The 57,671-nt window shown below is 41.2% G+C and carries 49 protein-coding genes and 1 pseudogene (2 of these 50 cut by a window edge); 29 read left to right on the top strand and 21 right to left on the bottom strand.

What is annotated here, in order from left to right:
• The 3 genes from HMPREF9331_RS01520 to HMPREF9331_RS01510 form a co-directional block, all read right to left on the bottom strand.
• A protein-coding gene (locus HMPREF9331_RS01520; RefSeq protein WP_016419418.1) for a metallophosphoesterase crosses the window boundary here: on the bottom strand, positions 1 to 209 show its beginning. 1,024 nt of this gene lie to the left of the window's left edge; only the first 209 of its 1,233 coding nucleotides appear in the window; it begins with the start codon at positions 207 to 209; its stop codon lies beyond the left edge, outside the window.
• An 85-nt stretch (positions 210 to 294) separates the two neighbouring features.
• Positions 295 to 2,337, bottom strand: coding sequence for an HD family phosphohydrolase (locus tag HMPREF9331_RS01515; RefSeq protein ID WP_016419417.1), 2,043 nt, complete (start codon positions 2,335 to 2,337; stop codon positions 295 to 297).
• A 22-nt stretch (positions 2,338 to 2,359) separates the two neighbouring features.
• Positions 2,360 to 3,271, bottom strand: coding sequence for a dimethylarginine dimethylaminohydrolase family protein (locus HMPREF9331_RS01510; protein ID WP_016419416.1), 912 nt, complete (start codon positions 3,269 to 3,271; stop codon positions 2,360 to 2,362).
• A gap of 106 nt (positions 3,272 to 3,377) precedes the next feature.
• Here HMPREF9331_RS01510 and HMPREF9331_RS01505 point away from each other — a divergent pair, with 106 nt between their 5' ends.
• The 3 genes from HMPREF9331_RS01505 to HMPREF9331_RS01495 are packed head-to-tail and all read left to right on the top strand — an operon-like array spanning position 3,378 to position 6,701.
• Complete coding sequence (locus tag HMPREF9331_RS01505) at positions 3,378 to 4,085, top strand: porin family protein (protein WP_016419415.1); 708 nt, start codon at positions 3,378 to 3,380, stop codon at positions 4,083 to 4,085.
• 9 nt (positions 4,086 to 4,094) lie between these two features.
• The gene (locus HMPREF9331_RS01500) at positions 4,095 to 4,805 is read left to right on the top strand and encodes a hypothetical protein (RefSeq protein WP_016419414.1); all 711 of its coding nucleotides are present in this window, start codon (positions 4,095 to 4,097) and stop codon (positions 4,803 to 4,805) included.
• Between the two features lie 42 nt (positions 4,806 to 4,847).
• The gene (locus HMPREF9331_RS01495) at positions 4,848 to 6,701 is read left to right on the top strand and encodes a DNA topoisomerase IV subunit B (protein WP_016419413.1); all 1,854 of its coding nucleotides are present in this window, start codon (positions 4,848 to 4,850) and stop codon (positions 6,699 to 6,701) included.
• Positions 6,702 to 6,907: 206 nt separating this feature from the next.
• Here the strand turns inward: HMPREF9331_RS01495 and HMPREF9331_RS01490 are convergent, their stop codons facing one another.
• The 3 genes from HMPREF9331_RS01490 to HMPREF9331_RS12675 all read right to left on the bottom strand — a co-directional run bounded on the left by HMPREF9331_RS01490 (position 6,908) and on the right by HMPREF9331_RS12675 (position 9,499).
• Complete coding sequence (locus HMPREF9331_RS01490) at positions 6,908 to 7,444, bottom strand: hypothetical protein (RefSeq protein ID WP_016419412.1); 537 nt, start codon at positions 7,442 to 7,444, stop codon at positions 6,908 to 6,910.
• Between the two features lie 220 nt (positions 7,445 to 7,664).
• Positions 7,665 to 8,234, bottom strand: coding sequence for a hypothetical protein (locus HMPREF9331_RS01485; RefSeq protein ID WP_016419411.1), 570 nt, complete (start codon positions 8,232 to 8,234; stop codon positions 7,665 to 7,667).
• A gap of 155 nt (positions 8,235 to 8,389) precedes the next feature.
• Positions 8,390 to 9,499 carry an adenylate kinase gene (locus tag HMPREF9331_RS12675; protein WP_016419410.1) on the bottom strand — a complete coding sequence of 370 codons (1,110 nt, stop codon included), beginning with the start codon at positions 9,497 to 9,499 and terminating at the stop codon, positions 8,390 to 8,392.
• Positions 9,500 to 9,649: 150 nt separating this feature from the next.
• Between HMPREF9331_RS12675 and HMPREF9331_RS01475 the strand changes: the two genes are divergently transcribed.
• The 5 genes from HMPREF9331_RS01475 to HMPREF9331_RS01455 all read left to right on the top strand — a co-directional run bounded on the left by HMPREF9331_RS01475 (position 9,650) and on the right by HMPREF9331_RS01455 (position 14,064).
• Positions 9,650 to 11,029 carry an exonuclease domain-containing protein gene (locus HMPREF9331_RS01475; RefSeq protein WP_016419409.1) on the top strand — a complete coding sequence of 460 codons (1,380 nt, stop codon included), beginning with the start codon at positions 9,650 to 9,652 and terminating at the stop codon, positions 11,027 to 11,029.
• Between the two features lie 63 nt (positions 11,030 to 11,092).
• Positions 11,093 to 11,641: a TlpA family protein disulfide reductase gene (locus HMPREF9331_RS01470; RefSeq protein WP_016419408.1), complete on the top strand. Its 549-nt coding sequence runs from the start codon at positions 11,093 to 11,095 to the stop codon at positions 11,639 to 11,641.
• A 31-nt stretch (positions 11,642 to 11,672) separates the two neighbouring features.
• Entirely contained in the window at positions 11,673 to 12,311 is a 639-nt protein-coding gene (locus HMPREF9331_RS01465) for a PASTA domain-containing protein (protein ID WP_009641383.1), read from the top strand.
• A 70-nt stretch (positions 12,312 to 12,381) separates the two neighbouring features.
• The gene (locus tag HMPREF9331_RS01460; protein WP_009641388.1) at positions 12,382 to 12,876 is read left to right on the top strand and encodes a hypothetical protein; all 495 of its coding nucleotides are present in this window, start codon (positions 12,382 to 12,384) and stop codon (positions 12,874 to 12,876) included.
• 12 nt (positions 12,877 to 12,888) lie between these two features.
• Positions 12,889 to 14,064, top strand: a complete 1,176-nt coding sequence (locus HMPREF9331_RS01455; RefSeq protein WP_016419407.1) for a sigma-54-dependent transcriptional regulator — start codon at positions 12,889 to 12,891, stop codon at positions 14,062 to 14,064.
• A gap of 150 nt (positions 14,065 to 14,214) precedes the next feature.
• Here the strand turns inward: HMPREF9331_RS01455 and HMPREF9331_RS01450 are convergent, their stop codons facing one another.
• Both HMPREF9331_RS01450 and HMPREF9331_RS01445 read right to left on the bottom strand, forming a co-directional pair.
• On the bottom strand, positions 14,215 to 15,792 hold the full coding sequence (locus HMPREF9331_RS01450; RefSeq protein WP_016419406.1) for an OmpP1/FadL family transporter: 1,578 nt from the start codon (positions 15,790 to 15,792) through the stop codon (positions 14,215 to 14,217).
• Positions 15,793 to 15,824: 32 nt separating this feature from the next.
• The gene (locus HMPREF9331_RS01445; RefSeq protein ID WP_016419405.1) at positions 15,825 to 16,907 is read right to left on the bottom strand and encodes a hypothetical protein; all 1,083 of its coding nucleotides are present in this window, start codon (positions 16,905 to 16,907) and stop codon (positions 15,825 to 15,827) included.
• 136 nt (positions 16,908 to 17,043) lie between these two features.
• Here HMPREF9331_RS01445 and proS point away from each other — a divergent pair, with 136 nt between their 5' ends.
• Complete coding sequence (proS, locus tag HMPREF9331_RS01440) at positions 17,044 to 18,522, top strand: proline--tRNA ligase (RefSeq protein ID WP_040356833.1); 1,479 nt, start codon at positions 17,044 to 17,046, stop codon at positions 18,520 to 18,522.
• Between the two features lie 71 nt (positions 18,523 to 18,593).
• Here the strand turns inward: proS and HMPREF9331_RS01435 are convergent, their stop codons facing one another.
• The gene (locus HMPREF9331_RS01435; RefSeq protein WP_016419403.1) at positions 18,594 to 19,343 is read right to left on the bottom strand and encodes a polyprenol monophosphomannose synthase; all 750 of its coding nucleotides are present in this window, start codon (positions 19,341 to 19,343) and stop codon (positions 18,594 to 18,596) included.
• A 121-nt stretch (positions 19,344 to 19,464) separates the two neighbouring features.
• Between HMPREF9331_RS01435 and HMPREF9331_RS01430 the strand changes: the two genes are divergently transcribed.
• From HMPREF9331_RS01430 to HMPREF9331_RS01375, 12 genes are all read left to right on the top strand, one after another.
• Positions 19,465 to 21,411 carry a M3 family metallopeptidase gene (locus HMPREF9331_RS01430; protein ID WP_016419402.1) on the top strand — a complete coding sequence of 649 codons (1,947 nt, stop codon included), beginning with the start codon at positions 19,465 to 19,467 and terminating at the stop codon, positions 21,409 to 21,411.
• Positions 21,412 to 21,475: 64 nt separating this feature from the next.
• The gene (locus HMPREF9331_RS01425) at positions 21,476 to 23,071 is read left to right on the top strand and encodes a peptide chain release factor 3 (protein WP_009641568.1); all 1,596 of its coding nucleotides are present in this window, start codon (positions 21,476 to 21,478) and stop codon (positions 23,069 to 23,071) included.
• A gap of 196 nt (positions 23,072 to 23,267) precedes the next feature.
• On the top strand, positions 23,268 to 25,751 hold the full coding sequence (gene lon, locus HMPREF9331_RS01420; RefSeq protein WP_016419401.1) for an endopeptidase La: 2,484 nt from the start codon (positions 23,268 to 23,270) through the stop codon (positions 25,749 to 25,751).
• Between the two features lie 104 nt (positions 25,752 to 25,855).
• Positions 25,856 to 26,152 carry a sll1863 family stress response protein gene (locus tag HMPREF9331_RS01415; protein ID WP_016419400.1) on the top strand — a complete coding sequence of 99 codons (297 nt, stop codon included), beginning with the start codon at positions 25,856 to 25,858 and terminating at the stop codon, positions 26,150 to 26,152.
• A gap of 75 nt (positions 26,153 to 26,227) precedes the next feature.
• Positions 26,228 to 27,562, top strand: coding sequence for a signal recognition particle protein (ffh, locus tag HMPREF9331_RS01410; RefSeq protein ID WP_016419399.1), 1,335 nt, complete (start codon positions 26,228 to 26,230; stop codon positions 27,560 to 27,562).
• 10 nt (positions 27,563 to 27,572) lie between these two features.
• The gene (locus HMPREF9331_RS01405) at positions 27,573 to 28,031 is read left to right on the top strand and encodes a DUF2750 domain-containing protein (protein ID WP_016419398.1); all 459 of its coding nucleotides are present in this window, start codon (positions 27,573 to 27,575) and stop codon (positions 28,029 to 28,031) included.
• A 196-nt stretch (positions 28,032 to 28,227) separates the two neighbouring features.
• Complete coding sequence (locus HMPREF9331_RS01400; RefSeq protein WP_009641562.1) at positions 28,228 to 28,698, top strand: hypothetical protein; 471 nt, start codon at positions 28,228 to 28,230, stop codon at positions 28,696 to 28,698.
• Positions 28,699 to 28,721: 23 nt separating this feature from the next.
• Positions 28,722 to 30,191, top strand: coding sequence for an RNA polymerase factor sigma-54 (gene rpoN, locus HMPREF9331_RS01395; RefSeq protein WP_009641541.1), 1,470 nt, complete (start codon positions 28,722 to 28,724; stop codon positions 30,189 to 30,191).
• Positions 30,192 to 30,195: 4 nt separating this feature from the next.
• The gene (locus HMPREF9331_RS01390; RefSeq protein ID WP_016419397.1) at positions 30,196 to 31,941 is read left to right on the top strand and encodes an ABC transporter ATP-binding protein; all 1,746 of its coding nucleotides are present in this window, start codon (positions 30,196 to 30,198) and stop codon (positions 31,939 to 31,941) included.
• Positions 31,942 to 31,987: 46 nt separating this feature from the next.
• Positions 31,988 to 32,533: a hypothetical protein gene (locus HMPREF9331_RS01385; RefSeq protein ID WP_016419396.1), complete on the top strand. Its 546-nt coding sequence runs from the start codon at positions 31,988 to 31,990 to the stop codon at positions 32,531 to 32,533.
• 46 nt (positions 32,534 to 32,579) lie between these two features.
• The gene (locus tag HMPREF9331_RS01380) at positions 32,580 to 33,029 is read left to right on the top strand and encodes a hypothetical protein (protein ID WP_009641567.1); all 450 of its coding nucleotides are present in this window, start codon (positions 32,580 to 32,582) and stop codon (positions 33,027 to 33,029) included.
• 107 nt (positions 33,030 to 33,136) lie between these two features.
• Positions 33,137 to 35,254 (top strand): glycoside hydrolase family 97 protein, encoded by a 2,118-nt coding sequence (locus HMPREF9331_RS01375; protein WP_016419395.1) that lies wholly within the window; start codon positions 33,137 to 33,139, stop codon positions 35,252 to 35,254.
• A 96-nt stretch (positions 35,255 to 35,350) separates the two neighbouring features.
• On the opposite strand, the gene HMPREF9331_RS01370 is transcribed toward HMPREF9331_RS01375, so the two are convergent.
• Complete coding sequence (locus HMPREF9331_RS01370; RefSeq protein ID WP_016419394.1) at positions 35,351 to 36,121, bottom strand: MBL fold metallo-hydrolase; 771 nt, start codon at positions 36,119 to 36,121, stop codon at positions 35,351 to 35,353.
• A gap of 134 nt (positions 36,122 to 36,255) precedes the next feature.
• Between HMPREF9331_RS01370 and rpiB the strand changes: the two genes are divergently transcribed.
• The 6 genes from rpiB (at position 36,256) to HMPREF9331_RS01340 (ending at position 42,448) form a co-directional block, all read left to right on the top strand.
• The gene (gene rpiB, locus HMPREF9331_RS01365; protein ID WP_016419393.1) at positions 36,256 to 36,678 is read left to right on the top strand and encodes a ribose 5-phosphate isomerase B; all 423 of its coding nucleotides are present in this window, start codon (positions 36,256 to 36,258) and stop codon (positions 36,676 to 36,678) included.
• 21 nt (positions 36,679 to 36,699) lie between these two features.
• The gene (gene pheS, locus HMPREF9331_RS01360) at positions 36,700 to 37,719 is read left to right on the top strand and encodes a phenylalanine--tRNA ligase subunit alpha (RefSeq protein WP_009641589.1); all 1,020 of its coding nucleotides are present in this window, start codon (positions 36,700 to 36,702) and stop codon (positions 37,717 to 37,719) included.
• A gap of 30 nt (positions 37,720 to 37,749) precedes the next feature.
• Complete coding sequence (locus HMPREF9331_RS01355) at positions 37,750 to 38,550, top strand: YoaK family protein (RefSeq protein ID WP_016419392.1); 801 nt, start codon at positions 37,750 to 37,752, stop codon at positions 38,548 to 38,550.
• An 81-nt stretch (positions 38,551 to 38,631) separates the two neighbouring features.
• The gene (locus HMPREF9331_RS01350; RefSeq protein ID WP_016419391.1) at positions 38,632 to 39,348 is read left to right on the top strand and encodes a nucleotide exchange factor GrpE; all 717 of its coding nucleotides are present in this window, start codon (positions 38,632 to 38,634) and stop codon (positions 39,346 to 39,348) included.
• A 21-nt stretch (positions 39,349 to 39,369) separates the two neighbouring features.
• Entirely contained in the window at positions 39,370 to 40,485 is a 1,116-nt protein-coding gene (dnaJ, locus tag HMPREF9331_RS01345) for a molecular chaperone DnaJ (protein ID WP_016419390.1), read from the top strand.
• 58 nt (positions 40,486 to 40,543) lie between these two features.
• A complete protein-coding gene (locus HMPREF9331_RS01340) occupies positions 40,544 to 42,448 on the top strand; it encodes a S9 family peptidase (RefSeq protein WP_016419389.1) in 1,905 nt (634 codons plus the stop codon).
• A 90-nt stretch (positions 42,449 to 42,538) separates the two neighbouring features.
• Here the strand turns inward: HMPREF9331_RS01340 and HMPREF9331_RS01335 are convergent, their stop codons facing one another.
• The 10 genes and pseudogenes from HMPREF9331_RS01335 to HMPREF9331_RS01290 form a co-directional block, all read right to left on the bottom strand.
• Positions 42,539 to 42,955: a CBS domain-containing protein gene (locus tag HMPREF9331_RS01335; protein WP_016419388.1), complete on the bottom strand. Its 417-nt coding sequence runs from the start codon at positions 42,953 to 42,955 to the stop codon at positions 42,539 to 42,541.
• A gap of 133 nt (positions 42,956 to 43,088) precedes the next feature.
• Entirely contained in the window at positions 43,089 to 43,751 is a 663-nt protein-coding gene (locus tag HMPREF9331_RS01330; RefSeq protein WP_016419387.1) for a protein-L-isoaspartate(D-aspartate) O-methyltransferase, read from the bottom strand.
• 86 nt (positions 43,752 to 43,837) lie between these two features.
• A complete protein-coding gene (locus tag HMPREF9331_RS01325; RefSeq protein ID WP_016419386.1) occupies positions 43,838 to 46,540 on the bottom strand; it encodes an AsmA family protein in 2,703 nt (900 codons plus the stop codon).
• Positions 46,541 to 46,628: 88 nt separating this feature from the next.
• The gene (locus HMPREF9331_RS01320; RefSeq protein ID WP_009641572.1) at positions 46,629 to 47,384 is read right to left on the bottom strand and encodes a carboxypeptidase-like regulatory domain-containing protein; all 756 of its coding nucleotides are present in this window, start codon (positions 47,382 to 47,384) and stop codon (positions 46,629 to 46,631) included.
• A 173-nt stretch (positions 47,385 to 47,557) separates the two neighbouring features.
• A pseudogene (locus HMPREF9331_RS01315) lies at positions 47,558 to 49,304 on the bottom strand (DEAD/DEAH box helicase).
• Positions 49,305 to 49,378: 74 nt separating this feature from the next.
• A complete protein-coding gene (locus HMPREF9331_RS01310) occupies positions 49,379 to 50,023 on the bottom strand; it encodes a hypothetical protein (protein ID WP_016419384.1) in 645 nt (214 codons plus the stop codon).
• 1 nt (position 50,024) lies between these two features.
• Complete coding sequence (locus tag HMPREF9331_RS01305) at positions 50,025 to 50,246, bottom strand: DUF6140 family protein (RefSeq protein ID WP_009641552.1); 222 nt, start codon at positions 50,244 to 50,246, stop codon at positions 50,025 to 50,027.
• Between the two features lie 61 nt (positions 50,247 to 50,307).
• On the bottom strand, positions 50,308 to 50,928 hold the full coding sequence (locus HMPREF9331_RS01300; RefSeq protein WP_016419383.1) for a RipA family octameric membrane protein: 621 nt from the start codon (positions 50,926 to 50,928) through the stop codon (positions 50,308 to 50,310).
• A gap of 11 nt (positions 50,929 to 50,939) precedes the next feature.
• The gene (locus tag HMPREF9331_RS12540; protein WP_016419382.1) at positions 50,940 to 53,636 is read right to left on the bottom strand and encodes a GTPase; all 2,697 of its coding nucleotides are present in this window, start codon (positions 53,634 to 53,636) and stop codon (positions 50,940 to 50,942) included.
• 295 nt (positions 53,637 to 53,931) lie between these two features.
• A complete protein-coding gene (locus HMPREF9331_RS01290; RefSeq protein WP_016419381.1) occupies positions 53,932 to 54,651 on the bottom strand; it encodes an AAA family ATPase in 720 nt (239 codons plus the stop codon).
• A gap of 776 nt (positions 54,652 to 55,427) precedes the next feature.
• On the opposite strand from HMPREF9331_RS01290, the gene HMPREF9331_RS01285 reads away from it, so the two are divergent.
• Positions 55,428 to 56,225, top strand: a complete 798-nt coding sequence (locus HMPREF9331_RS01285) for a type IV toxin-antitoxin system AbiEi family antitoxin domain-containing protein (RefSeq protein ID WP_016419380.1) — start codon at positions 55,428 to 55,430, stop codon at positions 56,223 to 56,225.
• A gap of 244 nt (positions 56,226 to 56,469) precedes the next feature.
• On the opposite strand, the gene HMPREF9331_RS01280 is transcribed toward HMPREF9331_RS01285, so the two are convergent.
• The gene (locus tag HMPREF9331_RS01280; protein ID WP_016419379.1) at positions 56,470 to 57,066 is read right to left on the bottom strand and encodes a DUF4254 domain-containing protein; all 597 of its coding nucleotides are present in this window, start codon (positions 57,064 to 57,066) and stop codon (positions 56,470 to 56,472) included.
• Between the two features lie 64 nt (positions 57,067 to 57,130).
• On the opposite strand from HMPREF9331_RS01280, the gene upp reads away from it, so the two are divergent.
• Positions 57,131 to 57,671, top strand: the 5' portion of a protein-coding gene (gene upp, locus HMPREF9331_RS01275) for a uracil phosphoribosyltransferase (protein ID WP_016419378.1). Its footprint extends 116 nt past the window's final position; 541 of the gene's 657 nt are visible here — the first part of the coding sequence; its start codon is at positions 57,131 to 57,133; its stop codon lies beyond the right edge, outside the window.

Raw genomic sequence — 57,671 nt, 5'->3', positions numbered from 1 at the left:
AAAAGCCCAAAGGAAAATTGCCTATGGCTATCCCATACACCCGAAAAGGATTCATTCCAATAGTATAGAAAGTAAAAAAGAAAAAAAGCTGATAGTATATAATATAGGTAAGTAAAAACCTTATACTTTACCGCCTTACGTACACAAAAAGCACTCAGAAGTACCATCAGTACGTAGAAGATACAAAAATAATTGATAAAATGATGCATTTCTTATCCTATTAAATAGCCCGCAAAAATACAACAAAAAGCAAGCATGTTGCACCATGGTAAAGATATTTTTAACAAAAAACACCTATTTTGGATAGGCAATACGCAAGTGATAGATATTAAAGAGTTTTTCCTTGAGTACCTTCTTGATCTTCTCTATATCCTTGAAAGTAATATCAGCATTGAGGTATTGCTTTTCCTCTATTTGTTTCTTAATAATAGCTTCCACCAGCGCATCAATAGCTTCGGTAGTAGGATTAACCAAGCTCTTGGAGGCAGCCTCTACCGAATCGGACATCATAAGAATAGCTGTCTCTTTAGAAAAAGGAATAGGCCCAGAGTAGCGGAAATCGTCCTCATTGAAAGGTTCTCCTGAGTCCAACTGTTTTTTATAGAAATAGTAAATAAGGCTATTGCCATGATGGGTTCGGATAAAGTCAATGATATGATCAGGGATATTATTTGCTCTTGCCATCTCAATACCATCTATCACATGACTCTTGATAATCTTAGCACTCTCCACGGCTGTAAGTTCGTCATGAGGATTGACCGAAGTTTTCTGGTTTTCGGTAAAATAAAGAGGGTTCTTCATCTTACCTATATCATGATAGAGCGCTCCTACACGAACCAACATGGCATTGGCACCAATGGCCAATGCACTAGCCTCGGCCAAATTGGATACTTGCAAAGAGTGCTGGAAAGAGCCAGGTGCCTTTTCAGAGAGTTCCCTCAGTAGCTTATTGTGTGTATCGGAAAGTTCCAAAAGAGAGACATTGGACACCAAGCCAAATACCTTCTCATATATATAAGTGAGTGGCTGGATAAAAAGTGTCAAAAATCCATTGAGAATAAAAAAGCCGATGGTAAGATAATTTATTCCCTGAAGACTGCCCGTGGATATCATTAGTTGACAGAGGTAGGTTACTATATAAGCAATAACTATATAAGTAATCGTCAAGAATAAATTAATCCTATAGTGCATCCCCTTAGTGTCCAACAAGAGCACGCCTGCCACAATGGCATTGGTATAGATAAATTGAAAACTGTTAGGTACAATAAAGCCAATGAGTAACAGGGTAATCAGGTATAAGAACATACCTAAGCGCAGGTCAAAGAAAGCCTTCATCACCAGCGGAAAGATACAAATAGGTAAGGCATATATATAATCAGTATCTACCTTTGCCGTCCAAGATACCCCCGCTACAAAGAGCAATATGGTTGTGAAGATAAGAGTTACAATATTATTATTGGTAAACAAATCCTTCTTGAAATGATACAAATAGAGCAGTATCATACTCACCAGCATAGAAACAATCAGGATATACCCCAAAAGGGACAAGGAAGTGAGATGTTCCGCACTATTGAGGGCATACTCCTTTTGTAAGGAGGTAAGCATCGTAAGACGCTCGCCTGAGACAAATTGTCCTTTTTCTATAATGAGTTGTCCTTTTTTGACTATTCCATATGAATGAACAATATTCTTAAGTCGCTCCTCCAAAGTACGTTGGGTAAAGTGCTCATCGACAAATATATCAGGTAACATCACCTCCGAGAGGATCGTATAGTAAGTATCCATATAGGGAGCAAAGGGCTTCTCTGCAAAATAAGAAAGTACTGCCTCCTTGGTTTGGTTGAGAAAAAAGAATCTGTTAGGGGCAAAGGTAAACACCTCATTTCCCTCTACCAGAAATACCTGTTTATCGGTCAGTTCTCCAGAGGCATAAAATACCCCATGGCGATAGGCTTTCTTAAGGAAATCCTCCCCCTTGCGCAAGAGCTTTTCTTGGGTTGCAGCCTCCACTGAAGCAAAGTAAGTCAGTGCCTTTTGGTAATAATTCTTCTGAACAGAAGCCAATACCGTAGTATCCCTAAAGAAATAAGTAGGCGATTGGCTCTCAATATATTGCTTTTCCTTGGCCAACTGTTCGCTTGTCTTCTTCAGAGTAAAGTCAAAAGGCGCATAGAGTGCAGGATATAGCCAAGGCTTACCTGCCTGAAACTCATAGGAGAACTTGCTCCCTTTGGGCAAAAGGAAGACAATAGCCACAACTAGCACTACTGCCAAAAAGAGCTTGTAAAGCAGTCCCTGCTTGGCATATAGCTTGTACCAAAAATGTTTTATAGCCATAAGTGTATGGAGTTAAAAACGATTAGTCTCTTAGTAGTGGCAGGGTAGAACAACGCAAAAGTCCTTCCTGCTTGGCAATCTCAGCATAGGGAATTTCCTCTACCGTAAAACCTTGCTCCCTAAGCCAATTATTTAGGCGAGTAAAACTACGTTCGGAAACTACCACCTCTGGTGAGATAGAGAATACATTGCTGAACATTTGGTACATCTCCTCTCGTTCTATATGAAAGAGGTTATCCTTACCAAAGAGATCTACCAAATATTGGTATTCCTGTTCATTACGGAAACCACCCTTATAGATAATCCCCTTATTTGTTCCCACTGGCTGAAAACAACAATCCAAATGTAGTGCGTTATCACGAGGTTCTGTGTTGGACTTAACCAAGTCAAATGCCTTCACTATCTTGTTAGGAAAGAGTGCTTTAAGTAGCTCTACTCCTTCCCTATTGGTGCGTGCTGTCTTATAATTTGTATAATCAGCTCCATAGTAAGTGCCTACGAAGATATAATCATTCCATGGCATCACATCGCCTCCTTCTATATGTATTTCAGGGGAAGGAACGATATATTGAGAAGGAGGAATCTGGCGAACTATATACTCAATAGCTTGATATTCTTCTTCTCTTTCAGGTAGAATATTAGCTTTAATAAACTTGTCCTCTATGACAAAACCAATATCACGGGTGAAAATCTGGTTGCAATTCTCTATTAATTCAGGACGGTATACTTCTACCTCATATTTTTTAAGCACTTGGGCGAAAGCCTCCATTTCGGGAATCATGTCTGCTTCCTTAGGATAGGTTCCTGCCAATATATGTTCTAAAGATTTAGGGTCATAAGCCTCTTGAGCTGTGGGGGTAGCCCCATTGCTCTGAGCGGTTCCTAAGATAACAGCTCGTAGGCGATTGGTCTCGTTCTTTATTTGTATTTTCATTAGGATTAATTTTGGTGCAAATATACGGAAAATATATGAAATATTTATTTGGCAAAAAAAAGAAAAAATTATATCTTTGCCTGCCTAAACAATAAATTCTCCTGCTATGAAAAAACATATCTTTTTACTGTTGCTATTGCTCACTTCCACAGTGGGTATAGCACAAATTACTGTTGGGATACGGCTCAATAATCCATTAGTCTATGCTTCTTCTATTTCTCCCTTATATAATGAAGATGGGAAAAAATTCAACACCTATGGGAATTGGGGCGTTTTCAATTCAGGCGTCTTTGCTCGGATTCCTCTCAAAGAAAAGCATTGGGTATTACATACTGAACTTCTATATAAGAATGAGGGAACTCATCTCAGTGGCTTTGATGTTCCCGAAAAGGATAGGGGGCCTTATTATAGAGAAAGTCTCTATGAAGAAAAAAGACATTTTTCCCTCCAATATATAGATGCTCCTTGTCTGCTACAATGGGAAGGCAAGCGTATGTTCAGGGGGTACCTACAAGCAGGTTTTTCTCTCAAATTCTTAACCCATGCCTCCTATACTAATGGTTGGTTTAATGCCCCTGATGAGAATGTAACCCCACATTTTAACCGACTTGTTCTTACAGGGCAAGTAGGAGGCGGTGTGCTCTGGGACATCAAGCGAGTGATGATCACCGCCGATATGCGCATATCTTGTAATCTCACCCCTATTACTGGCCACAAAGTTCGTGGTGTAGATTTTAGCAATAGTACAGGCTTTTCTCTCACTCTCATCTCAGTAGGAGTAGGGTACAAGCTGGGATATAAAAAGAGTAATTAACGCCAAAGCATGAAACAACATGAAGAAGTTATCAAGATTATGGAAGAAAACGGAGGATGGGCTACCCTTGGTTTTCTTTATCATCATGTAGATACGTCTGAATGGAAAACCAAAACACCTTTTGCTACCATAAGACGAATTGTTCAGGACGAACGCTTCTTTTTCAAAATAAAAGCAGGACTATGGGCACTGAAAAGTCACAAAGAGCAGCTTTTAGAGAAATTTGAATTAGAAGTATCCGCTAAGAAAGAACAAGATTTTTCCCATTCCTATTTCCAAGGATTATTGGTTGAAATTGGAAACCTCAAGGGATACCACACATATATCCCACCGCAGGATAAGAATAAACTATTCCTTGATAGAAAATTAGGTAATGTCTCTTCCTTAGATCAGATATTAGATTTCACCTATCCCGAAGTGATCAAAAGAGCCAAAACTATTGATGTCATATGGTTCAATGAGCGGAAATTCCCTCATGCTTTCTTTGAAGTAGAACATACCACTGATATACAAAATTCACTACTCAAATTCAACGAATTACAAGATTTCTATACTAGGTTCTATATTCTTAGTGCAGTAGAAAGGAAACGAGAATTTGAACAGAAAATAGCCTATACTTCTTTCAAAGATATAAGAAATAGGGTCTCTTTCATTGATTATGATTTTGTAGCAAACTTACATACTAAGAGTTTTGAACTACTGAAAATAGGACAGTTATAATATAAAAACAAATCAAACCCTTAACAACTATAGAAAACACAAATGGAACCCATAGATTTTAACAAACCCATTACTGAATACGGAGAAGATAATATACAGACCCTTGAGTGGCAGGAGCATGTACGTATGCGTCCTGGTATGTACATAGGTAAGCTCGGCGATGGCTCCTCGGCCGATGATGGGATCTATATCCTACTGAAGGAGGTGATTGATAACTCCATAGACGAGTTTGTCATGGGGGCTGGTAAGCAGATAGAGGTACGTATAGAGGATAACAAGGTTACTGTACGTGATTTCGGACGTGGGATTCCCTTGGGAAAAGTGGTAGATGTAGTTTCCAAGATGAACACAGGAGGAAAATATGATTCCCGTGCTTTCAAAAAATCTGTGGGGCTTAATGGAGTAGGTACCAAGGCTGTCAATGCACTTTCCTCCTATTTCTATGTAGCTTCCGTACGTGATGGACAGCGAAAAAGCGCCACATTCTCTTTGGGTGTATTACAAGAAGAATCTCCCTTGGAAGCCTCCAATGAAAAAAGAGGTACCTTAGTAACGTTTGTCCCCGACGGAACCATCTTCAAGAACTACAAATTCCGTTCGGAATATGTGGTAAGGATGCTTAAGAACTATACCTACCTCAACCCTGGACTTACTATTGTATATAATGGAGAGAAATTTTTCTCTGAAAATGGTTTGGAAGACCTGCTCAAAGAAGACAACAACGAAGAAGATTTTGCCTATCCTATTATCCACCTCAGTGGGGAAGATATAGAGATTGCCCTCACCCATAGCAAAAGCCAGTACAGCGAACAATATTATTCGTTTGTCAATGGGCAGAATACTACCCAAGGAGGTACCCATCTGAACGCTTACCGCGAAGCCATTGTGGCTACCTTGCGTAACTATTACAACAAACCTTATGAAGCCTCTGATATTCGTAAGTCCATTATTGGAGCTATCTCTATCAAGGTGATGGAGCCTGTTTTTGAGAGTCAAACTAAGACCAAATTGGGTTCTACCGAAATGGGCGAAGGTATGCCCTCTGTACGTACTTATATTACCAATTTCGTACAAAAACACTTAGACGACTATCTACATAAGCAACCAGAGATTGCCGAAGAGATACAGAAAAAAATCCTACAAGCAGAGCGCGAACGCAAGGAACTATCCGATATTCGTAAGCTCGCTCGGGACCGAGCGAAGAAAGTGAGCCTACACAACAAAAAACTACGCGACTGTCGCATTCACCTGACCGATAGTAAGCACGAACAAGCCCTTGAGAGTACCCTCTTTATCACCGAGGGGAACTCCGCTTCAGGGTCTATCACGACCTCCCGCGATGCCAATACTCAAGCGGTATTCTCTCTACGAGGAAAGCCACTGAACTCGTTTGGGAAAACCAAAAAAATTGTCTATGAAAACGAGGAGTTCAACCTCCTACAAGCCGCTTTGGATATAGAGGACTCCATAGAAAACCTACGATATAACAATATTGTCATTGCCACCGATGCCGATGTAGATGGGATGCACATTCGCCTACTACTGATCACCTTTTTCTTACAGTTCTTCCCTGAACTCATCAAAGAAGGGCATGTCTATATCCTACAGACACCCCTATTCCGTGTGCGCAATAGCAAGGAAACTATTTATTGCTATACCGATGAAGAGCGTGTCAATGCCATAGCGAAGCTCAAAAACCCAGAGATCACGCGATTCAAAGGGTTGGGAGAGATCTCCCCCGATGAGTTCAAGCACTTTATCGGTCAGGATATGCGCCTTGACCCTGTAATGATGGACAAGGCCATGCATATAGAGAAATTATTAGACTTCTATATGGGGAACAACACCCCTGAACGCCAAGATTTTATCATCAATAACCTCAAATATGAGGTATAAAATAACGCGAGTTCGACGTAAGTAAAAATATATTTTTCTCCCACAAAGCCAGCGAGTGCTCACAGCTGGGTATGTGAAACACAGATTTTTACAGAGAGAATGATATAACAACTAAGTGAAACTTTGTGATTCCCACGGATAAATAAGGTCAAAGGCCTTATAAAAACTCATGAGAATCACAACAGTTGTATTTTTATTGTTATCTGTCACCAATTAGGAGTTCCTTTTAGCGTGTCTGCTTTTTGTTTTGTATAGGTGTAATATATGTGATAGAAAGTTAATATTTCGTCTCCTACTCTATGTACATCTGATAAATTTTGCGCACCTAATACGTCGTATAGTGTATCGTTTTTAATAATTCCTACGCTTCTGTAATAGATGCCTTCCCCACCAGCTGCTGGTGAACTTCTTATAAAAGTTTCCATTAGTACTATATTTTTATTTTCTACTCTATAATATCCTATTTCATTTGCTTCCAAATTATTATAATCAGCATTGCCAAAGCTGTTGATAAAACGACCATTAGCAAAGAAACGTAGGGCCATTTTAGTTTTTTGGGAGCTTGTATATACATACACGCAAGTAGTATCGATTAAGTCATCGGGTTGCAGGTGATAGGGCAAAGGTTTGGCTAATCTAAATTTAGGTTTTTTAGGGCGCAAACCTCTGTTTTCGTTGTAGTAATAATTGTTAATACAACTATTACAACTTAAAGCTATTAAAGCAAGAATTATTTTTTTCATCATACAAAATTTATAACACCAAATAGAGTTAAATCAACTTAATCAAGTTTCGCAAGCTATTTTTAGACTATAATTGTACTTGTAACTATATGATAATTAAAGTCTTGTAAATATCCCCTATTTCACATACTCCACTCTCACAGACTTTGCTCCTACTCATGCCTTTTTTAGCAAACCATTTCTGTTTGACTATAAATTTATCAAGATATGTTGCGTTAAGTTACCTTACTAAAGAAAAAGTAAGACAATTCAAATTCATTTTCTGCCATTCCTTCTTTATTTCTTCAGAAACAAAAATACTCTTTTCACTATCCACACATATACAATCCTTGGTAAGTGTAGCTATTTTTAAAGGATCATAAATAGCATTAAGAAAAACATAACTTTTCTTCGCTTCATCTCTTATCTTAAAGTATGATTTCTCCCAATCAATACATTCTTCTGTTTGTAGGAAGTTGATAATCTTATAATTGTGTTTTATCTCTTCATCATTAGTATTAAATAACTTAAAGGACAACAATTGTATCTCTTCACTTATCTTAGAATCTTGCAAAATAACATCTTGGAATCTTTCACTTGCCAAGTAAATTCCAAAATAGGGAGTGATAAGATCTTGATCAAAGAATAATTTTTCTTCTCCATATAGCTTAAAATTAATGTAATCAAAAGATTCATCTAATTGCATTCCATAATTGATTAACCAACGATTATCATTAAGATCCATCATTTCTAACATGAAATTCTCTTCCGTAATATGTTCACTATAATTCTTTATTGCATAATATTTCATAAAACTAATCTTTACATTTTATTTTACCACTCATAAGCCCTTTCTGATATGTTAGCCATACCAGCGAGGACAAATATACAAAAAATCATACCAATATACAATAAAAAAATCCCTAACCATAGAGGTTAGAGATTTATGTTTTTTATAGACATTCCTTACAACACATCTATCACTTTGGAGAGGCGCTGGGTGATTTCCTCAATAGAGCCTATACCATTGATAGGGTGATATTTGCCTTGCTTTTTGTAAAAGTCAATCAGAGGAGCTGTTTTTTGGTTGTATTCGACAAAACGGTTGCGGATCTTGCCTTCGTCTTGGTCATCAGAGCGCCCACTTACTTTACCTCGCTCTACAAGTCTTTTGATAAGTTCTTCATCATCTGCATCAAGGGCTAAAGTCGCACTGATATTCATTTGCTTAGAAGCTAAGAAAGCATCTAGCGCTTCGGCTTGGGCTATGGTTCGAGGGAATCCGTCAAAGATAAAGCCTGCTGCATTGGGGTTCTTTTCTATTTCCTCTTGGAGCATTTGGATCGTTACCTCATCGGGAACAAGAGCTCCCTTATCCATATAAGATTGAGCTAATACTCCGAGCTCTGTACCATTTTTCAAGTGATGACGGAACAAATCGCCTGTGGAGATATGTACCAAACCATATTTTTCTTTTAGGAAAGCTGCTTGTGTTCCTTTTCCAGCGCCTGGTTTGCCAAACAAAACCAAATTCTTCATATTTTCTATATTTAATTGATATATTTCTGGGAGATTTCGTCCTAATTCGTCATAGTCTAAGCCATAACCTACGATAAAGCGGTTGGGAATAGAGAACCCTATATGGTGTATAGGCAAGTTTTTCTTATAGGCTTCAGGCTTGAAGAAGAGTGTCATGATACGCAAGGAAGCCACCTGCTTGTCGGCAAAGAGGTTATAAATCTCCTCCAAGGTATTACCCGTATCCACTATATCTTCTATCACCACCACATCGCGGCCTGCTATATCCTTAGGAAGGCCTAAGAGTTGTTTTACCTTGTGGGTGCTTTGCATGCCCTCATAAGAGGAAAAGCGCACAAAAGCAATCTCACACTCACCCTGATAAGCACGGACAAAATCCGAAGCAAACATGAAGGAACCATTGAGTATGGAAATGAAAAGAGGTCTCTTCCCCTGCATCTGCTGCTCCACCTCTTGGGCAAGCCTTTTGATCTCTTGAGCAAGTCTTTCGCTGGAGATATAAGGGCGGAACTCTTTATCAAGTATTTTAATTAGCATAAACAGTGTTTTTAAAGCTACAAAGGTATGATTTTTTTATCATATAATGATACTTTTTTTCATATTTTTATTTTATAGAAATGAAGCCCTCTCTTCAAAGGTAAAAATAAACTACTTTTCTTTTTGTGAAAATAGCTAAAATTGCTACCTTTGCCCATTAAAAAAGTAGATTTGTACGCCATTTTAGATATAGAAACCACAGGAGGTAAGATGGGTGAGGAAGCCATTACAGAAATTGCTATCTATCGCTTTGATGGTCGGGAAGTTACCGATCGCTTCATCTCACTTATCAATCCCGAAAGAAAGATAGACGACTTTGTGGTACGCCTCACAGGCATTTCCAACAAGATGGTTCGCCAAGCGCCGAAGTTCTATGAGGTAGCCAAGCGGATTGTGGAGATAACCGAGGGGTGTATCTTGGTTGCCCACAATGCAGCCTTTGACTATCGTATCCTGTGCTTAGAGTTTCGCCGATTAGGCTTTGATTACCAGCGCAGTACCATCTGTACAGTGGAGATGTCCCAACGCCTACTCCCCGATGAGCCTTCGTATAGCTTGGGTAAGCTGGCTCGTTCGTTAGGTATTCCGCTCTCTGACCGACACCGAGCCAATGGAGATGCCATGGCCACAGTACACCTCTTTAAGCTCCTTTTGGACAAGGACACCCAGAAGGTAGCCCTAAGCGAGTTTGTCAAGCAAAACCTCTCTACCCTACCCATTCACCTGCTTTCGCTCTTGGATGGGCTACCTAATCAGTTGGGCGTATATTATCTATATGACAAGGCGGGAAAACTACTGTTATTGTCCAAGAGTAAGAACATCTATAAGCGGGTCAATGAGCACTTTACCTCGGAGGGAAAGCGAGATCTTTTTCTTAGGAAGCATGTAGGGAAGGTCATGTATGAGCTTACAGGTACCCTGCTGATTGCCTCACTCAAGGAAGCTGAAGAACTTCAGGCACAAGCCTCTCTGAGCAAGTATAAGAAAAAGAAGACCTACCCCTTTGCTTTGGTTTGTCATAAGAACAAGACAGGCTATCTCTGCCTTTCTGTCATGTTAAGAGCAGGAGCCAAGCAGCCCTTAGCTATTTTTGAGAGCAAGGAAGAGGGGCTGAATATGCTCTTTGAGATGACTGAGCGCTATGAGCTTTGTACCAAACTCAATGGTTTTTCCCAGGCGCGTACCTACTGCTATAACCACTCTATCGGTAAGTGTGCTGGTGCTTGTATGGGCGATGAAGCCGTGGAGACCTATAACCAACGAGTGGAGGAAGCCCTTGCCCACTATAGCCTTGTAGGTAGAACCTTTGTCCTTATGGATAAGGGACGCACCGTACATGAGAAAAGTGTCATCCTGATAGAGGATGGTAGCATCAAGGGCTATGCCTTTATCTCGCTGAACTATCAGCTTTCCAAACCTATCCTTGAGCGACACCTCACCCCACTAACGCATAACGCTGAGATGGCACACCTGGTAGAACACTACTTACGTACGCACCCTTTGGCCAAACAAATAGAGATAAAAGATTAACATCTTAGGGGAAAAATCACATTTTTTGTGTAACTTTGCCCCCACGAAAAGAAATATTTTCCTATGAAAAAACGTACTGTGCTGAATTTGTTATTCTTAGCACTCATTATTTCATTCTTTACCACTAACTTAGGGTATGAGGCCAAGATTCTCCTACAACGGATTTTCTCCTCCCAAGTGGAGCTTCTCTCTCAGGACAAACAATATACTATAGACCCTGATTGGACACTGAAAGATAGGGACAACAAGCAATTTCCTTTCACCCAATCCGAAGGGAAGGTCAGGTTCGTCTATTTCTTTTCCTCATGGCGGGCAATGAGTATAGCCGACCTGATAGGTATAGACAAGCTCTATCAGGATTATCATGACAAGGTAGCTTTCTATATCATCACCAATGAGTTACCTGAGCCTGTAGAACAGAAGCAACGCGATCGCAAATTCACCTTCAAGGTTACTTACCTGATCCAAGGGGCGAAGATGCCCTTTGATCCTGAGCGTATCCCCTCTGGCTATATCATAGATAAGCAAGACAAAGTAGTCGCTCAGGGCTTCGGAAATACCCGATGGAACAGCGATAAAGTACGCAAACTATTGGATACACTGATAAAATAACACTTACAAACCTTATAAAAAATATTATCCTATGAATATAACACAAATCTTCAAAAATAAAAATGTTCGCTTTTGGGGCTTGCAGGTATGCTTGGCCTTATTTCTCCTTTTCGCAGGTATCTATGCTGTACTGCTCTCCTTGGATGGTTTCACAAGACATGGGGAATTTATCGTGGTACCTGACCTTGAACATGTCTCCCTAAGCAAAGCCCAAGAGCTTTTAGAGAAGAGCCACCTGCGTTACGAAGTAAGAGATTCTACAGCCTACAACAAGGAATATCCTCCTTATACTGTTATGAAACAGACCCCTGAGGCCAATGAAAAAGTAAAGAAAGACCGCAAGATATATCTTTCGATCAACCCTACCAACTTTAGGAAGATAGACCTACCTAATATTATCCGAAGACCTATAAAGGAAGTTCGTCCCAATCTGGCTTCTCTTAATATTAAGATCGGTAGAGTCACTTATGTCAATGATATCAGTAAAGATGCTGTACTAAGAGCTTTCTACAAAGGAAAAGAGATCAAGCCTGGTGACAAAATTCTTGAAAATTCGTCTATAGACTTAGAGTGTGGCAATGGACTCTCCATGACTGAACCCGACAACACCACTGGTGATAACTCACAAGAAGGCAGTGGTTCAGATAATTCAGAAGGTATAGACTTCTAGTTAAATCTTTTAGAATATTTCCCATTATCAAAGAATAAATTGTATATTTACACCCCAAAAAAATAGCCAAATGAAAAAGATATTACTTTCCATACTTTGTATAAGCCTATATGCCTGCCAAGAAAGCAAGTCCGCAGAGCCTGAAATCACCCAAGAAGAAGTAGATAAGCAAGAAGCTCAGAAGCGCTTAGCTGATCTGGGAGATGAGGTTGATGAGTATCCTTCGTTTAAGGAGTGTGAGAGTATCACCACTAAGGACGAAAAACTCAAATGCTTTACCGATAGGCTTTCCAAGGCTTACCAAGAGGCACTCAACAGCCAGAAATTGGCCATTGGCGGTGCTCTAAGCGATACTATAAAAGTAACCCTTGTGGTGAGCAACGAAGGGGTACTAAGTGTAAAGAGTGTAGAGGCCTCCGATAACACACTGGAGCTGCTCCCCGACTTGGAGAAAATCTTAAAAGATAAGACCGCAGGATTCGAGTTCGTTCTCACTCCAGCCAAGAAAAACCAAGTGAGTGTCACCACTGAGTATGTACTTCCTTTGGTGATTGATGTAAAATAAAATCATAAAGCCATGCCTAAAATACTATTAGTTGAAGATGAAGCCTCCATACGGCGTGTGCTGGGTAGTATCCTCAGTGAAGAGGACAAAAGCTATCAGATAGAAGAAGCTACCAATGGACAGGAGGCCATGGATATGATCCAGAAAACAGACTATGACTTGGTACTCTGTGATATCAAAATGCCCAAGAAAGATGGACTGGAGGTACTTTTGGAAGCTAAAGCCCTTAAGCCTGCCTTGCGTATGGTCATGATTTCAGGACATGGTGACTTAGAGACGGCTGTACAAGCCATGAAAATGGGTGCCTTTGACTATATAGCCAAACCTCCTGATCTAAATCGGTTGCTCTCTACTGTCCGCAATGCACTGACTACTACCCCTGTGGAAGAAAAAACACCTAAGGGAGAGAATAAGACTTCCAAGAAGACCTCTCCTACCTCACCCATGATAGGTAAGAGTGCAGCTATACAGAAGATTAAAGACATGATTGACAAGGTCGCCCCTACCGATGTACGAGTACTCATCACAGGCCCTAATGGTTCGGGAAAGGAACTAGTAGCCCGTGCCCTACACCAAGGCAGTGAGCGTGCTGCGCAACCCATGATAGAGGTCAATTGTGCTGCTATCCCATCGGAACTTATCGAAAGTGAACTATTTGGACATATCAAAGGCTCCTTTACCTCGGCAGTGAAAGACCGTGTAGGCAAGTTCGAGGCCGCAGATAAGGGCACTATCTTCTTAGATGAGATTGGGGATATGAGTCTTTCGGCTCAAGCTAAGGTATTACGTGCCCTACAAGAGAAGAAAATCACCAAAGTAGGTAGCGAGAAAGACATAGCTGTAGATGTACGGGTGATTGCTGCCACCAACAAAGACCTCAAACAGGAGATTGCCCAAGGGCGTTTCCGAGAGGACTTATACCACCGCTTGGCGGTTATCCTTTTAGAAGTTCCCTCTTTGAATGAACGTAGAGATGATATCCCCCTTTTGGTAGAGCACTTCACCAAGAGTATCTGTCAGGAACAAGGCATCAACAAACACTTCCAGCCCAAGGCCATAGAACAACTCCAACAATATGATTGGAGTGGGAATGTGCGAGAGTTAAGAAATGTGGTAGAGCGCCTGCTGATCCTCTCCGAAGGAGAAGTTACCATAAAGGATGTCAAGGCATTTGGCGGAAAAGAATAAAATCAATTGTCAAGGATTAATGGTTAATTGTCAATGACTACTAATGTTAGTACCTCTTTAGGACTATTAAGAAATAAAAGAAATGGGAGGCTTTGTGGAGCCTCCCTTTTCACTTTAAAATGAAAACAAACTAAATTTAAAAAACAGCTCTTACAGCTTTAAAGAAAAGCTCAAGAGTATATTCTGTAAGGTGTTATCCACTTGTGGGGTGTCTGTAAGGACACTTTCAAAGATTTGTGGATGGTAAGCACGGGTTGCTCTATCATAAGAAAGGTCAAAACGCATATTACTAATACTTACCCCAAGTCCTGTAGAGAAGCCTGTAAGATCACCTATAGGTTTTAGCTCTGTCTTGTAAGGACTTTGCTCATACCTATACCCTCCTCTAAAGAACAGATGGTTCGTCTTACTCAGTGGCAAGCGGTATTCCGCACCAAAACGTAGGGAGTTGGTATCTCCTAAAGTATTTTGGATAATAGCATTTTCTGATTCTAAACCAGAACGGAAACTCATATTTCCATAGCCTTTGTAGATATAGTCAGCACTAAGGATCAATTGCTTATTCCATACCCAGCTGGCTCCTACAGTCCAAGAACCAGGTGTACGGAAATTGTATTTCTCATAAACGGCTACTACGTTTGGCCTAGCAAAAAAAGTGCCATTATTTTGAGTGTTTGTTGATAGTGATTGCATCTTTTCATCTTGTAGTGTATACCAAGTAGGAGAAGCATAGGTAAGTCCTATACGTAAGCCTGTAGCCACTTCGGCTATAGCTCCCAATTGGAGAGAGAAACCACTTCCGACAGTCCTGACTTCATCTTGATATAGTGCAGAACGAATATCTGAAGCCGTATTATTTACATAATCCTCTCTATACTTATTTACTACCCTATAATCTACACTATGAGAGTTAAGATTAATCCCAAAGGAAAAAAACTCATAACGCCCAGCGAAATTAAAATTATATTTATTAACTCCTCCTTCGGTATATTGTTCTACATTTTGTATAGTTGTTGTTCCTTCAGAGATATTTTTTATATAATTTCGCTCTTCTAACACAGCATCTGCTTCAGAATCAGACATAGAAGGTTTTAGTTCTCTCTTACCACTTAAAGGATTTACTAATCCAGTTGTATAACCTAAAAGTGCATTTCTGAATTTTTCAGGTTCCTTTAATTTCCCCATTCTACTATACAATTCATATAAATTATCCCTTCCGACTTTTCTTTTATTTTCATAAACATCTAACATTAAGTCTTGCTGCATGATTCCATTAGCCTTATCAAGAAAGAAGTCCCCAAGATTGGCTCCATTAGTTCTATAAGTATAATTTAGATCATTAGCATCAAAATTATGGGTCTTTTGATAATTAAAAGCAAAAGCGATATTCTTCCAGCCTTCCTCCCCTATTGTAATAGGGAACGCTACCCCAAATTGGCTCAATAGGAAATCGGAAGAAATGGTTGATCGCCCATTGACATCATTTTTTGAATTGGCCCCTGCCAAAGTGAGACTCATTTCGCTTCTTGTAAAAATAGAAGTTCCTGCAGGATTGAGTGCCAAGGCCGAGAGATCTCCGCCTAAGGAACTAAAGGCGCCACTCATAGCATTGAATCGAGAGGTTCCATTAATCCCCTCCATAGAATAGCGCAGCCCATCGGTAAGGTTTTGGGCAAAGACAAAAGAACTTGCCAAACAAAAACCCATTGTGATTATATTTTTTTTCATTTCTATTTCTTTATTAGTTTTTTTCTAATTTATTAATAACTCCTTCTTGTAGTACCACTTCCTCCTCCACTACTTTCATTGCTTGAATTTCCTTGATAGGAGCGGGAGGAATTATCATAAGAACGAGAAGAGTTATCATAGGAATTATTATAATTACTATTGTTATAATTACTATTGTTATAATTACTATTGTTATAACTATTATTGTTATAACTTCTTGAGGAATAATCATAGCTACGAGTTCTATTATCTTCATAAGAACGAGAAGAACTATCATAGTTACTATTTCCATAAGAACGGGAGGTACTACCATTTTGGTAATTATAATTTTCATAACGGCTAGTATCATCCCCTCTTCTACCATAAGTTGGAGAATACTTACGAGAGGTATTTCCGTAAGGGTCTTGGTAATAATAGTAATTATTTTCCCTATTGTAGCGATAAGATGGATAATAATAGTAGTTATACCCATAATAAGGATAATAGTAGTTGTACCCATAGTAAGGATAGTAATAATTGTATCCGTAAGGGTAGTAATAGTTATATCCATAATAAGGATAGTAGTAGCTATATCCGTAATAAGGATAGTAATAGCTATCATAGTAGCGCCAGCTCCAGTAAGGATCATAAGTGCCTACCGAGAATCCTATACTCCAGCGAGAACGTGGATAGTAGTAGGAAGAGGAATAATAGCCTCCCCATGCCCCTGAACCCCAATAGTAAGGACTATCTACATAATTATTGTATATATTCACAGAAGAAGGGCGGGCATTGTCTCCCCAACTGCCATAAGTATTATAGGGGGCACTCTGCTGTTGGGTGTCTGTACGATAACCCTCTACATTGGTCATAGGGGTATAGGAGGGAGCAGGACGCTGTACCTGTTGTTCAAAATCCTTATACCCTGCTATTTTCTGATTAAGATGTTCGCGATAGCTACCGCTTTGTTCATAATTTCTCTCATAACGTGGTTCCTCCCTCTGATACACAGGTCGAGGGGCTTCGTCCCCATAGATACCATCATCATAACCCACTCCTGAATAAGCGCCACAAGCGCTAAGGCCTACCAGTGCTGTAAAAGCAACTGCTGTATGGATGATTACTGTCTTTCTCATAACAATATTATTTAGTTTGTTGATTATCAGTACTTTTGTTTATTTTGTAAAATTCCCCCCTGCAAAAGGAGTGCATTTCCAAAATTATTTTGTACTTTTGCACACAAAGTACAATTTTTGTGCCAAAGATTTTAGTATGAGTAAAAATTTAACATCAAGAGCAGAAGATTATTCCAAGTGGTATAATGAACTCGTTGTAAAAGCTGGGCTTGCCGAGAGTTCGGGTGTGCGTGGCTGTATGGTTATCAAGCCCTATGGCTATGCCATTTGGGAGCGTATGCGTGATATTTTAGACAAAATGTTTAAGGATACAGGCCATCAGAATGCCTATTTTCCTATTTTTGTTCCCAAAAGTTATTTTGAAGCGGAAGAGAAAAATGCAGAAGGTTTTGCCAAGGAGTGTGCCGTAGTTACCCACTACCGCCTTAAAGCTGATCCTAACCAAAAGGGCAAACTCATGGTAGATCCTCAGGCCAAGCTAGAAGAAGAGCTGATTGTACGCCCTACCAGCGAGGCGATTATTTGGAATACCTATAAGACTTGGATACAGTCCTACCGCGACCTTCCAATCCTTATCAACCAATGGGCGAATGTAGTGCGCTGGGAGATGCGTACACGCCTATTCTTGCGTACCGCTGAGTTCCTTTGGCAAGAGGGACATACTGCCCATGCTACCCAAGCGGAGGCTGTAGAAGAAGCACAGAAGATGAATGAGGTATATGCCACTTTCGTAGAACAGTATATGGGTGTGCCTGTGGTAAGAGGTAGAAAGACCGAAACTGAACGCTTTGCAGGTGCCGATGATACTTATTGTATAGAAGCCCTTATGCAGGACGGAAAAGCCTTACAAGCTGGTACTTCCCACTTCTTAGGGCAGAACTTTGCCAAGGCCTTTGATGTAAAATATGCTACCAAAGAGGGCGCTCTCGAATACGTATGGGCAAGTTCTTGGGGTGTTTCTACCCGCCTTATGGGGGCGCTAATCATGAGCCATAGTGATGACAATGGTCTGGTATTGCCTCCTCTGTTAGCTCCTATACAAGTGGTGATTGTGCCTATATACAAGGGAGAAGAGCAACTACAGGCTATACGTGAGCGAATAAGCCCTCTTATGCAGGCACTGAAAGAGCGCAATATCGCTGTAAAATTTGACGATGATGACACTCAAAAACCTGGGTTCAAGTTCCACGAATACGAACTCAAGGGAATACCTGTACGCTTAGCTGTGGGACAACGTGATTTGGAAAATAATACTTATGAAGTGGCTCGCCGCGATACCCTTACCAAAGAAAGTGTATCAGGGGACAACATCATCACTCATATAGAACAGCTGCTAAAAGATATACAAACCAATATATACCAAAAGGCTTTGGCTTATCGCGATAGTCATATCACCGAGGTCAATAGTTATGAAGAGTTTAAGGAAGTTTTAGAAAACAAGGGCGGGTTCCTCTCTGCTCACTGGGACGGTACCCCTGAAACAGAAGCCAAAATCAAGGAAGAGACCCAAGCAACCATTCGTTGTATTCCCTTAGACCAAAAGGAAGAAGCAGGCACCTGCATCTATTCGGGCAAACCTTCTAAGGGAAGAGTGCTATTCGCTAAGGCATATTAATAGTGACTAATGACTAGTGACTAATGGTTAATGCCAATAATGATTAATCATTGATCATTAAACATTAATCATTAAGAAAAGATCTGTCTGATTCTCATGGCGATGACCCCAAAGATAGCCTCGCGGATAATGGAGGCATTCATTTTGGATTTGCCTCGTACGCGGTCGGTGAAGACGATAGAGACCTCTGAAAGGTGAAATTTCTTTACGTAGGCTTTGTATTTCATCTCTATTTGGAAGGCATAGCCTACGAATTTTATCTTGTCAAAGTCAATACTCTCTAAGACCTTTCGCTTGTAACAGACAAAACCCGCAGTAGGATCTTGTACCCTCATTCCTGTGATAAGTTTTACATAGAAAGAAGCTCCATAGGAAAGCAATACTCGCCTAAGTGGCCAATTGACTACATTGACCCCCTTTACGTAGCGAGAGCCAATGGCCATATCGGCATGTTGCTCCTTACAAGTTCTGTATAGACGTATGAGGTCAGAGGGATTGTGAGAAAAATCGGCGTCCATTTCAAAGAAATAGTCGTACCTTTTTTTACTGTGAAGTCCCCAGAGGAATCCATGTATATAGGCTGTACCAAGTCCTGTCTTCTCTGTACGCTCCGCAAGGAACAGTCTGTCAGGGAACTCTTGTTGCAATTGCCTTACTCTTAGGGCTGTCCCATCGGGAGAGTTATCATCTACAATCAGTACATCAAAATGATGTGCCTGCAGAAGGGTTACCCGTATGATACTCTCTATATTCTCTATCTCATTGTAGGTAGGGATAATCACTAAGCTATCGGAAAAAGTCTCAACTAAAGCCGTATTCATTATTTTATAAATATGGGGGCAAAGGTACAACTATTTTACTAATGTGTCAATGAGACAATGAGACAATTTACCAATGAAAACAATGAGGGCGAATTGCCATTTGCCCCTACAACAACGGAATATGTTATTACAAAAAAGTACACTTGCCTATGAGGCACCTGATTTCTCACAAATAAAAAGTGAAGACTTCGCCCCTGCTCTACAAGAGGCCATCTCTGAACAACAAGCAGCTATCACAGCTATTGTGGAGGATACTTCCCCTGCCAGCTTTGCCAATACGATCCTTGCTTTGGAGAAAAGCGGGGAAGCATTGCTAAGGGTGAGTAACCTCTTTTTCGCCCTTGCTGGAGCAGATACCAATGAGGTACTTCAGCAAACAGAAAAGGAAATACTACCCCTATTGGCTGCCCAAGAGGATAGTATCTATCTCAATGACAAGCTCTTTGAGCGGGTACAGGCGCTCTACAAGGTACGTACTACCCTAGGCTTAGACGCCGAATCACTAAAGCTCTTAGAGCACTACTATGACCTCTTCCTACTTCGTGGGGCTAACCTTTCCGCAGAGGGAAAAGCAAGCCTTAAGCAGCTCAATAGCCAATTGGCTACCTTGGAGAATGACTTTAATTACCATACCTTGCAAGCTAGGAAGGAAGCTGCCCTTATCCTCACCCAAGAGGAGGGGCTTGCTGGCCTTTCCCCTGAAGAGAAACAAGCTCTTAAGCAGCCTGATGGCAGTTGGAAGATTGCCTTGACCAATACCACACAGCAGCCGCTGCTCTCCCGATTGGATAACGAAGAGACTCGCCGCCTGCTCTTCGAGCAATCATGGCACAGAGCTACCAAGGGCGCCCATGCTACAGAACCTATTGTGCTAAAAATCATTGCTTTGCGACAGCAAAAAGCGGCTCTTTTGGGTTATCAAAACTATGCTGAATGGTCTTTGCAAAAAAGCATGGCCAAGACTGCTGAGACAGTGAGGGACTTCTTTGAAAAATGGATTCCTCCTACCTTGGAAAGGATACAACAAGATCTTGAGGCTCTTAAAACAATCGCACAGCGAGAGGATATAGCACCCCACAACTGGGATTATTATAGTGAGAAGCTACGCAAGAGCCAATATGATTTAGATGAGAACGAACTCAAGCCTTATTTCGAACTCTTCAATGTCTTGGAAAAAGGCGTTTTCCACGCGGCTACTTGCCTCTATGGTATTACTTTCAAAAGGCGTACCGACCTACCTGTATATCACCCCGATGTGGTAGTCTATGAGCTTTTTGAAGCCGACGGCCGCCCCTTAGGTCTCTACTATGGAGACTTCTACACACGTGAGAGCAAGCGTGGAGGGGCTTGGATGAGTGAGCTGGTTACCCCTTCCAAGCTCTTTGGCCAAAAGCCCGTGATTTATAATGTATGCAACTATACCCCTCCTACCGAGACGCTCCCTTGTCTGCTTACCTATAGCGAGGTAGAAACGCTCTTTCATGAGTTTGGCCATGCCTTGCATGCTTTCTTTGCAGAGCAGCAATATGCCACTCTTGCAGGAACAGCTGTAGCGAGAGACTTTGTGGAGTTTCCCTCTCAGTTCAATGAGTATTGGGCACTACATGAGCAGGTACTCCCCCATTATGCTCACCATTACCTCACTCAAGAGGTTATTAGTGAGGAGCTTATAACCAAGATCAAGAACTCCAGAGACTTTAATCATGGCTATAGATTTGGCGAAGTTTTGGCCTCTGCCTATTTGGATATGCAGTGGCATACCCTCCCTGCCGAGGGCCACATCACAGCGGTAGCTCCCTTTGAGGCCACTGCTACTGAGCGCTTTCCCAAGGAAGTGCCTGTGCGTTATCGTTCCTTGTACTTCTCCCATATCTTCGGTGGTGGCTATGCCGCAGGCTATTATGCTTACCAATATTCGGAAATCCTCGCCCAAGAGATCTATCACTGGTTTGAGACTCATGGCGGTCTGACTCGCCACAACGGGGAACGCCTTAGAAAGCTCGTCCTTTCTCAAGGAAACACAAAAGAATACCAAGAAATGATCAAATTAATGGTAAGTGAAGAGTGAAAAATGAAAAGTGAAGAGCAATAAAAAATTAACAATTAACAATTGACAATTAACAATTAAAAAAGTGTCTTTAGAAACAGAAATACAAAAGCGCCGTACTTTCGGCATTATCTCGCACCCTGATGCGGGGAAAACAACCCTTACCGAGAAGCTACTCCTCTTCGGGGGGGCTATTCAGGAGGCTGGAGCTGTGAAATCCAACAAGATTAAAAAGGGAGCTACTTCCGACTTTATGGAGATAGAACGCCAGCGTGGTATCTCGGTGGCTACCTCTGTTTTGGCTTTCAATTACAAGGAACATAAAATCAATATCTTGGACACACCTGGTCACAAGGATTTTGCCGAAGATACCTTCCGTACTCTTACCGCTGTAGATAGCGTGATTGTGGTAATTGACGTAGCCAAAGGGGTGGAGGAACAAACCGAAAAGCTGGTAGAGGTATGCCGTATGCGCAATATCCCTATGATTGTCTTTATCAATAAGCTCGACCGTGAAGGGAAAGATGCCTTTGACCTTTTGGACGAGGTGGAACAAAAATTAGGACTACATGTAACCCCTTTGAGCTTTCCCATTGGTATGGGCTACGACTTCAAGGGGATCTACAATATATGGGAAAAGAACATCAACCTTTTCTCAGGAGACAGCCGTAAGAATATAGAAGAAACTATTTCCTTTAGCGACATCAATAGCCCCGAATTAGAGCAGCTGATTTCCGAACAGTCAGCCGCTACCCTTCGCAATGATTTGGAGCTGGTCTATGAAGTATATCCCGCCTTTGACCGCGCAGCCTATCTCAGTGGTGCTCAACAACCTGTCTTCTTTGGCTCTGCCTTGAACAACTTTGGGGTGAGGGAACTCTTGGACTGCTTTGTAGAGATTGCCCCATCTCCCCTACCCAAGGCTAGCGAAGAGCGCTTGGTACAGCCCAATGAAAAGGCTTTTACAGGCTTTGTCTTTAAGATACATGCCAATATGGATCCTAACCATCGCGACCGCTTGGCTTTTGTGAAAATCGTTTCGGGTAGCTTCGAGCGCAACAAACCTTATTTACATACCCGTTTGGGTAAGAAACTCAAGTTCTCCAGTCCCAATGCTTTCTTTGCCGAAAAGAAAGAAGTAGTGGATATTTCCTACGCGGGAGACATCGTTGGCCTACATGATACAGGCAACTTCAAGATAGGTGACACCCTGACAGAGGGTGAGGTACTCCATTTCAGAGGTATACCAAGCTTCTCCCCTGAGCACTTCCGCTATATCAACAACGCCGATCCGCTCAAGTCCAAGCAGTTAGAGAAAGGTATAGACCAGCTTATGGACGAAGGGGTTGCCCAGCTCTTCACCTTGGACTTCAACGGGCGAAAGGTCATCGGTACCGTAGGTGCGCTCCAGTATGAGGTTATCCAATACCGATTAGAGCACGAATATGGGGCTAAGTGTAGCTATGAGAATTTCCCTATCTACAAAGCCTGTTGGGTGGAAGCCCCTGAAAACCCTAAAGACCCTGATTACTTGGATTTCTTACGTGTCAAACAAAAATTCTTAGCTCGTGACAAGCAAGGGCAATTGGTCTTTTTGGCCGATTCAGCTTTTTCTATAGAAATGGTCAAGCAAAAATATCCACAACTGAAGCTACATTTCACTTCAGAATTTTTAAACTAAGGGAGGTATTAACTCCAAGAGAGAGAATCCTTGCTTTCTAATCATTTTTGGCATATTAATTGCTCTTTATAGGGGTCAGTTTATAGCATATATCATACTATACTGTTTATCAGTTGTTTGCATTTTTCTATTTTACTTTATTGTAGAAGCAAGAAGAAAAAACTGACAATATTACATGTTTTAGCGAAAATATTTCATGAAAATAGGAAATTTTGACAGTCTTTTAGAAGACCATCTTGAAGATGCGAAAATCATAGCCATCCCTCATCAGCGAGATGAAGAGGAGATGGAGGAAGATCATACCGATGCGCCACTACCTGAAGTGCTCCCTATACTTCCCTTGAAGAATACGGTGCTCTTCCCTGGGGTGATTATGCCGATTTCTATCAAGCGAGAGGCCTCTTTGGAACTTATCAATGATGCCAAAAAGGAGCGCCTGATAGGAGTGGTCAGCCAGCGCAACGACAATGATGCACCCAGCAAAGAGGACTTCTACAGTATAGGAGTGGTGGCGCGTATCATCAAGATTCTCAAGATTCCTGATGGAAGTATCAGTGTCTTGGTACAAGGGACACGCCGCTTCCAAATCACCGAATTTGTAGAGGAACAGCCCTACTTCAAGGCCAAGATACAAGAAAGCCCTGAACTACTCCCCGAAGAAGAAGATGAGGAGTTCACCGCTACTATGGAAGTGGTCAGGGACATCTCCCTAAAATTAGCCAAAGAAACAACCTCTGGCGGACTTGAAGTGCCTTTTGTGCTGCAAAATATAGACAATGATTTCTTTTTGATCAACTATGTAGCCTCTACCTCTCCCCTATCGGTAGGTGAAAAACAGGATATATTGGAGCAAAACAGCTTGGTTACTCGTGCTTGGGCGATCATCAAGTATTTTGGAGTAGAACTCCAAAAGGCAACCCTAAGAAGGGAAATACAGAACAAAGTCCATATGGACTTTGACAAGCAACAGCGCGATTATTTCCTACACCAACAGATACAGACCATTCAGAAGGAATTGGGCAATGAGTCCTTTGAGGCGGATATAGAAAAATTCAAAGAGCAAGCCAAAACCAAGCTATGGAATGAAAAAATTCAAAAGCACTTTGATAAGGAACTAGCTAAGCTCCAGCGTCTCAATCCCCAGATGCCTGATTATGCCATACAGCGCAACTATATAGATTTACTCTTAGACCTGCCTTGGGGTGTCTATTCCAAAGACAAGTTTGACCTCAAGCGTGCACAGAAAATATTAGACAAAGACCATTATGGTTTGGAAGATGTCAAGCGACGTATCATAGAATACTTAGCCGTACTAAAGCTACGTAACGACATGAAATCGCCTATCCTCTGCCTCTATGGCCCTCCAGGGGTAGGAAAAACCTCCTTAGGCCGCTCCATAGCCAAGGCCTTAGGTCGCGAATATGTACGTATGGCACTAGGTGGCTTGCGCGATGAGGCCGAGATCCGCGGACACCGCAAGACCTACATAGGGGCTATGCCTGGGCGTATCCTACAACTGATTAAGAAAGCGGGTACTTCCAACCCTGTTTTCGTATTAGACGAGCTGGACAAACTCAGTCAAGGCTACGGAGGAGATCCCTCTTCTGCTATGCTAGAGGTGCTTGACCCTGAGCAAAACAACGAGTTCTATGACAATTTCCTTGAGATTGGTTATGACCTCTCCAAGGTGATGTTTATCGCTACAGCCAATGACCTAAGCACCATACAGCCTGCCCTGAAAGACCGAATGGAAATCATCAACATCTCTGGCTATACTATTGAGGAAAAGGTAGAGATTGCTCGCCATTTCCTTTTGCCCAAGGTACTCAAGGAGCATGGTATGGAACAAAAGCAGATCCAGCTGGGCAAGAAAGAGATAGAGCGTATTGTGGAAGGCTATACCCGTGAGTCGGGCGTAAGAAACTTAGAGAAGCAAATCGCTAAAATCGTACGCTATATAGCCCGTGCTATTGCCATGGATGAGGAGTACAACCCGAAAATCTCCTTGGAAGATATCCGAAAAATATTGGGTATTCCTACCGAGCGAGATAAGTATGAGAACAATGAAGTGGCAGGTGTGGTAACGGGATTGGCTTGGACAAGTGTCGGGGGGGATATCCTCTTTATAGAATCCGCTTTCTCCAAGGGCAGCGGAGGGCTTTCTATCACAGGAAATATAGGTACAGTGATGAAGGAGTCGGCCACTATTGCCTTAGAATATATCAAGGCTCATGCCGAGCAGTTTGGCCTTGATACGCGTATTTTTGACCAATACAAAATCCATATCCATATCCCCGAAGGTGCTACCCCTAAGGACGGCCCTAGTGCAGGGATTGCACTACTGACCTCACTCTTCTCGGTACTGACCCAGCGAAGGGTGAAGAAGAACCTAGCCATGACAGGAGAGATTACCCTCCGTGGTAAGGTACTCCCCGTGGGTGGTATCAAAGAGAAAATACTTGCTGCCAAGCGAGCAGGTATCAAGGAAATTATCCTATGCAAGGACAATGAAAAAGACATTGACGAAATCAAGCAAGAATACCTCCAAGGTCTTACCTTCCACTATGTCACCGAAATGGAAGAGGTACTCAAAAAAGCTGTAACAAAAGAAGCTGTAAAGAATCCTAAGACCTTCACCTTTGATGATAAAATAGGGGCGAATGGCAATTCGCCCGCATAAAAGTACAATTAACAATTAACCATTGATAATTAACAATTAATCATTAATCATTAATAATTAAATTTGTACTTTTGCGGCAGCAATTTTTTTAAATATTTTAGATTATGAACAAAGAAGCGTTCCTTAAAGAAGCACAAGACAAGATCAATGCTTTGACCGAAAAAATTAATTCTCTAACTGCCTCTTTGGGTATCCAAACAGGAGATCTTAAAGAAAAGGCGCAAGAAGAAATCAACAAGCTCTTAGCGGACAAATCCTCTCTTACTGAAAAATTTGAAGCCTTAAAGAATGTTTCTGATGACAAGTGGGAAGAAGCTAAGAAAGCTTTCAATGACATCTCTTCTGGTAATTTCTCTGAAGGAATCCAGAAAGGAATTGAGACACTAAAGAATTTATTCTAATTCAGTATAGTGGTTAGTGATTAGATGTCATAAACTAACCACTAACCACTAATAACTAACAACTAATAGAATAACATGTTTGATAACTTAAGTGATAAATTAGAGAAGGCCTTACATGTACTCAAGGGGCATGGCCAGATTACTGAAATCAACGTAGCGGAAACGCTCAAGGAAGTACGTCGTGCGCTCTTGGATGCCGACGTGAACTATGCCATTGCTAAGGACTTTACCGCTAAGGTAAAAGCCAAAGCCTTGGGTGCCAATGTACTTACTACCCTACAGCCTGGCCAGCTCATGGTCAAGATTGTCCGCGATGAGCTTACCGAACTTATGGGAGGTGATGCCACAGGGGTCAATCTCAGCGGTAACCCTTCGGTGATTCTTATGTCGGGGCTACAAGGATCTGGTAAAACTACCTTCTCTGGAAAATTGGCCAACTTCCTCAAAACCAAAAAGAACAAAAAACCGCTCTTGGTTGCCTGCGACGTCTATCGTCCTGCAGCGATTGACCAGTTGCATATTGTTGGGGATCAGATAGGAGTGCCTGTATTTTCCGAAAAAGAAAACAACAATCCTGTAGAGATTGCCCAAAAAGGAATTGCTTATGCCAAAAGCAATGGGCTAAATGTGGTTATTATAGATACCGCAGGACGCTTGGCTGTAGACGAGCAGATGATGAAGGAAATCGCCGATATTCACAAGGCGGTTAGCCCTCAGGAGACACTTTTTGTGGTAGATGCCATGACTGGGCAAGACGCGGTAAATACCGCCAAAGCCTTCAATGATGTCCTAAACTTTGATGGGGTAATCCTTACCAAATTGGACGGGGATACCCGTGGCGGGGCTGCTATCTCTATCAAATCGGTTGTAAATAAGCCAATCAAGTTTGTCGGTACAGGCGAGAAAATGGACGCCATTGATGTGTTCTACCCCGCTCGTATGGCCGACCGTATCTTGGGCATGGGCGACGTGGTATCTCTTGTAGAGCGTGCCCAAGAGCAGTTCGACGAAGAACAAGCCCGCAAGCTACAGAAGAAAATAGCCAAGAACCAATTCGGTTTTGACGACTTCCTCTCCCAGATACAACAAATCAAGAAAATGGGTAGCATGAAAGACCTCTTAGGTATGCTCCCTGGGGTAGGTAAGGCGGTAAAAGACTTAGATATCAGCGATGATGCCTTCAAGTATATTGAGGCTATCATCTACTCTATGACCCCTGCCGAGCGTAGTAACCCTTCTATCATCAATACTTCTCGCAAAAATCGTATTGCCAAAGGAAGCGGTCGCAACATCGCTGAAGTCAATCAACTCCTTAAGCAGTTTGAGCAAATGAGCAAGATGATGAAGATGATGCAAAGCGGTGGTGCCAAACAAATGATGCGCATGATGCAATCCATGCCAAGAATGTAAATATTTAAATATGGAACAAGAATTATTAGATAGCTACTTTCATTTTATAAGAGAAGTGGTAGCTACAGGAATCGTTTATTGTCTTAGAGATACACAAAGTGAATATGTCGCCGCTTGTACCTCCAACCAGTTTGTAACTCAGGACGATGAGGAACAAGTAGGGGTATTTGCCTTTTGGTCTGACAAAGAGAAAGCTCAGGCCTGCCAAAAAGAGGAGTGGAAGGAATACACGGTCAGTGAAATTCCCTTAGCAGAATTCATGGAGGACTGGTGCTTGAGTATGTATCAGGACGATATTGTAGCAGGAATTGATTTTTCTCAAGACCTATATGGGTATGAGGAAACTCCTATGGAACTACTCAAGACTCTTATCGCTGAGGTAGAAGCCAATGAGGTTGCCCTCTCTTTCAATGGATTTACCTCTTTGGATGACCTAAAAGAATACGTTAAAGAAATAGAGGCTGAATAAACATTTTTTTTCATTCATTTTCACAACAGCTGTCCGTTATGTACCCCAAAAGTACCTTGCGGACAGTTTGTTATCTTAATCAAACACTTAAAAAACAACTTATTGTTTATAATTATTTGTTAAAAAACAGTTTTTAATTTGCTTTTTACAAAAAAATCATTAACTTAGCGCACTAATAATTATAATCTCATATCCTATGAAGTTGTTTTTTACCTTAGTGAGTATGTGCCTATGTATAGGAACGCTCCACGCTCAAAAAGCTCAAAAAGCGACTGTTGAAAGGCTTATTGAAGCCATCAGGAATACTCCTGAAGAGGACTTCCCTATTCTATACCCTATGCTGAAAATCACTCAAGAGATTCCAGCAGAGCAAGGAGGGATGGAGAAATTGCGACAGGTTTTTGCCATTATAAAAACTTATATACAAGACCAAGGGCCGATCCTATACACCTCTCAGGAGGCTATAGAGCTGATCAATTCTGGACAGACCAAGCAGCGTGTTTCCGATATTCTTACCTCCGACAGAGGAGTGGTGTTTTATATCTATCTGCCATACCATGACAAGCTCTTAGTACGATTCCCTATAGTGGTTAACAGCAAAAACGAAATTATAGCTATCAATATAGACTATTGCAAGGACAATTCCATCTGCCTGCAATATCTATAAGTCTATAACTCTTAAAACAAATTATGTTAAAACAACAATTACAACTCAAGCTCACCCAGAAGCTATCCCCCCAACAAATCCAACTGATGAAGTTGGTACAGCTCCCTACCCTTGCCTTTGAGCAGCGTGTAAAAGAGGAACTGGAAGAGAACCCCGCCTTGGAAGCTACCGAACACCAAGACTGGGAACAGGAGGAAGCCCATGAGGACGAGTATGATACCCCTGACGAATACGAAGATAACCAAATCATACAAGCCGATGCCATCAATGTAGATGAATACCTCAGCGATGACGAAATCCCTGACTACCGCCTCTATGCCAATAATTACCATGAGGAGGATGCTTTTGGACTCCCCTACCGAGAGGAAGTCTCTTTTCACCAGTACCTTATAGAACAGCTTAACACTTTCCGCTTAGGTGAAAAAGAGCGGGAGATTGCCGAGTTTCTCGTAGGTAGTATCAATGACAATGGATATATCCGCCGCTCCATGAGCGATATAGCCGATGACTTGGCCTTCACTCAGAATATCTATACCGATGAGAAAGAAGTGGAACATATTCTCAAGACGGTCATCTTCCAGTTAGACCCCGCAGGAATCGGTGCCAGAGACCTACAGGAGAGCCTTATCGTACAACTCAAGCACAAGCCACAAACAGCCATTACTGAACTGGCTATCACAATTCTGACGGAAAACTTTGATATCTTCAGTAAGAAGCACTATGACAAACTTATCCAGAAGTATAACATCTCGGAAGAAACCCTCAAAGAAGTAATTCAAGAGGTGGAAAAACTCAATCCCAAGCCTGGGAGTTCTTATGCAGAAGGAAGCAAATTCACCGAGCAGGTAGTGCCCGACTTTACCGTTACAATTAATGATGGAGAGCTAGAACTCTCCCTCAATGGGCGTAACACTCCCGAACTACATGTCTCCCAAGAATATACGGAAATGTTCAAGACCTATAGGGATTCTACCGATAAGGACAAGCAAAAACAGAAAGAAGCCGTAGAGTTCATCAAACAGAAATTAGATGCCGCCAAGTGGTTTATCGATGCCATCAAGCAGCGCCAAAACACTCTTTTGGTTACCATGAACGCAATTATGCTCCACCAAAAGGATTATTTCCTCACAGGTGATGAGACCAAGATCAAGCCCCTTATACTCAAGGATATAGCCGAAAGTATCGGTATGGACATCTCTACCATTTCGCGTGTGGCCAATAGTAAGTTTGTTAGTACTCCCTACGGCACCAAGCCCGTAAAAGCCTTCTTCTCTGAAGCTATTAAGAATGACGAAGGAGAGGACATCTCTACCTATGAGGTCAAAAAGATTCTCCAAACGATTATAGAGGGGGAAAACAAGCGCAAACCCTACACCGACGACAAGCTCATGGAGCTACTCAAGGAAAAGGGCTATCCTATTGCACGCCGTACCATTGCCAAGTATAGGGAACAGTTGGACATTCCCGTGGCGCGCCTAAGAAAAGAATTATAGTAGAATGAAACACTTAGCTCACGTAAACAAATATTTTTACAAATACCGCAAACAGCTCTTCTGGGGGGTACTCATCACAATCATTGCACGTCTTTTCTCCCTGGTCATGCCAAAGGGAGTACAGTATGCATTCAAGACGATTGAGAACTATATCAACCACCCCAACCCTGACCAACCTTTGGGGAGGTCTCTGCTATTTTGTGCGTTAATCATCATAGGTTCGGCCTTGCTTTCGGGCTTTTTTACTTTTTGGATGCGACAGCTCATTATCAATGTCTCTCGCTATATAGAGTATGACATGAAGAATGAGATCTACCAGAAGTACCAAATCCTCTCTCAGCGTTTCTATAAGCAAAATCGCACAGGCGACCTTATGAACCGCATCAGTGAGGATGTGGGTAAGGTGCGTATGTACACAGGCCCCGCCCTGATGTATAGTGTACAGACCGCAACACTATTTCTCTGTAGTATCCCACTGATGTTCTACACCTCCCCGACGCTGGCTACCTATGCCCTTTTACCACTACCTATATTGGCGGTACTTATTTATTTTATCTCTCGCAAGATCAATAAGAAAACTCTTGAGGTACAGCAGTTTCTATCAGAAATTTCCTCCTTTTCTCAGGAAGTTTTCTCTGGAATCCATACCATCAAGGCCTATGCCTTGGAGCAAGAAGCCCAAAAGAATGTAGAGGCTCTCAGCCAGGAAGGTCGCAAGAAGAACCTATCTCTATTGCGTATTCAGGCTTGTTTTTTTCCTATCATGCTGCTACTTATTGGGATTAGTATCATCTTTGTCATCTTCATCGGAGGGCGATTGTATATCAATGGCCAGATAGACTCCATTGGGGTCATCACCGAATTCAGTATCTATGTGATGATGCTTACTTGGCCTGTGGCTACCGTGGGCTGGGTCAGCAATATTGTCCAACAAGCGGAGGCCTCTCAAGGGCGCATCAACGAGTTTTTACATGAGACCCCCGATATTGAAAATACCAACCCCTCCCCTACACCTATTGAAGGGGATATCCGCTTTGAACATGTTACCTTTACCTATCCCGATACCCAGGTTACTGCCCTAAAGGACATCTCTTTCCATATCCCTAAGGGAAAAAGTATTGCTATCATAGGGCGTACAGGCTCAGGCAAATCCACCATTCTCGACCTCATTACCCGTATGTATGATGTGCAGCAGGGAGAGGTACTCATTGACGGTAGAGATATAAAATCACTCAACCTCAACGACTTGCGCAAGTCTATCTCTGTTATTCCGCAGGATTCTTTCCTCTTCTCCGATACTATAGAGAACAATATAAAGTTCGGCAAGTCCGAAGCCTCCGATTTGGAAGTAATCCAAGTGGCTAAGCTCGCACAAGTACATGACAACATCATGGATTTCAAGGATAAGTATAACACCATGCTAGGAGAGCGAGGCATATCCCTCAGTGGCGGACAGCGCCAGCGTGTATCTATCGCCAGAGCGCTGCTCAAGCAGGCACAGATTTATCTCTTTGATGACTGCCTCTCTGCGGTAGATACCGATACAGAAGAGAAGATCCTCCATAACCTTTCCCAAACGGCACAGAATACCACTCGCATCATCGTCAGCCACCGTGTATCAGTGGCTCGCAATGCCGATTATATCCTTTTCTTAGACCAAGGGCACCTCATAGGAGCAGGTACCCACACCGACCTATATGCCCAAAATGAAGCCTATCGCAACTATTATGATACTCAGATCATTAAGTGATTAGTGAAAAACAAATAGTGAATAATAAAACTTAAAACTCAAAATTATGAGACATACTCTTATACTCTTAGCAGCTCTTTTGAGCCTTGTAGCTTGCTCCGATGGCAAGCTCTCCCCCTCACAAGCCCACGACTTAGTAGAGGCAGCCTTACAGGATTCCCCTATGTATGAAACTGCTCATCTAACGCTAGGTGAGGTAAAGTACCGCACCAAAAAGGACGGGGACAAAATAAAGCAAATCAAACAATTGGAAAGCGACGATTACCTCTCCATAGAGGAACTCAAGGTAAAGAAAAAATGGCTCTCCAACGATAGTATTTGGGTGGTGAATATCAAGTGTACCGACAAGGCGCTCCCTTATGTTACCGAACTAAAAGAGACCCGTGCCAAGGTGAAAACCCTTGAATATGTACTCTCCAATGAGGTTACTGTAGAACAAAAAAACGAAAAAAGCGCCACTATCACCGCTACTTTCCAGAAAAAAGAAACTCCTTTTAGTTTCCTAAACAAAAAGGCTGGCGGTCAGGACTTTATCCAAAAGAAATACAAAGCCAAATATCGAGAAAAAGAAGGCTGGACACTCTCTAAATAATAAGGTTAGCCTCCCAACACCTAAACCCTATTACCTAATTTTACCTATGAAAAAAAGCACCTCCCTTTTACTCTTTCAAGCTCTACTCTCTGTAGTTTCGGGCATACTCATCACCCAGATGTCTCTCTTGGGGCGTATCGGTATTCATACCATGTATAGGCAATTCATGATCTTTCGCTCGTGGTGGAAAACAGCCTTGCTACTTTTTGCTGTACAGTGTCTCGTTATAGGCCTTCTGTGGGGCATACGAAAAATGGTACATCTTTCAGCGGCCAAAAAAGTCGCTTGGCTACTGCTTATAGTAGGTATTGCTGGTTTTGCTGCTACCTACTGGGATTTCTCTACCACTATGCACAAGGTAATGAAAGCCAAGTTTCACTTCGGTTTCTATCTATTTTGGATTGGCTGGTGGGTAAGTTGCTTGTACTTTATCACCATTAAGAATGAAGAACCAATGGTGAAAAGTGAAGAATTAGAAGAAAAAAGCCATTACTAACAAACTCGAAATTCAAAACCAAAAACTCAAAACTTTTTTGAGTTTTTTCTTTTTTATGTCTTATTTTTTTCGTAACTTGCACCATGGTAATTACAAAAAAAATTCTAATGAAACAATTGGTAATAGCCCTTTCTATGGCTGCCCTCCCCAGCATTTTCGCTCCTGTTAGGGCACAGGAGCAGACCTCTCCCGATGGGAAAGTCTCTCTTTCCTTCTCTCTTACTAAAGAAGGTACCCCCTCCTACAAGGTGAGCTACAATAACAAACCTGTAATTAAGGAAAGTACCTTGGGCTTCTTGTTAAAAAAATCAGAACCACTAACCAAGCAGTTCAAAGTAATTGATGCTCAAAAGACTACCTTCAAGGAAACATGGAAACCTGTATGGGGGGAAGAAAGTCAAATCCTTAACCACTACAACGAACTCTTAGTGGCCTTGGAACAAACTTCCACTCATAGGAAGATGAACCTGCGCTTTAGAGTCTATAACGAGGGCGTTGGTTTCCGCTATGAGTTCCCTCAACAGAAGGAACTTACTTACTTCGTCATTGAAGAAGAATTGAGCCAATTCGCCATGGCAGGCGACCATACCGCTTGGTGGATTCCTGGCGATTATGATACTCAGGAGTATGACTATACCCAGAGCAAACTCTCCCAAATCCGCTCTCTTATGTCTCAGGCTGTAATTAAGAATGTATGCCAAACACCTTTCTCTCCCACTGGTGTACAAACAGCCCTAATGATGAAAACCCAAGACGGCCTATACATCAATCTACACGAGGCGGCACTAGTCAATTACGCTTGTATGCACCTGGATTTGGATGACAAGAACCTTGTATTCCAATCTCATCTCACCCCCGATGCCAAAGGTGACAAAGGACACCTATACACTCCTTGCCACACCCCTTGGCGTACTATTATGGTAAGCGATGATGCGCGTAATATCTTGGCTTCTCGCCTAATCCTAAACCTCAACGAACCTTGTGCACTCTCCGATACTTCTTGGATCAAACCTGTAAAATATATAGGAGTATGGTGGGAAATGATCAGCGGTAAGTCTTCTTGGGCTTATACCAACGATCTCCCTACCGTAGATCTTGACAAAGTAGATTACACCAAAACACGCCCCAATGGCACTCATGCGGCTAACAACCAGAAAGTACGCCGTTATATTGACTTCGCTGCCCAACATGGATTCGACCAAGTGCTTGTAGAGGGTTGGAATATAGGCTGGGAAGATTGGTTTGACAACTCCAAAGATTATGTCTTTGACTTCATGACTCCTTATCCTGACTTTGACCTCAAAGGCCTCAACGAGTATGCACACAGCAAAGGCGTAAAACTGATGATGCACCACGAGACATCTGCTTCTTTACGCAACTACGAACGTCATATGGAAAAGGCTTACCAACTGATGAATGACTACGGTTATAACTCTGTAAAAAGTGGCTATGTAGGCTGCATTATTCCACGTGGCGAATACCACTATGGCCAATGGGCGGTAAATCACTACCTCTATGCCATTAAGGAAGCTGCCAAACATAAGATTATGGTCAATGCACACGAAGCTGTACGCCCCACTGGTCTATGCCGTACTTATCCTAATCTCATAGGCAACGAGTCCGCTCGTGGTACCGAATACGAAGCCCTTGAGACTGTAAAGCCTTTCCACACAACTATCTTACCTTTTACCCGCCTACAAGGTGGCCCTATGGACTACACCCCTGGTATTGTTGAAACTAACTTGGTAAATACCAATCCCGAAAACCACCACACCCTAAGTAGCACACTCGCCAAGCAATTAGGCTTATATGTTACCATGTATAGCCCCTTGCAAATGGCCGCTGACCTACCTGAAAACTACGAAAAATTCTTAGACGCTTTTGAGTTTATCAAGAAAGTACCTGTAGACTGGCAAAAGAGTGTGTATTTGGAAGCTGAACCTGGCCAATATATTACCATTGCTCGTAAAGACAAGCATAGCAACAATTGGTATGTAGGTAACACCAGCAATGAGAACGGACATACCTCAGTGCTCTCTCTTGATTTCTTAGACAAAGGAAAAGAGTACGAAGCCACTATCTATGCCGATGCCCCCGATGCTAATTACCAAGGTAATGCCCAAGCCTACACCATCAAAAAGCAAAAGGTGAATGCTAAAACTAAGCTTACCCTAAAAGCTGCTCGTGGTGGAGGATACGCCATTGAAATAGTGGAGAAAAAATAAATAACTAATGTTCAATGATTAATGATTAATGTTCAATGACTATTGTTGTTATTGGCATTAATCATTAATCATTATTGGCATTAATCATTATTGGCATTAATCATTAATCATTATAGTAAGGTTATCATATGCCAAAAATACATGTGCAGGGAGTTCTTTCTGTACTTTAGCATGAAAGCCCATGGTTTGGCTCATATGAGTGAAGAAGGTCTGGCGAGGGTGTACTTCCCTGACAATCGCTAAGGCCTCTTCTATGTTTAGGTGGGTAGGGTGAGGTGCCTTGCGTAGCGCATTGAGTACCAAAGTATCTACCTTATGCAGCTTGGAGAGTTCCGCCTCGGCTATATATTTGGCATCGGTAATATAGGCTAAGTTACCTATGCGATAACCTAAAATAGGCAATGTGCCATGCTCCACAGCAATTGGGATTACTTCCTTGCCAAAGAGCGTAAAGGGTGTCTCAGCAGTAATCTCCGTTGCGGCTACCGAAGGTGCCCCCGCATAGCGGTTCTCCGTGGCGAAGATATAGGCAAAACGTATACGTAGCTGTTCTATCACCCTAGGTAGGCCATAGATAGGCATATCCCCCTGCTTGAGTACAAAGGGGCGTATATCATCCAAGCCTGCGGTATGGTCGGCATGTTCATGAGTAAAAAGAATTGCCTCTAGGTGCTGTACCCTATGGCGCAACATCTGCTGGCGAAAGTCTGGAGCACAGTCTATATTTACATTCACACCTCCCCATGAGAGCAAAGCTGAAGTTCGCAAACGCTTATCCCGCTTATCTCTACTGCGTGCCACGGGCGTATCCATGCCTATCACAGGTACTCCTTGGGAGGTGCCTGTTCCTAAGAAGGTAAGTTTCATTAGGCTTATTTTTAATTAATTAGCCTTCCCCTCAGGGAAGAATTTATACTCATGCAAAAATACAATTTTTTCTTGATAATAGCTTTTAAAACTACTAAAAAAAATGTACCTTTGCACTTTAAAAACACTGACTGATGAAAATTACCATTGGAAATGATCACGCAGGTACTGAATATAAGAAAGTGATTATGCAGTACTTGCTATCACAGCATTATGATGTTACCAACATGGGTACCGACTCCCCCGAAAGCGTGGATTATCCTGACTTTGCACACCCTGTAGGAGAGATGATTGATAAGGGAGAGGCCGACTGGGGTATTGTTATCTGTGGAAGTGGCAACGGAGTGGCCATGACCGTAAATAAGCACCCCAAAGTGCGCTGTGCTCTCTGCTGGAATAAGGAGATCGCCGCCTTGGCAAGAGAACACAACAATGCCAATGTGATCGCTATCCCCGCCCGCTTTACAGCTGTAGAACAAGCCCTTGAGATGGTCAAGACTTTCCTTAACACCCCTTTTGAAGGTGGCCGACATGCGCGCCGCGTAGAAAAAATTTAACCACATAATATTGTTACTCCTATGATAGATAAAATCAAAGCACATATTGCCAAGGTAGAGGCTTTTGCCACTGAAAAGAAAGAAGAATTAGAACAATTCCGCTTGGAGTACCTCGGTAAAAAGGGACTACTCAATGACCTCTTTGCCAAATTCAAGGAAGTTCCTAAAGAGGAAAAAAAGGAATTCGGACAGATTATCAACGAACTCAAGAGCAAGGCCGAAGCAAAAATCAACGAACTCAAAGAAAAGCTAGGCGGACAGACCTCAGCAGCACCTGCTTATAACGACCTTACCCGTCCGGCTTTTCCTATGGAAATCGGAAGCCGTCACCCTGTGTCGCTCATCAAAAATAAGATTGTTGAGATCTTTGCCAACATTGGCTTTAGCATAGCCGAAGGTCCTGAAATAGAGGACGATTGGCACAACTTTACAGCCCTAAACCTACCCGAATATCACCCCGCAAGGGATATGCAGGATACTTTCTTTATCCAAACCCGCCCCGATATTCTCCTACATACCCACACCAGCTCGGTAGAGGTGCGTTATATGGAGCAAAACCAACCGCCTATCCGTATCATCGCCCCTGGTCGTGTGTATCGCAATGAGGATATATCGGCGCGCTCTCACTGCCTTTTCCACCAAATAGAGGGCTTGTATATCGATACCAATGTCTCCTTCGCTGATCTCAAACAGACGCTTCTTTACTTTACCAAGGAGATGTTCGGTAAGTCCAAAATACGCCTAAGACCCTCTTATTTCCCTTTCACTGAACCCAGCGCGGAAATGGACATCTATTGGGGGTTGAACAACGAAATTGACTACCGCATCACCAAGGGTACAGGTTGGCTTGAGATCATGGGCTGTGGTATGACTGACCCCAATGTACTGAAAAACTGCAATATAGACCCTGAAAAATACTCTGGTTTTGCTTTCGGCATTGGGCTGGAACGTGTGGCTATGCTACTATACCAAATAGGAGACATACGCGCTTTCTATGAGAATGATGTGCGCTTCTTAGAGCAATTCAAAAGTTCTATATAACACACCTAAACTCGTGATAAACAAACAATTATGTTCAGACATCAAGGAAAAAAGCGTTCTGCCAAGAATAACTTACAAATAGCAGTCGTACTCTCCTTCGTGGCGGGTATAGTCAATGTAGTGGGCTTCCTTTTCTTAAGTAGGCTCACAACCAATGTAACTGGGCATTTCGCTTTTTTCATTCATGATGTCTCTATAGCTGAGTTCTGGAAAGGTACCATCTACCTGTGTTATATCCTTTCCTTCCTCTGTGGCTCATTTACTTCGGGCTGGCTGATTGAAGACGCCAACTATCACAAAAGGCAAAATAAGTATTTCAGGCCTACCCTCTTGGAATGTTTGACCCTCGGTTGTGTTATCCTTTTCAATACCCTGTGGGAGCATTTTCCGCATGAGTTGACTACCTTTATGTTGCTCTATGCCATGGGGTTGCAAAACTCTTTTGTGACCAAAATCTCCAACGCAACCGTCCGTACCACCCACCTAACAGGCTTGTTTACCGACTTAGGCATTGAGCTTTCCCAATTATTCTATATCAGAAGAAACAATTATCTACAACAGGAGAAAAATATAAAAAATAGCATCAGACTACGGCTATTTATCGTTGTCTTTTTCTTCTTAGGCGGCTTTTTTGCAGGATTCGCTTTCGTAAAACTTTCCTTGGGGATCAAGACCCTTTTCTTTGCTATCGCTATCCTATTGGCTGGCCTATATTACGATGATGTCCGCTTTAGGTATCTCACCGAACGAAGAAAACACCGAGACCATCCAAGACATACCAAACACCCAAAACATCCAAAACACACACCTACTCCCCTCAATACACCCTAAGTATATGCCATTTTGTCACTTTTCAATCTTTGGCAGTACTTTTGCTATGAATAAGAATTAGTAATACAAAATAATACACCCATGAATACAGGACACACTCATAACGAAGGCGACCTCTACGCTGATGACATTCATGATGCAGAATTTCAAGATGCTGAAATTATAGATGAGGAAATACACGACAACCCTACCCCTGCTCAAGAGACTTCTTACGCACAAGAAGAACCCCAAGTAGTAGAGGCTCAAGTGCAGGAAGAAACTGAAAATCAAGACAATAACACTCAATCCGAATTTGCTGAAAAACAAGCCGAAGCAGAAAGACAGGCTAGCGATGCAGCTCAGGCCGATGAGGCTATTTCTATCTTGGAAACAGAGCTACACAAGGAAAAGGATAAGTTCATGCGGCTCTTCGCTGAGTTCGAAAACTATAAGCGACGTACTGCCAAAGAGCGACAAGAGCTACTCAAGTCAGCAGGACAAGATGTCATACAGGCTATGCTCCCTGTCTTAGATGACTTTGATCGTGCCCTAGTGGAAATCTCCAAAAGCGAGGACGAAAACTTGCTCCGTGGCGTGGAACTTATTCACAGCAAGCTCCTCAGTACCCTCCGTTCCAAAGGTTTGGAACAAATCCCTGTGGCTGCCTCCGATACCTTTGATAGCGACATACATGAGGCTCTGACCCAAACCACTGCTCCTACTCCTGAACTCAAAGGAAAAATCATTGATGTAGTAGAAAAAGGATACAAATTAGGAGAAAAGATTATCCGATACCCTAAAGTGGTAGTAGGACAATAGGCTTTCTTAGTGATTGAATAAATGAAAAAAGATTATTACGAAATTTTAGGCGTTAGCAAGACAGCTACTGCCGCTGAAATAAAAAAGGCCTACCGAAAAAAAGCATTGGAATACCACCCCGACAAAAACCCTGGGGACAAAGAGGCCGAAGAAAAATTCAAAGAGGCTGCTCAGGCCTATGAAATACTGAGCGACGAACAAAAACGAGCACAATACGACCAATTCGGACACGCAGCCTTCGAGGGTGGCGGTGGCGGTTATAGTTCTATGGAAGATATCTTCCGTAACTTTGGGGATATCTTTGGCGGACACTTTAGCGGATTTGGTGGCTTCGGCGGCTTCGGTGGAGGAAATTCTCGCTCTTATAGAATAAAAGGGGGAGATCTACGTATCCGCGTGAAACTTACCTTGGCCGACATCGTAACTGGTACCGAAAAGAAAGTAAAGGTGCTTCGTAAGGTAAAGGCCGAAGGCGCCACTTATAAGACTTGTAACACCTGTCATGGCAACGGAAGTATCGTCCGAGAGGTCAATACCATGCTCGGCCGTATGCAATCTTCCTCCCCCTGCCCTACTTGTGGCGGAAGCGGTGAAGTGATCGACAAAAAGCCCGATGGTGCCGACTCCCAAGGTCTAAAAACGGTAGAGGAAACTGTCACTATTAAGATTCCTGCAGGGGTAGTAGAAGGTATGCAGATGAAGGTACCTGGCAAGGGGAACGAAGCCCCTGGCAACAATAGTATCCCCGGAGATTTATTAGTGCTTATTGAGGAAATAGAACATGAAACCCTCAAGCGTGAGGGAGAAAACCTTCATTTAGACCTATATATAAGCATGCCTGAAGCCGTCTTGGGTACTTCCAAGGATATAGAAACAGCCACAGGAAAGGTGCGTATCAAGCTCGAAGAGGGAATCCAATCAGGAAAAATCCTACGCCTCAAGGGCAAAGGAGTGCCTAACCTCGATGGATATGGGGCTGGAGACTTACTCGTACATGTAAATGTATGGACTCCTAAAACCCTTACCAAAGAGCAGAAAAACTTCTTCCAAAAAATGATGGAAGATGACAACTTTACTCCACAACCCGACAAATCAGAAAAGAGCTTCTTTGAAAAAGTCAAAGATATGTTCTCCTGACTGACCCGTTGGCTATGGGCTAAGTTATCATAAGAAAGAATCTCTAATACTATATATGATGAGAAAAATTTTACTAATCCTTGCTTTGATTATGACTTATAATACGCAAGCACAACAACCACTCACTCCTGAGAAATTATGGGAATTACATCGGGTAAGTGGCATCGGGCTAACTCCTGATAAAAAACAGGTCTTACTGAGTGTTACCACGCCCAATGTGGCTGAAAATTCCTTCAAAAAGGAGTTTTACAAATTGGACGTCAGTGGGGGCAAGCTCATTCCAATTACTCAAGAGCAGTTGGAGAACCTCACCATTAAGTACAATGCGGACAAGACGCTTAAGCTCATACATAAGGAAGTAAAACTCCGCCCTGTATTGGGTAAGGACTTCTATAAGGAATTGGACAAATCCACAGGGAAGGTATACGAAGGCTTAGACCATCGTCATTGGGACAAGTGGAACGAAGGGGCTTATAACCATGTGTTTATTGAAAAGATATCCAATGGTACCCAAACCGATATTATGCAGGGCTTGCCTTATTACTGTCCTCAGATGCCCTCTGGCGGAGAGGAAGACTACATATGGAGCAACGATGGTAAAAAGGTTCTCTATGTAACCAAAGCCAAAGTAGGTACTGACTATGTGGTAAGTACCAATACTGACATCTATCAGTATGATATAGAAAGTAAAACTACAACCAACCTCACCGAAGGTATGATGGGCTACGATACCCACCCTTCTTTTAACAAAGATGGTGTTTTGGCTTGGCTAAGCATGAAAGAGGACGGCAACGAAGCGGATAAGAATGACCTATATATCCTGCTCGATGGTAATAAGATCAACCTTACTGCCTCTTGGGACAATACCGTTTTTAGCTACATTTGGAGCAATGACGGAAAGAAAATCTACTTTACCGCTGCTACCCAAGGTACCCAGCAGCTCTTCGAAATAGAGCCTTTTGCTAAGAACCCTACCCCTAAGCAACTCACCAAAGGAATCTTTGATATAAGTGATATCTTAGGCCAGTCAGGCGACCTCTTAGTGGTTTCTCGTAATGATATGAATAGAGCCGCCGAGATATACACTGTCAATCTCAAAGAACGTAAAGCACCCTTGGAGGTAAAACAGCTCTCTCATATCAACGATGACCTCTATAAGAACATAGCCAAGTGCCCTGTAAAAGAGCGCACTATAAAAACCACCGATGGCAAAGATATGCTCGCTTGGGTTATCTATCCACCTGATTTCTCTCCTAAAAAGAAATACCCTACCCTACTCTATTGTGAGGGAGGGCCTCAATCGGCACTAACTCAGTTCTACAGTTTCCGCTGGAATCTCCAACTGATGGCCTCTCAGGGTTATATTGTCATCGCTCCCAACCGTCGTGGTATGCCAGGACATGGAGTGGCTTGGAATGCCGAAATTAGTGGCGACTGGGGCGGACAGGTGATGAAAGACTATTTAGCTGCCATTGACGATATCGCCAAAGAGCCTTATGTAGATACTTCTCGCTTGGGTGCTGTAGGGGCTAGCTACGGAGGATATTCTGTATATTACTTAGCAGGTATCCACAACAAACGTTTTAAGACCTTTATCGCCCACTGCGGGGTATTCAATACCAAGAGTATGTACGGCACTACTGAAGAGATTTTCTTCAACCGACATGAGTTCGGAGGAGATTATTGGGATAAAGGCAATGCCATAGCTCAAAAGGCCGTTACCGAGTTCAACCCTATAGAGAAAGTGGAGGCATGGGATACACCTATTCTCATCATTCATGGCGGCAAGGACTATCGTGTTCCCGAAGAACAAGGCTTCCAAGCCTTCACCGCTGCCCAGCTCAGAGGAATCAAGAGCAAGCTCCTCTACTTCCCTGACGAAAACCACTGGGTATTACAACCTCAGAATGCACTCCTTTGGCAGCGTACCTTCTTTGGTTGGCTCAAAGAAACCCTCAAATAAGTATTCAATAGTTTGCATGGTATAATTGTAATGAAAGAAGCCAAAATCCGCGGATTTTGGCTTCTCTTGTCTCCTATGATAAGGCGAGTCTTAGTACTGCTCTAGCAGATACTTGATAAGATCGGTAGTGGTAAGCATACCTACCAAATTTCCATTTTCAGTAACAGGCAAGGCGTGGAAAGTCTGTCCTGCAAGTATCTCTGCAGCTTCCTTGATAGTAGTATCAGGTGAGATAGAAAGCGGTACCTTGGCCATTACTTGTGGAATGGTGAACATATCATACACTACACTATCCACATGCTTTTCGTCATCAGAAAGGTCAGCAAAGCTAATACGCAACAAGTCGGTGAGACTCAGTACTCCTATAAGTTTGCGTCCTTCCACCACTGGAATATGACGAATGTGGTGTTTTTTGAACAATGCCTCTGCCTCATACAAGGTCTTAGTAGGGTCTATTGTTACTACGTCTTTAGACATAATCTGGGAAACAGGAACTCTTTGTTTCATATCTTTATAATATTAATTAATAACTTTTTTGCACTACAAAGTTAATAAAAAATATTTGAATTATAGCAAAAAATCCATTTTTATTTTCCGTTTTTTTTTCGTATATTTGCATCTTGTTCTTACTTTCTACCTTTTACCTAATTTTCGATTGCACATTCTCCAGCATAGGTACAAACCCAAAGGTTCCATATTCCTCTTTGTTGAACTCATTGGCCGAAAGGCGTGTAAAAACGGTCATAATCTGCTCGCCTTTCCCTATAGGGATTACTAGCCGCCCTCCGATCTTCAGTTGTACCAGCAATTCCATAGGTACCTCTGGCGCCCCCGCAGTTACCAAAATACGGTCATAAGGTGCTTGTTCTATATAACCCTTATAGCCGTCCCCAAAAATCATTTTTTTAGGCATATAACCCATTCGCTCTAGTAGAAGTTTGGTCTTCTTGAAGAGCTCTTGTTGCCTTTCTATCGTATAAAGTTCTACCTTCAGTAGCACCAATACGGCCGCCTGATAGCCGCTTCCTGTACCTATCTCAAGTACTTTCTGTCCTGGTTGCACCTCTAGCAACTGTGTCTGGAATGCCACTGTATGAGGGCGAGAAATCGTCTGATCTGCACCAATAGGAAAGGCTATATCTTGATAAGCTCTTTCTTCAAAAATACTGTCTAAAAACAAATGTCGGGGAATGGTTCTAATGGCTTGTAATACCTTTTCATCAGAGATCGGGTACTGCGGACGCTCTGAAAGCTGTCGCGCCAAAAGATTTCGCATCCCTTGATGTCTTGCTGTATCCTTCATTTCTAATGATTAACAAATAGTGACTAACGACAAATGACTAGTGACAATAGGATTAGTCACTAGTCATTTGTCACTAGTTATTGATTTTATTCTTTCTTCTTAAACAGTCCATCCAAGAGGTTGTTTACTGCTTTTTTAGCTTGGTCTTTAGGGGCTTGTTGTTGGGTTTTAGTGGTATCGGCAGGGTTAGCTTGTGTTTTACCACCTATGATCTTACCCAAAGCATCTGTGGCTTTGTTCATGGCTTCTCCTCCTATCTTCTCGGTAATCTTGTTGGTTACTTCATTGGTTACCTTATCCATTACCTTGTCTGTTAGCTGATTGGCCTGTGCTTTGGCTACCTGTAGGGCTAGGTTATTTACCACCTGTTTCATATCGGTAGAGACCTGTGGCTTGGTAAAGTTACCTCCCATATTCACATTCACTGGAATATCCCCCAACTTCTGCTGTTCGGTAGCGGTGAGCTTAGCCAATAGAGCCGAAGCATCTGGCCCGAGCATCTTAGCCGGTACATTGAAGGTTAGTTTGTAGTCCATCGTTTGGTCAAAACCATGGGTTCCTGCTACATTGATGGTACTACCATTCCACTTAATTGTGAAAGGTTTTACTACCACACGACCATTCTCAAAGGTTACATTAGCTTTAAGGTCTTTAAGATTCAGCTTGGAGAGGTTCAGCTGGGTGAACTGTGAATCCAAGGCCGAAACAAGTGGAGAGGTTTGTTTCACATGGCTATCCAACAAGGAAGCGGAAAGGCTTCCTGAAAGCGAATTAATATCGGGAGTGAGCTCTGGAGTGAGCTTTCCTGTTACATTGATCTTGGAGCTAAAGAATCCTTCTACCACCTTGGCAATAGGCATGATCTTCTTAAGCATATCTATCTGAGAGAAAGATTCTGTAACATTGAGCTTGGTCATATCTAGATCTACAGCAAAGGTAGAGGTATCTCCCTTGGTAGATACGTTTCCTGTAACGGCTGTTTTTCCTCCAAATATATCAGTCTGTAAGTTCTGTAGGCTTACTCTTTCATCTTTGATAATAAGCTTACCTGATACATTGTTTAGGTTAAGCTTATCATAGAGTACAGTCTTTGCCTTGGCATCGAGGGTACAATCTAGGAAAGCAGGAATTTTGATAGAGGCTCCTGCGGTAGAGGTATTTGTAGTGGCTGGCTTGGTCTCAGCAGGTTTTTTCTCCTCTTGCTTAGGGGTTTCCGCTGGCGTATCGGTTTGCATAAAGTCACCCACATCTATATGGTTGGAGGCCAAGGAGAAGTTCCCTTTGAGCACTTCATTGCGCAAAGTAAAGCCATAGAAGTTTTCCAAGGTTCCCTTGATATTAAAGTCCGTTTTTCCTGTCTTGGCGTCTAGTTCGGTAAGCTCTATCTTAGCATTATTGAAGGAAAGCCCTGCCTTGTTGATATGGAAAGGCTGTAGGAATCCTGCTCCAGAATAGACAAACTTTTCCAAAGAGGCATGCCCTGCATTGCGAATACGCTCGTAAGCTTTTTTCTCTACCGATGCCATATCAAAAGAAGTAGTTATATCGGCCTTGAGGATTCCCTTTAGGTCTAAATCCATCTGTACAGGATAGGCTTTTTGGATATTCTCCAAATTGATAGTTCCTTTAAGGTCTGCATCCACAAGCATATTCCCTGTAAGGTTCCTTAAAAGGGCTTTTGCAGAGAAAGCATCTTGGTCTATCGTAAAAGCAAAACGATTGATATTCACATAAGTATCTTCCAATTTCTCTGTATCATTGCCTATCTTTACATCTATATCAATATTCTTAACCGACTTAGGCAGAGAAGGATACTTGAAAGACGCATTATTAGAGAGCATACGAATGTCCAACTTAGGAATAGTCGTAGGGGTATATTTGCCCGCTACCTTCCCGTTGATTGTAAACTCACCTGTTGTCTGTACCCCTTCTATACTCTTGGTATAAGCAGCAGGAATAAGGTCTAAACAGTTCTTAAAGGTAGTCTTAGGCGTTTTGAAACTTAGGTCATAGAGCTGACCATCGTCCAAGAGTTGTACAAAGCCATCAAAATTAAGCTCTAGGTCATTTAGTTTTAGCGTATTGTCCTTTAGCGTATATTTTTGCTGATTAAGGTCTATACCCAAGATCGCATCAAGGGTCACCACATTGTTGCGCAAAAAGGCCGTACCATCAGAGGCAAAAGACAATTTAAGCGATGTAGTAGTCTCTAAATCAAGCACTTGATTTGCAAAATTTCCTTTTCCTTTGTGATAAAGACTATCCACTATTACACTCATCTTTGAGCCATCTTCCTTAAAGGTAAAGCGCAGGTTATCAATGCTATACTCATTTAAGTCAAGAGAGAAATTATTAGGCTCCTCACTCTCTGGAGTATCCGAGGTGCTTTTAGCAATGTCAAAGTTGCCTTTGCCGGCTTCATTTATACGTACATTTACCACCGCATCGGCTATGGAGAAGCCAAGGAGTTTGTAAGGTTCATCGTCTTTCTTAAAGAGTATATCCTTAAGGTTCACCTTTGCAGAGAAATTACCCACATAGGCCAAGGTATCTCCCTCAAAAGGGGCGTTGTTAATCACCTTCAGTCCGCCTACTTCCACCGTTGCATTGGGGAAGTTCTTAAACACACTGAGGGAGAAGTCCGTAAAACTGATTTGTGCATCTACACTTTCATTCACTTTCTCCATGATTTTCTCTTTTATCGTATTCTTAAAGAGAAAAGGAATGGAAACAAGTAGCAGTATCAAGACCACAAAAATAATTCCAATAATTTTAAAAAACTTTTTCATCTATATAAGAGTTATAGGGGTTTAGGGATTAGTCATTAGTCACTTGTCACTAGTCGTTAGTCACTTGTCACTCGTCACTAGTAATTTGTCACTTATTAAGGAGTTTGTACTCCTCATAGCATTGGGTAAGAGCATCTAAGAACTGTAGGTCATTGGAGTTTTTGATAAAGTCCTTAGAATAGTTACAATGGCGAAGCAAGTCCTCCAATTTGTCTTTGTCTATACCTAAGATCTCACTAAGGCTCTCTCTATCATATTTGCTATTGAGCATCGAGCGAATCTCATCGCTTTGTTTCATTTTTTTGAGCTTTCTAAGATCTTTCTCTCGGCTGCTAAAGAGCTTATAGATAGTACCTACTGGATTTCCTATAGCTTCCAATACTTTTCCAGCCGTTGAAGGCGCTCCTGTACGAGGTTCATAGCCCAAGTCCAAACCAGAGATACTGTACTGCTTATTGGTATTGATAGGCATATACTTGGCATCTATAGCCAAATAACCTGTAAGACGATAGGGTGAAATGACCACCTCCTCCAAGGCATAGGCCAATTCCGTCAGCCCGATACGCGTGCCAGGAAAGCGAATCATATCCTGAGTCACTTTGATCTTGATCGACTTAAAACCAAGGTAAGAAAAGTGCAATGTATCATTCACCGCCGCACGAATGGCAAAATCTCCCTTAGCATTGGTGATAGCTCCTTTTACTTGATTGATATTCAATATATTCACATTATCCAAAGGCAAATTGGTCTTGGTATTGAAGACATTTCCTCGCATAACCGTCTCCTCCTGTGCCCAAGTGGCAAAGGACAAGAATAGTAGAAAAAAAAGAAAACTGTTTTTCATAAAACACTTGTTTTCAATAAATTAACAATACAACTACTCAACTTCAAAATCTGCCCCAAATATAAGAAAAAAAAATAACAATTGTCAATTGTTAATTATCAATTATCAATGCTAATAGGGCTTATGAAACCTAAATCATTAACAATTAACAATTAATAATTGACAATTAGCTGCTACTTCCTCTTTTTCCGTTTTTTAGAAAAGGTATCAGAAGCATCTTTGCGTTTAGGCGCTCCTTTTTTATCTCTTCTATCGGCTGGCTTATGGTCTCTTCTTTCCTTCTTATCCTTCTTATCCCTTTTGTCTTTCTTTCCTTTGTCTCCAGAAGATTTTTTGTTGGGAGATTTCTATATGAATGGAGCGGTTGTCCATCTTGAAATCAGCAAAAGTGTCCAATACCAGCTGGGTCATCTCCGCTTCGGTATTGAAGAAGGAAAAAGTATCCTTTACATCTACCTTGAAAATGTCGTTCTTGCCCAAGCCTATGTTCTCCCTAAGGAAATCCTTGAGCAAGCGCCAGTCGTAACCATCGCGCTCCCCTATATTAATAAAGTAACGGGTCTCTCCTTCGGTAGAGAAAGACTTGCCTTCTGTGGTTTCCGCATTAAGGTCTTTGGACTTACTGTAGTAGTTGTAAAAACGATTGAATTCCACCGCTACCATACGCTGAATAAGCTCCTCACGGTTCAGACCGCTTAGCACATCATAGATCGCTGGCAGATACTCATTCACGGCAGGATTCACCTGGGTATCCTTAATCGTATTGGCCAAATGGTAGAGCTGTATCTCACAGATTTCCATACCACTAGGGATAGACTTGTACTCAAAAGTCTTTTGGATAATCTTCTCAATCGTCTTGATACGCTTGGCTTCACTCTTGGTAAGGATCACCATGGAAACGCCCGACTTGCCTGCACGCCCTGTACGACCACTGCGGTGAGTGTAGGTCTCTATCTCGTCAGGGAGTTGGTAGTGAATCACATGGGTAATATCATCCACATCTATCCCACGGGCAGCCACATCGGTAGCCACGAGCATTTGGATTTGCTTAGCTCGGAAGCCCTTCATCACCAGATCACGTTGGTTTTGGCTTAGGTCGCCATGGAGGGCAGCTGCATTGTAACCGTCCTCTATCAGTTTCTCAGCTATCGCTTGGGTATCACGCTTGGTACGGCAGAAGACTACAGAGAAGATAGACGGATTGGCATCGGCCAAGCGCTTGAGTGCCTCATAGCGCTGACGACCATTGACGATATAGCATTCGTGGAGTACGTTGTTGGAGGCTTGGTTCTTGTGCCCTATGGTAATCTCCTTGGGCTTATACATGAACTCTTTAGCGATTTTGGCCACCTCGGCAGGCATTGTAGCCGAGAAGAGCCAAGTATTTTTTCCATCAGGTGTTTCGGATAATATAGAGCAGATATCCTCATAGAAGCCCATATTGAGCATCTCATCAGCCTCATCGAGTACACAATAGCTGATATGAGCGATAGAAGCCAGTTCGCGGCGCATCATATCCTGCATACGGCCAGGGGTAGCCACGATAATATGCGCCCCTTTCTTAAGGCTACGGGCTTGTTCCTCTATACTTGCCCCCCCATAAATGGCTACAATATGCACCTGTGGCATATACTTGGCATACTGCTTTAGCTCGGAAGCAATTTGCAAACATAGCTCACGAGTAGGCGCCAAGATAAGTCCTTGAGTAATACGCTGGGAGGGATCAATCAGTTGAAGAAGTGGAAAACCAAAAGCAGCGGTTTTTCCTGTTCCTGTTTGTGCCAGTGCTACCATATCGGTAGGTGCTTCAAGCAATACAGGGATAGCGGCTTGTTGTACCTCAGACGGACGCTCGAAGCCCAAGTCATCAATCGCTTCGAGTAGGGGTGCGCTTAGCCCCAATGTTTCAAATAAATTCATACTAATAGTAATAGGGTGCAAAGATAGAAATTAATTATCAATTACACCCTAATAATTTAGAAAATATATTTTTGCTATGCCTCTTGCAGGATTTGCTCCAACTGCTCCTTACCCGTACGCCCTTCGTACTGGCTGATAGGTCTGTTCCACCACGAAGTATTGGGGTGCGGGATACTCCGCGCCTTGCTGAGCAACCCACTTGCTTGCTGCTTTTGAGCTGTCCGCAAAAAAGACTCATGGGCTTTTTTACTGACAAAGACAATCAAATCAGGGCTATATTGGCTATCCAAAGCACACAACTGCTCGAAAGAACGCAACTCCTCCGCCTCCCCTGCCACTACAATGCTCTCCCCACTTACCTCCGCAGGGCGTAGAAAGTAGTTGCTAAAGGCTATATATTCAAGGGCTTGTGGATAATCCCCCTTGTCAAACACTGCTCCATACACGCCACCTATATGTCTATAGATAGCATGGGAGGGATTTTTGTAACTGCTCTCTATCACATCATGCCGTATAATCGCCGCTGTATTGAGCCAAGCCAAAGCCTCCTTAGTAAAGCCGTAGCTGGCGGTACTCCGCTCATACCACTCCTGCCCCACCTTATGGTCATAAGCCTCTGGCAGATAGTGGCTCTCTCCCTGAAAGAGCACTTTCAAAGGAGCTTTTGTATAATGCTTCCCTACAAAGGGAGCTAATTCAGGGTGAAGGTTATAGATCATTTTATCCTATTTTATCCACTTTCAGCGCTGTCTTGAGGCTTGTAAAGATACGACTTACATCAATCCCATACACACGCTGGAAAGCTGCTATTACATCTTTTCCTCCGTTTACAAATACAGGGTTGGTAACTGATTGGGTAAGTACCTCCACCTGCATTCCTGACTCCAATCGCAAGCCATTGCTTACTACTGTTCTTGTTACTGTTACTCTATATAAAGGCATTTTTATATGGTTTAAAGATTAATAATATTCTATTCTACAATTTCTATATCTTAATTTCATTCTACTTTAGGTAGGAACTTTTAATCTTATCTTTCAACAATGAACAACTTAACAAAAGTATTAAATACAATATATTGAAAATATAGTTAAAAAAAAGTATTATAAATATAAAAATATCCTTCAAAGTAAAGAAATGTAGAAGTATAAACAAAATATGAACAATAAATCCTAATATCCATAACACTAAATTAACTTGACCTATCACAATATTAATTCTTGATGGAGAAAAAACACCTGCATTTGTACTGAAAATTTTTTCATCTATAGGAATATTATATTTGAATTTCCCCATTACAAATTTTTCTTCTATTTGGAATTGATTTCTCTCAAAATCAGTTATTGCTCTTTCATAAAGTTCATAATGAGCCTTCGATCCTTTAAACATATAAATCCATAGCTTAGAAAAAATTATACTAACAAAGCATACAACTAGACAGAGAAAATGATATTTAATATTACATTTTTCTATTAGAGAAAAGAGTAAAGCCGCATACCCAGTAAAACATAATGTCAAAATAGGACCTAAAAAGATACTTTTCTGCCACAGATTATTGATTTCTAAATCCCTACATCTATATAGATTGTCTAAAATCATTTTTTCTTTTTCTAACTCATCACTCATAACCTTTTACTTTATAAATTTCCTTCCAATTCCTTTACTCTCTCTTCACTAATTCCCAAGGCCATTGCCAAGCGGTTAAGCAAGCGACGTTCTTTCTCAGATATAGCCCCATCTTGTAAGGAGTTTTTATACTCTGATAAGTATTCTTGTTCTTCAGAAGTCAATTCTTGACCTGCAATAGCTTGTGCTTCAAGTTCTTTTGCTCGTTCAGGAGTAATATTATAACGTTCACGGAAACGCTCCAAGATTGTACGCTCACGCTCATCTATCACCCCATCATCTTCCAACATAAAATGTATCTCTTCCAAGTAGCGAGCCTCGTTATCATTAGGAGCTGGAAGCTGAACAGGTGTTTGTATTACTTCCTCCGCTTTTATATCAATAATCTCAGTCTCTTCAGGAAACTCTTTCATAGGTTTGAACTCTACACTGATACGACAACTAAAATCCCTATTTTGTTTGATTTCTTTTTCTTCTTGGTAATGAACCCCAGCTTTTACAGATGTAAATAACATTTTTAATTCTGCATTCACATCTACTATTTCAGAGCTACTTAGCGTTTGTGTTTGTGAAGATGATAATACTTCATTATGAGTAAGAAAATTTCCATTTAATCGTTGTTGTGCTAAACGCTGCCAAGAAAATTCATTAGGAAACCACACTACATCCTTAGGAATATAAGGTCTTTTTTCAGGATCAAAAGTCTGAGTTCTCTCCATTTTTAGATAATTACGTAGAGAAGAGTTCATAAGATTATCATAGTCTACCCCAACTTTCCCTCCTATAATTTTTGCCTTTGCCTCAGCTTCTGCTTTAAGGTTAGAATGATTCTTTTCTTCCTTATTTTCTTCCTCTATAGTTTCAAAAGTTATAGATGTTGCACCCAAACATTGAAGTATATAGAAAAATTCATTTAATCTGTCATTAAGTAATTCATAATCATAATTTTCTATAGGCAAATAACTATCTGTTTTATAAGGATGTGCAATATAAGTTTGATTAACTTTAGGATGAGACATCGGAAAGTTGATTGCAGGCAATTGACCTATATTGAGTAAAGTAATATGATCTGATTTAAAGAGATCATCAGTTTTAGAAATAGTAATAATTTTACGTTCACGAAGTGGTAACTCTATAAAATTATTAATAAAAAGATTATAATTTCGATTTCTATTCCTCTCAACATACAAAATTTCTTCAAAAGGCTTATCTTTCATTAATTCTTTAAGTTTTTTACACTTTAAAGAAACTTCATAGTAATTATGTTTTATTTCATTAATTAAAAGCTCTATATTTAAAAGATAATAATTATAAACCTTTTTTTGCAGACTTCCTCTACAAGCTTTTTCCAATTGCTGAAATCTACCAAATTCAAACAAAGCCTCCTCCCTTTCTCCTTTTAATATTAGTATTTTTATCTTATGATAAAAATAAGGATATGAATAGTCTATAAAAGATAAGAATTCTTTATTTTCCTCTATAAAAGAGAGAGCATCTATATATTTTTCTCTTTTCTCATAATGATCAATTATTTCCTTAACTTTACAATAATCTTCCCAAATACCTTCCTTTTTCCACAAATTAAGCATGTCTTTTAATAAAAATCCAACTTCCTCATTTATACTTTCATCTGTAGTATCACTACTATTTATAAATGGAAAATCTATTTCGATCTTTGTTCCTAATTCTGATAAAACTGAAAACTTAAAAGACCTAAAAGAAGTAGTTGATATATCACTAATTCTACTCCATTCTATTTCTTCCCATTCTTCATTTTTTCTAAAGAATAGCTTATCCTTTGTTATGAAGAAACTTGTACCTATCTTCATAAAAAAAGGAATATTACCTCCTAAATTACATTTTGTTCGGTACTCTCCCTCTTCTTCTTCAGGCATAAGTTTTCCTGATAGATCTCTTAATCCTTTTTGAGATTTACTTAAATTAAAATAATATACAAACTGGTTTATTATACCTAATTTGTATCTTTTTTCTGCTTCTTCTTTATATTTTTTTAAAATTGCTATGATTTGCTCTTCTTTCAAAGGAGTTTTGTAGTGCCCACCAAATATATCTCCAAATTTTTCAAAGATTTCTTCCATAGTAATATTTTTTTCTTCTATTGTTTTTATTTTATTTCCTAAAAAATTAGCCTTATTAGTTGAATCTGCCTCTGATAAGTTTGAAGATATATCATTTAAGAGTTTATTCAAATCATATGCTGTGGGATAATCTGCTGAAGTTAAGTAAATTCCTTTTACAGGAGCATCTTGTATATTATCTCTAAGTTCTTCATAGATCTTTTTCAAAGTAGTTTCTTCATCTACCCCTGTTTTCTTATTTCTCTCAATAGAATAATCTATTTTTGTCCTTACTGCATAAATAGCTATTGATGGTTGTATTTTAGCTATCTCCTTAATTAAGAACAAATCGTCTTCATAAAAGCAGTCTGAAGTTACTATAATCAAACAATCAGAATCCTTGATTCCCATTTTTTCTATATAAGTCTCTCTTGGGAATTTTTCTGTTGGATAACCTGGTAAATCATAGAAGAGAAATTCTCCTTTTTCATAAGGTTGCCCAACTTCCATGGTTGTTTCCGTTACTCCTACTTCTGCAATTCTTTCACCTACAATCGCATTAATTAAGGAGGATTTTCCTGCACCTCTTCTTCCTATTATATAGCATTTTATTTTTTCAAATTTTGGCATTTTTTTGTTTTTTAAGTATTTTCATTTTATATTCAGTTTCAGTTTTTTAAAATTGTATCTTTAGTACACTATAGTATGTATTTTTAACCAGCCACAAAAATACAAATTTATCTTTATTTTTACACACTTTCATATGTTAAATTTTACATACGTTGATAAATTCTTTAACTCTCTAAAGTGCAACCATTTGAGCCGATACCCCTTCGCTGGTCGGTCTTCTTTTGGCTGCCCTATTCCTCCTCTCTAAAATACGCCTCAGGGTTATTAAGAAAAGTTTTTGTAACGATATAGTGCTCTACTTGTTCCAAGGGTGTGCGTTCATACCTGTCTCTGTGATTTCATAAATAAAGGCTCCTGGCATGGCCATCAGTATGGGCGAGTGGGTAGCGATGATAAACTGGGAATCCTCCCGCTTGAGGTGCTCCCTAATAAGGTAGATCAGCGATAGCTGGTGTATAGGGGAAAGGGCGCTCTCTGGCTCGTCAAAGATATAGAGCCCCTGCTTCTTCGTCCGCTCAGTGATGATATGCAAAAAGGCTTCTCCATGGGAAAAGGACGAGAGTTTCTGTCCGTAATTCCACATCATGTTCTTGTACTCTCTGGTATTGTTGTTCACTGCCTCCAGCATACGAGAATGGGGTAATTCCTTAAAGGCCTCATAAGCCCATGACTTGGCATAATCATCTACTTTGGCTACATAATCGCCAAAGTCCTCTGCCCGAAAGAAAAAGCCTTTGACCTTTCCCTGATTGTATAACTCCAATTGCAAGCATTCCGAAAGGCTTTCTATAGGCTCAAAGGACTCTTGCATATAGTCCAAATAGCTGTCTATACGAGGCAAACCCAATTTGTAGGCTATACTCTCTATCAGTGTGGATTTTCCTACGCCATTATCTCCTACGATAAAGGTTACTGCCTGCCCCATATCTATATGCTTGGCATAGCGTACGGCATAGGTGTTATAGGGAAAACTCTTGGTTCTCTCCGTTTCTATGTGTAGTGAGCGTATATACATAATATCGTTTTTTATCTGGGACAAAATTACAACCCCTATTGGTCAAACTGTGACCAGCTAATATTTATTTTTTGTTAAAGTTTTCTTCCTTAAAATAACGTGAGTTTAATATAACGAAAGCTCCCACAGATTTTCAGGGATTTCACAGATTTTCTATGTTTGTGTAATTGTGCTGTTGCGATTTACACAGATTTTTATAAGGTCAAAGGCCTTATTTATCCGTGGAAATTAAGGAGTTATACTTAGTTGTTGTGTTATTCTCTCTGTGAAAATCCGTGGAATCCGTGGGGGAAAAATATAATTTTGCTTACATCAAACTCACGTTATGTTAGTGTAATCATGCTCCTACGATTTACACAGATTTTTATAAGGCCTTTGGCCTTATTTATCCGAGGAAATTAAAGAGTTATACTTAGTTGTTGTGTTATTCTCTCTGTGAAAATCCGTGGAATCCGTGGGAGAAAAAATATAATTTTGCTTACATCGAACTCATATTATAGTCAAACAGAAATGGTTTGCGAAAAATTAGCATGAGCAGGTGTAGGGGCTAATGGCAATTAGCCCTTGAAAGAGAGTGAATTAAGAATTAGTCTCTCGTCTTATTTATTCGCAATTTAAATATGATTAACTATAAAATAGCAAACAAATAGTATTTCACCAAAAATTTGTATATTTCATTGAAAACAAGTACCTTTGTGACCAATTAAACAAAAGTTCATTTCTGCAAAAAGTAACAATATAGGTTACTTTTTGCAGAAGAGGACTATCAGTAAGACATGGTAGGAAAAGGTTTTTCTTATATTGATTTTATCAATCAGGTACTTTCTGTAGGAAGAATTTCATTTACCTTAGACGAAGTAATAGAAAAAAGTGGCTATGATAGAAAAATAGCACAAGTTTCTCTATCTCGCTTAATAAGTAAAGGAAAAATTTTTCTTATCAGAAGGGGATTTTATGTGATTATCACTCCTGAATTTTCTATACAAAGAAATATCCCTTACATCATGTATATTGATGATCTTATGAAGTATTTACAACGAAATTATTATGTATCTCTGTTATCTGCGGCAGCTCTCCATGGCGCTGCCCATCAACAGCCTATGCAATTTTTCGTTACCACTACTATGCCTTTTATCAGGGATATAAAGAAAGAAAAAATCCATATCTCTTTTACTATAAAAAATGGCTGGGACACCTCCTGTATTACACAACTTAAAACACGTACAGGATATGTAAATGTATCTACAGCTGAGGCTACTATACTTGACCTTGTTGAGAACTTACAGGATTTTGGATTAGGCAGAGTTATTAGTATCATTGACGAACTATCTGAAGTGGTCAATAAAAATACTTTAAAGAAAATAGCTGACTTCTATCCTACTTCAGTAGTCCAGAGAGTAGGTTATATTCTTGATGATTTGCTTGGCAGAGAGGATATAGCTAAGTGTTTGTTTGCTGTCCTTTCAAAACGAAATATATACCCACAATACCTTTCTCTATCCACTCAAAAAAATGGTTCTTTAACTGATAAGTGGAAAATTATTCCAAATGAAAAAATAGAAATAGATATATGATACCACAACGATATATCCTAGAATGGAAATCTATTGCTCCTTGGTTGCCATCATATGTCCTAATATAGACTATAATGCAACTCAGGCTTGGGAAAAGATTAAAACTACCCTTATAGAAAAGATTTAATTCTATATATTTCCCTTATTTGTCTTTTCTTTAAAATAGTTCATTTCTGCAAAAAGTAACAATGTGGGTTACCTTTTGCAGAAATGAACTGTTGTTTTTAGTGTATTTTCAATTATCTCATTTCCTCAAGATCGGATTCAGCTCCTCATCGTTATACATCTTCATTTGCTTATATACCTTCATGTATTTTCGCCCTGCGGCGATATCGTTCAAGAGTTGATCAAGGGCAAGAGAGAGGTCTTCTCGCTGCTGGAGGAGTACTTGGAGCTTCTCTCGGCACTTAGCAATATGTTCAGCGGAGGCATCAGTGCGTTCGGTTTCCTGCTGCATATGGTAGATCTTTAAGGCTAAGATAGAGAGCCTATCTACTGCCCATGCAGGACTCTCGGTATTAATGGTTGCCCCTGCCTGTGGGGTTACGTCTTTATATTGGTGAAGGAAATAGCTGTCTATATACTCCACAGTATCGGTACGGTCTTGGTTGGAAGCATCTATTTTTCGCTTGAGCAGCAGTGCTTCCTTGGGGTCAATGTCAGGATCGCGAATGATATCCTCGTAGTGCCACTGTACCGTATCTATCCAATTTTTACGGTACAATAGGTGCTCAATAGTCTTGCTATCGTACGGATTTTCAAAGGGTTGGTTCACATCATCGGCTATATGATAGCGCAGGATACTCTCCCAAAAAATGTCATAGGCTAATTTACTAAACATATTCCTTGTTTTATTTGCAAAAATATCGTTATTTTGCGTAATAAAAAAATTTATTTTTGAACAAATGATTATTCACCCTTTTGACCAAACGCCCTCCTTGTTCTCTGAGTTTGTAGCCCAGCTAAGAAGTGTTGATATCCAACAGGATAGAATGCGCTTTAGGAAAAACTTGGAGCGTATAGGGGAACTCCTAAGCTATGAGATGAGCAAGACCCTCCCCTACCAAGTACAGCGGATCACCACCCCCTTGGGGGAAAAGGATATTCCTCTGATACAGGATAAGATTGTGGTATGCTCTATCCTCCGTGCGGGATTGGCACTGCACCAAGGGATATTGAATTACTTTGACAAGGCCGACAATGCCTTTATCTCTGCCTACCGCAAGCATACCTCCCCTTCGGAGTTTGAGATTTTAGTGGAGTACTTAGCCTCTCCCTCCTTGCAAGACAATATCCTTATCTTGGCCGACCCTATGTTGGCCACAGGACGTTCGTTTGTCAATGTATATAACTCCCTCCAACTGCTGGGCACTCCTAAGGAAATACACCTTTTTGCAGTCATCGGCTCCAAACAAGGATTGGAGTACGTCAGCCAACATTTCCCCG

The organism is Capnocytophaga granulosa ATCC 51502, assembly GCF_000411115.1.
In the GTDB taxonomy this organism is placed as follows: domain Bacteria; phylum Bacteroidota; class Bacteroidia; order Flavobacteriales; family Flavobacteriaceae; genus Capnocytophaga; species Capnocytophaga granulosa.
Note: the sequence above shows the minus strand (reverse complement) of the source record. Positions and strands in the feature narration are given on the sequence as shown.

Bases quoted from the DNA above. Each gene is read 5' to 3' on its own strand.
- HMPREF9331_RS01515 (WP_016419417.1), bottom strand. From the start codon at position 2,337: ATGGCTATAAAACATTTTTGGTACAAGCTATATGCCAAGCAGGGACTG.
- HMPREF9331_RS01505 (WP_016419415.1), top strand. From the start codon at position 3,378: ATGAAAAAACATATCTTTTTACTGTTGCTATTGCTCACTTCCACAGTG.
- dnaJ (WP_016419390.1), top strand. From the start codon at position 39,370: ATGAAAAAAGATTATTACGAAATTTTAGGCGTTAGCAAGACAGCTACT.
- HMPREF9331_RS01305 (WP_009641552.1), bottom strand. From the start codon at position 50,246: ATGCCTTTATATAGAGTAACAGTAACAAGAACAGTAGTAAGCAATGGC.
- HMPREF9331_RS01430 (WP_016419402.1), top strand. From the start codon at position 19,465: ATGTTATTACAAAAAAGTACACTTGCCTATGAGGCACCTGATTTCTCA.
- HMPREF9331_RS01375 (WP_016419395.1), top strand. From the start codon at position 33,137: ATGAAACAATTGGTAATAGCCCTTTCTATGGCTGCCCTCCCCAGCATT.
- HMPREF9331_RS01485 (WP_016419411.1), bottom strand. From the start codon at position 8,234: ATGAAATATTATGCAATAAAGAATTATAGTGAACATATTACGGAAGAG.
- ffh (WP_016419399.1), top strand. From the start codon at position 26,228: ATGTTTGATAACTTAAGTGATAAATTAGAGAAGGCCTTACATGTACTC.
- HMPREF9331_RS01445 (WP_016419405.1), bottom strand. From the start codon at position 16,907: ATGAGAAAGACAGTAATCATCCATACAGCAGTTGCTTTTACAGCACTG.
- HMPREF9331_RS01385 (WP_016419396.1), top strand. From the start codon at position 31,988: ATGAGACATACTCTTATACTCTTAGCAGCTCTTTTGAGCCTTGTAGCT.
- HMPREF9331_RS01335 (WP_016419388.1), bottom strand. From the start codon at position 42,955: ATGAAACAAAGAGTTCCTGTTTCCCAGATTATGTCTAAAGACGTAGTA.
- HMPREF9331_RS01415 (WP_016419400.1), top strand. From the start codon at position 25,856: ATGAACAAAGAAGCGTTCCTTAAAGAAGCACAAGACAAGATCAATGCT.
- HMPREF9331_RS01290 (WP_016419381.1), bottom strand. From the start codon at position 54,651: ATGTATATACGCTCACTACACATAGAAACGGAGAGAACCAAGAGTTTT.
- HMPREF9331_RS01400 (WP_009641562.1), top strand. From the start codon at position 28,228: ATGAAGTTGTTTTTTACCTTAGTGAGTATGTGCCTATGTATAGGAACG.
- HMPREF9331_RS01300 (WP_016419383.1), bottom strand. From the start codon at position 50,928: ATGAGTGATGAGTTAGAAAAAGAAAAAATGATTTTAGACAATCTATAT.
- HMPREF9331_RS01435 (WP_016419403.1), bottom strand. From the start codon at position 19,343: ATGAATACGGCTTTAGTTGAGACTTTTTCCGATAGCTTAGTGATTATC.
- HMPREF9331_RS01380 (WP_009641567.1), top strand. From the start codon at position 32,580: ATGAAAAAAAGCACCTCCCTTTTACTCTTTCAAGCTCTACTCTCTGTA.
- HMPREF9331_RS01390 (WP_016419397.1), top strand. From the start codon at position 30,196: ATGAAACACTTAGCTCACGTAAACAAATATTTTTACAAATACCGCAAA.
- HMPREF9331_RS01355 (WP_016419392.1), top strand. From the start codon at position 37,750: ATGTTCAGACATCAAGGAAAAAAGCGTTCTGCCAAGAATAACTTACAA.
- HMPREF9331_RS01405 (WP_016419398.1), top strand. From the start codon at position 27,573: ATGGAACAAGAATTATTAGATAGCTACTTTCATTTTATAAGAGAAGTG.
- HMPREF9331_RS01340 (WP_016419389.1), top strand. From the start codon at position 40,544: ATGAGAAAAATTTTACTAATCCTTGCTTTGATTATGACTTATAATACG.
- HMPREF9331_RS01320 (WP_009641572.1), bottom strand. From the start codon at position 47,384: ATGAAAAACAGTTTTCTTTTTTTTCTACTATTCTTGTCCTTTGCCACT.
- rpiB (WP_016419393.1), top strand. From the start codon at position 36,256: ATGAAAATTACCATTGGAAATGATCACGCAGGTACTGAATATAAGAAA.
- HMPREF9331_RS01325 (WP_016419386.1), bottom strand. From the start codon at position 46,540: ATGAAAAAGTTTTTTAAAATTATTGGAATTATTTTTGTGGTCTTGATA.
- HMPREF9331_RS01330 (WP_016419387.1), bottom strand. From the start codon at position 43,751: ATGAAGGATACAGCAAGACATCAAGGGATGCGAAATCTTTTGGCGCGA.
- lon (WP_016419401.1), top strand. From the start codon at position 23,268: ATGAAAATAGGAAATTTTGACAGTCTTTTAGAAGACCATCTTGAAGAT.
- HMPREF9331_RS01500 (WP_016419414.1), top strand. From the start codon at position 4,095: ATGAAACAACATGAAGAAGTTATCAAGATTATGGAAGAAAACGGAGGA.
- HMPREF9331_RS01450 (WP_016419406.1), bottom strand. From the start codon at position 15,792: ATGAAAAAAAATATAATCACAATGGGTTTTTGTTTGGCAAGTTCTTTT.
- rpoN (WP_009641541.1), top strand. From the start codon at position 28,722: ATGTTAAAACAACAATTACAACTCAAGCTCACCCAGAAGCTATCCCCC.
- HMPREF9331_RS01455 (WP_016419407.1), top strand. From the start codon at position 12,889: ATGCCTAAAATACTATTAGTTGAAGATGAAGCCTCCATACGGCGTGTG.
- proS (WP_040356833.1), top strand. From the start codon at position 17,044: ATGAGTAAAAATTTAACATCAAGAGCAGAAGATTATTCCAAGTGGTAT.
- HMPREF9331_RS01460 (WP_009641388.1), top strand. From the start codon at position 12,382: ATGAAAAAGATATTACTTTCCATACTTTGTATAAGCCTATATGCCTGC.
- pheS (WP_009641589.1), top strand. From the start codon at position 36,700: ATGATAGATAAAATCAAAGCACATATTGCCAAGGTAGAGGCTTTTGCC.
- HMPREF9331_RS01465 (WP_009641383.1), top strand. From the start codon at position 11,673: ATGAATATAACACAAATCTTCAAAAATAAAAATGTTCGCTTTTGGGGC.
- HMPREF9331_RS01280 (WP_016419379.1), bottom strand. From the start codon at position 57,066: ATGTTTAGTAAATTAGCCTATGACATTTTTTGGGAGAGTATCCTGCGC.
- HMPREF9331_RS12540 (WP_016419382.1), bottom strand. From the start codon at position 53,636: ATGCCAAAATTTGAAAAAATAAAATGCTATATAATAGGAAGAAGAGGT.
- HMPREF9331_RS01470 (WP_016419408.1), top strand. From the start codon at position 11,093: ATGAAAAAACGTACTGTGCTGAATTTGTTATTCTTAGCACTCATTATT.
- HMPREF9331_RS01510 (WP_016419416.1), bottom strand. From the start codon at position 3,271: ATGAAAATACAAATAAAGAACGAGACCAATCGCCTACGAGCTGTTATC.
- HMPREF9331_RS01490 (WP_016419412.1), bottom strand. From the start codon at position 7,444: ATGAAAAAAATAATTCTTGCTTTAATAGCTTTAAGTTGTAATAGTTGT.
- HMPREF9331_RS01350 (WP_016419391.1), top strand. From the start codon at position 38,632: ATGAATACAGGACACACTCATAACGAAGGCGACCTCTACGCTGATGAC.
- HMPREF9331_RS01495 (WP_016419413.1), top strand. From the start codon at position 4,848: ATGGAACCCATAGATTTTAACAAACCCATTACTGAATACGGAGAAGAT.
- HMPREF9331_RS01370 (WP_016419394.1), bottom strand. From the start codon at position 36,121: ATGAAACTTACCTTCTTAGGAACAGGCACCTCCCAAGGAGTACCTGTG.
- HMPREF9331_RS12675 (WP_016419410.1), bottom strand. From the start codon at position 9,499: ATGCTAATTAAAATACTTGATAAAGAGTTCCGCCCTTATATCTCCAGC.
- HMPREF9331_RS01285 (WP_016419380.1), top strand. From the start codon at position 55,428: ATGGTAGGAAAAGGTTTTTCTTATATTGATTTTATCAATCAGGTACTT.
- HMPREF9331_RS01310 (WP_016419384.1), bottom strand. From the start codon at position 50,023: ATGATCTATAACCTTCACCCTGAATTAGCTCCCTTTGTAGGGAAGCAT.